The organism is Fodinibius salsisoli (assembly GCF_026229185.1).
In the GTDB taxonomy this organism is placed as follows: Bacteria; Bacteroidota; Rhodothermia; order Balneolales; family Balneolaceae; genus Fodinibius; species Fodinibius salsisoli.
The window spans coordinates 1-55,585 of record NZ_JAGGJA010000020.1; the positions used below are offsets into that span (position 1 = coordinate 1).

General features: G+C 44.4%; 49 protein-coding genes and 1 pseudogene. 10 read left to right on the forward strand and 40 right to left on the reverse strand.

The annotated features are described in order from the left end of the window. Window positions 1-106 (forward strand): annotated as a pseudogene (locus J6I44_RS19005) (IS1595 family transposase); the annotation flags it as partial. A 93-nt stretch (window positions 107-199) separates the two neighbouring features. Here J6I44_RS19005 and J6I44_RS19010 read toward each other — a convergent pair. The 14 genes from J6I44_RS19010 to J6I44_RS19075 all read right to left on the reverse strand — a co-directional run bounded on the left by J6I44_RS19010 (window position 200) and on the right by J6I44_RS19075 (window position 14,571). Continuing rightward, entirely contained in the window at window positions 200-385 is a 186-nt protein-coding gene (locus J6I44_RS19010; protein WP_350356722.1) for a DUF4469 domain-containing protein, read from the reverse strand. Window positions 386-755: 370 nt separating this feature from the next. Further along, entirely contained in the window at window positions 756-1,148 is a 393-nt protein-coding gene (locus J6I44_RS19015; RefSeq protein WP_265767791.1) for a hypothetical protein, read from the reverse strand. Window positions 1,149-1,305: 157 nt separating this feature from the next. Beyond that, window positions 1,306-1,608 carry a cytochrome C oxidase subunit IV family protein gene (locus tag J6I44_RS19020; protein WP_265767793.1) on the reverse strand — a complete coding sequence of 101 codons (303 nt, stop codon included), beginning with the start codon at window positions 1,606-1,608 and terminating at the stop codon, window positions 1,306-1,308. A 22-nt stretch (window positions 1,609-1,630) separates the two neighbouring features. After that, window positions 1,631-2,287, reverse strand: a complete 657-nt coding sequence (locus tag J6I44_RS19025; RefSeq protein ID WP_265767795.1) for a cytochrome c oxidase subunit 3 family protein — start codon at window positions 2,285-2,287, stop codon at window positions 1,631-1,633. 36 nt (window positions 2,288-2,323) lie between these two features. Continuing rightward, window positions 2,324-4,066, reverse strand: a complete 1,743-nt coding sequence (gene ctaD, locus J6I44_RS19030; RefSeq protein ID WP_265767797.1) for a cytochrome c oxidase subunit I — start codon at window positions 4,064-4,066, stop codon at window positions 2,324-2,326. A 1-nt stretch (window position 4,067) separates the two neighbouring features. Next, a complete protein-coding gene (gene coxB, locus J6I44_RS19035; RefSeq protein ID WP_265767798.1) occupies window positions 4,068-5,018 on the reverse strand; it encodes a cytochrome c oxidase subunit II in 951 nt (316 codons plus the stop codon). After that, the gene (locus J6I44_RS19040) at window positions 5,005-5,844 is read right to left on the reverse strand and encodes an SCO family protein (protein ID WP_265767799.1); all 840 of its coding nucleotides are present in this window, start codon (window positions 5,842-5,844) and stop codon (window positions 5,005-5,007) included. Before J6I44_RS19040 ends, coxB begins: the two co-directional genes overlap by 14 nt. A gap of 14 nt (window positions 5,845-5,858) precedes the next feature. Continuing rightward, window positions 5,859-6,413, reverse strand: a complete 555-nt coding sequence (locus J6I44_RS19045) for a transposase (RefSeq protein WP_265767800.1) — start codon at window positions 6,411-6,413, stop codon at window positions 5,859-5,861. A 75-nt stretch (window positions 6,414-6,488) separates the two neighbouring features. Further along, a complete protein-coding gene (locus tag J6I44_RS19050) occupies window positions 6,489-7,673 on the reverse strand; it encodes a hypothetical protein (protein ID WP_265767801.1) in 1,185 nt (394 codons plus the stop codon). Window positions 7,674-7,786: 113 nt separating this feature from the next. After that, window positions 7,787-8,776 carry a c-type cytochrome gene (locus J6I44_RS19055; protein ID WP_265767802.1) on the reverse strand — a complete coding sequence of 330 codons (990 nt, stop codon included), beginning with the start codon at window positions 8,774-8,776 and terminating at the stop codon, window positions 7,787-7,789. A 36-nt stretch (window positions 8,777-8,812) separates the two neighbouring features. Then, the gene (locus J6I44_RS19060) at window positions 8,813-9,361 is read right to left on the reverse strand and encodes a DUF3341 domain-containing protein (RefSeq protein WP_265767804.1); all 549 of its coding nucleotides are present in this window, start codon (window positions 9,359-9,361) and stop codon (window positions 8,813-8,815) included. A gap of 12 nt (window positions 9,362-9,373) precedes the next feature. Next, window positions 9,374-10,807 (reverse strand): NrfD/PsrC family molybdoenzyme membrane anchor subunit, encoded by a 1,434-nt coding sequence (gene nrfD / locus J6I44_RS19065; protein WP_265767806.1) that lies wholly within the window; start codon window positions 10,805-10,807, stop codon window positions 9,374-9,376. 17 nt (window positions 10,808-10,824) lie between these two features. Further along, the gene (locus tag J6I44_RS19070) at window positions 10,825-13,878 is read right to left on the reverse strand and encodes a TAT-variant-translocated molybdopterin oxidoreductase (RefSeq protein WP_265767807.1); all 3,054 of its coding nucleotides are present in this window, start codon (window positions 13,876-13,878) and stop codon (window positions 10,825-10,827) included. A gap of 48 nt (window positions 13,879-13,926) precedes the next feature. After that, window positions 13,927-14,571 (reverse strand): cytochrome c3 family protein, encoded by a 645-nt coding sequence (locus J6I44_RS19075; RefSeq protein ID WP_265767809.1) that lies wholly within the window; start codon window positions 14,569-14,571, stop codon window positions 13,927-13,929. 367 nt (window positions 14,572-14,938) lie between these two features. Here J6I44_RS19075 and J6I44_RS19080 point away from each other — a divergent pair, with 367 nt between their 5' ends. Next, the gene (locus J6I44_RS19080; RefSeq protein ID WP_265767811.1) at window positions 14,939-15,502 is read left to right on the forward strand and encodes a DUF420 domain-containing protein; all 564 of its coding nucleotides are present in this window, start codon (window positions 14,939-14,941) and stop codon (window positions 15,500-15,502) included. 377 nt (window positions 15,503-15,879) lie between these two features. Here J6I44_RS19080 and J6I44_RS19085 read toward each other — a convergent pair whose 3' ends face one another. From J6I44_RS19085 to J6I44_RS19105, 5 genes are all read right to left on the reverse strand, one after another. After that, window positions 15,880-16,689, reverse strand: a complete 810-nt coding sequence (locus J6I44_RS19085; protein WP_265767813.1) for an ABC transporter permease — start codon at window positions 16,687-16,689, stop codon at window positions 15,880-15,882. 72 nt (window positions 16,690-16,761) lie between these two features. Next, window positions 16,762-17,295, reverse strand: a complete 534-nt coding sequence (locus tag J6I44_RS19090) for a TlpA family protein disulfide reductase (protein ID WP_265767815.1) — start codon at window positions 17,293-17,295, stop codon at window positions 16,762-16,764. Between the two features lie 56 nt (window positions 17,296-17,351). Beyond that, the gene (locus J6I44_RS19095; protein WP_265767817.1) at window positions 17,352-18,149 is read right to left on the reverse strand and encodes an ABC transporter permease subunit; all 798 of its coding nucleotides are present in this window, start codon (window positions 18,147-18,149) and stop codon (window positions 17,352-17,354) included. Beyond that, window positions 18,146-19,084: an ABC transporter ATP-binding protein gene (locus J6I44_RS19100; RefSeq protein WP_265767818.1), complete on the reverse strand. Its 939-nt coding sequence runs from the start codon at window positions 19,082-19,084 to the stop codon at window positions 18,146-18,148. Before J6I44_RS19100 ends, J6I44_RS19095 begins: the two co-directional genes overlap by 4 nt. Further along, the gene (locus J6I44_RS19105; RefSeq protein ID WP_265767819.1) at window positions 19,074-19,604 is read right to left on the reverse strand and encodes a TlpA family protein disulfide reductase; all 531 of its coding nucleotides are present in this window, start codon (window positions 19,602-19,604) and stop codon (window positions 19,074-19,076) included. Before J6I44_RS19105 ends, J6I44_RS19100 begins: the two co-directional genes overlap by 11 nt. A 163-nt stretch (window positions 19,605-19,767) precedes the next feature. Between J6I44_RS19105 and J6I44_RS19110 the strand changes: the two genes are divergently transcribed. After that, window positions 19,768-20,634: a bacteriocin fulvocin C-related protein gene (locus J6I44_RS19110; RefSeq protein ID WP_265767821.1), complete on the forward strand. Its 867-nt coding sequence runs from the start codon at window positions 19,768-19,770 to the stop codon at window positions 20,632-20,634. 593 nt (window positions 20,635-21,227) lie between these two features. Here the strand turns inward: J6I44_RS19110 and ppk1 are convergent. The 3 genes from ppk1 to J6I44_RS19125 all read right to left on the reverse strand — a co-directional run bounded on the left by ppk1 (window position 21,228) and on the right by J6I44_RS19125 (window position 26,885). After that, window positions 21,228-23,642 (reverse strand): polyphosphate kinase 1, encoded by a 2,415-nt coding sequence (gene ppk1, locus J6I44_RS19115; protein WP_265767822.1) that lies wholly within the window; start codon window positions 23,640-23,642, stop codon window positions 21,228-21,230. A 713-nt stretch (window positions 23,643-24,355) separates the two neighbouring features. Beyond that, complete coding sequence (locus J6I44_RS19120; protein WP_265767824.1) at window positions 24,356-25,936, reverse strand: Ppx/GppA phosphatase family protein; 1,581 nt, start codon at window positions 25,934-25,936, stop codon at window positions 24,356-24,358. Window positions 25,937-26,177: 241 nt separating this feature from the next. After that, window positions 26,178-26,885 carry a metal-dependent hydrolase gene (locus tag J6I44_RS19125; protein WP_265767826.1) on the reverse strand — a complete coding sequence of 236 codons (708 nt, stop codon included), beginning with the start codon at window positions 26,883-26,885 and terminating at the stop codon, window positions 26,178-26,180. Window positions 26,886-27,280: 395 nt separating this feature from the next. On the opposite strand from J6I44_RS19125, the gene J6I44_RS19130 reads away from it, so the two are divergent. From J6I44_RS19130 to ytxJ, 5 genes are all read left to right on the forward strand, one after another. Continuing rightward, a complete protein-coding gene (locus J6I44_RS19130) occupies window positions 27,281-28,621 on the forward strand; it encodes an NTP/NDP exchange transporter (RefSeq protein WP_265767828.1) in 1,341 nt (446 codons plus the stop codon). A gap of 73 nt (window positions 28,622-28,694) precedes the next feature. Next, complete coding sequence (locus tag J6I44_RS19135; protein ID WP_265767829.1) at window positions 28,695-32,456, forward strand: metallophosphoesterase; 3,762 nt, start codon at window positions 28,695-28,697, stop codon at window positions 32,454-32,456. A gap of 329 nt (window positions 32,457-32,785) precedes the next feature. After that, entirely contained in the window at window positions 32,786-33,454 is a 669-nt protein-coding gene (locus J6I44_RS19140) for an L-threonylcarbamoyladenylate synthase (protein WP_265767831.1), read from the forward strand. Window positions 33,455-33,461: 7 nt separating this feature from the next. After that, entirely contained in the window at window positions 33,462-34,538 is a 1,077-nt protein-coding gene (locus tag J6I44_RS19145) for a 6-phosphofructokinase (RefSeq protein WP_265767833.1), read from the forward strand. Continuing rightward, window positions 34,539-34,931 carry a bacillithiol system redox-active protein YtxJ gene (ytxJ, locus tag J6I44_RS19150; protein WP_265767835.1) on the forward strand — a complete coding sequence of 131 codons (393 nt, stop codon included), beginning with the start codon at window positions 34,539-34,541 and terminating at the stop codon, window positions 34,929-34,931. 141 nt (window positions 34,932-35,072) lie between these two features. Here the strand turns inward: ytxJ and mtnA are convergent, their stop codons facing one another. The 7 genes from mtnA to J6I44_RS19185 form a co-directional block, all read right to left on the reverse strand. After that, a complete protein-coding gene (gene mtnA, locus J6I44_RS19155) occupies window positions 35,073-36,128 on the reverse strand; it encodes an S-methyl-5-thioribose-1-phosphate isomerase (RefSeq protein WP_265767837.1) in 1,056 nt (351 codons plus the stop codon). A 3-nt stretch (window positions 36,129-36,131) separates the two neighbouring features. Next, window positions 36,132-36,263, reverse strand: a complete 132-nt coding sequence (locus J6I44_RS19160) for a hypothetical protein (protein ID WP_265767839.1) — start codon at window positions 36,261-36,263, stop codon at window positions 36,132-36,134. A 130-nt stretch (window positions 36,264-36,393) separates the two neighbouring features. Beyond that, entirely contained in the window at window positions 36,394-38,100 is a 1,707-nt protein-coding gene (ggt, locus tag J6I44_RS19165; RefSeq protein WP_265767841.1) for a gamma-glutamyltransferase, read from the reverse strand. Window positions 38,101-38,208: 108 nt separating this feature from the next. Continuing rightward, window positions 38,209-40,896: a TonB-dependent receptor gene (locus J6I44_RS19170; RefSeq protein WP_265767842.1), complete on the reverse strand. Its 2,688-nt coding sequence runs from the start codon at window positions 40,894-40,896 to the stop codon at window positions 38,209-38,211. Window positions 40,897-41,087: 191 nt separating this feature from the next. Next, window positions 41,088-41,273 (reverse strand): hypothetical protein, encoded by a 186-nt coding sequence (locus J6I44_RS19175; RefSeq protein WP_265767844.1) that lies wholly within the window; start codon window positions 41,271-41,273, stop codon window positions 41,088-41,090. 198 nt (window positions 41,274-41,471) lie between these two features. Continuing rightward, window positions 41,472-44,219 carry a serine/threonine-protein kinase gene (locus J6I44_RS19180; protein ID WP_265767846.1) on the reverse strand — a complete coding sequence of 916 codons (2,748 nt, stop codon included), beginning with the start codon at window positions 44,217-44,219 and terminating at the stop codon, window positions 41,472-41,474. A gap of 73 nt (window positions 44,220-44,292) precedes the next feature. After that, a complete protein-coding gene (locus tag J6I44_RS19185) occupies window positions 44,293-44,868 on the reverse strand; it encodes a sigma-70 family RNA polymerase sigma factor (RefSeq protein WP_265767848.1) in 576 nt (191 codons plus the stop codon). A gap of 140 nt (window positions 44,869-45,008) precedes the next feature. On the opposite strand from J6I44_RS19185, the gene J6I44_RS19190 reads away from it, so the two are divergent. Next, window positions 45,009-46,757 (forward strand): DUF1565 domain-containing protein, encoded by a 1,749-nt coding sequence (locus J6I44_RS19190; protein WP_265767851.1) that lies wholly within the window; start codon window positions 45,009-45,011, stop codon window positions 46,755-46,757. A gap of 141 nt (window positions 46,758-46,898) precedes the next feature. Here J6I44_RS19190 and xerD read toward each other — a convergent pair whose 3' ends face one another. The 8 genes from xerD to J6I44_RS19230 all read right to left on the reverse strand — a co-directional run bounded on the left by xerD (window position 46,899) and on the right by J6I44_RS19230 (window position 53,715). Beyond that, window positions 46,899-47,807: a site-specific tyrosine recombinase XerD gene (gene xerD / locus J6I44_RS19195; protein ID WP_265767852.1), complete on the reverse strand. Its 909-nt coding sequence runs from the start codon at window positions 47,805-47,807 to the stop codon at window positions 46,899-46,901. 6 nt (window positions 47,808-47,813) lie between these two features. After that, window positions 47,814-50,273, reverse strand: a complete 2,460-nt coding sequence (locus tag J6I44_RS19200) for an HD family phosphohydrolase (protein WP_265767854.1) — start codon at window positions 50,271-50,273, stop codon at window positions 47,814-47,816. A gap of 784 nt (window positions 50,274-51,057) precedes the next feature. Continuing rightward, window positions 51,058-51,345, reverse strand: a complete 288-nt coding sequence (locus J6I44_RS19205) for a helix-hairpin-helix domain-containing protein (RefSeq protein WP_265767856.1) — start codon at window positions 51,343-51,345, stop codon at window positions 51,058-51,060. 8 nt (window positions 51,346-51,353) lie between these two features. Continuing rightward, window positions 51,354-51,731: a VOC family protein gene (locus J6I44_RS19210; protein WP_265767858.1), complete on the reverse strand. Its 378-nt coding sequence runs from the start codon at window positions 51,729-51,731 to the stop codon at window positions 51,354-51,356. A 74-nt stretch (window positions 51,732-51,805) separates the two neighbouring features. Beyond that, window positions 51,806-52,465, reverse strand: coding sequence for a hypothetical protein (locus tag J6I44_RS19215; protein WP_265767860.1), 660 nt, complete (start codon window positions 52,463-52,465; stop codon window positions 51,806-51,808). Between the two features lie 41 nt (window positions 52,466-52,506). Next, a complete protein-coding gene (locus tag J6I44_RS19220) occupies window positions 52,507-52,947 on the reverse strand; it encodes a hypothetical protein (protein WP_265767862.1) in 441 nt (146 codons plus the stop codon). 169 nt (window positions 52,948-53,116) lie between these two features. Further along, window positions 53,117-53,509, reverse strand: a complete 393-nt coding sequence (locus tag J6I44_RS19225) for a type II toxin-antitoxin system death-on-curing family toxin (RefSeq protein WP_265767864.1) — start codon at window positions 53,507-53,509, stop codon at window positions 53,117-53,119. Continuing rightward, entirely contained in the window at window positions 53,509-53,715 is a 207-nt protein-coding gene (locus J6I44_RS19230) for a MazE family transcriptional regulator (RefSeq protein ID WP_095607765.1), read from the reverse strand. The genes J6I44_RS19225 and J6I44_RS19230 overlap by 1 nt, the downstream gene beginning before the upstream one ends. Before the next feature lie 68 nt (window positions 53,716-53,783). On the opposite strand from J6I44_RS19230, the gene J6I44_RS19235 reads away from it, so the two are divergent. After that, window positions 53,784-53,969: a hypothetical protein gene (locus J6I44_RS19235; protein ID WP_265767869.1), complete on the forward strand. Its 186-nt coding sequence runs from the start codon at window positions 53,784-53,786 to the stop codon at window positions 53,967-53,969. Between the two features lie 280 nt (window positions 53,970-54,249). Here the strand turns inward: J6I44_RS19235 and J6I44_RS19240 are convergent, their stop codons facing one another. The 3 genes from J6I44_RS19240 to J6I44_RS19250 are packed head-to-tail and all read right to left on the reverse strand — an operon-like array spanning window position 54,250 to window position 55,253. Next, on the reverse strand, window positions 54,250-54,645 hold the full coding sequence (locus tag J6I44_RS19240; protein WP_265767871.1) for a hypothetical protein: 396 nt from the start codon (window positions 54,643-54,645) through the stop codon (window positions 54,250-54,252). A gap of 60 nt (window positions 54,646-54,705) precedes the next feature. Further along, the gene (locus J6I44_RS19245) at window positions 54,706-55,008 is read right to left on the reverse strand and encodes a type II toxin-antitoxin system RelE/ParE family toxin (protein WP_265767873.1); all 303 of its coding nucleotides are present in this window, start codon (window positions 55,006-55,008) and stop codon (window positions 54,706-54,708) included. Further along, the gene (locus J6I44_RS19250; protein WP_265767875.1) at window positions 54,996-55,253 is read right to left on the reverse strand and encodes a type II toxin-antitoxin system Phd/YefM family antitoxin; all 258 of its coding nucleotides are present in this window, start codon (window positions 55,251-55,253) and stop codon (window positions 54,996-54,998) included. Before J6I44_RS19250 ends, J6I44_RS19245 begins: the two co-directional genes overlap by 13 nt. Window positions 55,254-55,585 lie beyond the last annotated feature (332 nt).

A 55,585-nucleotide genomic window follows, 5' to 3' on the forward strand; every position in this document is an offset into this window, starting at 1 on the left:
ACACACGTTTTTTCTGCATTTGAAAGAAACGGAATTTCGTTTTAATCATCGAAACAATAATTTATATAACATCTTGCTGAAGCTCCTTCGAGAAGATCCTCTTTGAGTCGTTTGCTTCACTAGACCCTTGATTATATTACAAGCAGATCTTCATCCAGCTGCCTGGTGCGAAGCTCAATGGTGTTTTTGGGTTTGGTGGCTATCTGAAGGTATTGCGATCGACGGGAGTTTTTGTACCATCCGGACTGATAAAGAATACGCCTTGTTGGCTGTCATCCGGTTCTATTTTTAAATGTCGCCCTGAAACAATGGCCATCCCACCGGGCGTTAGTTGGTCGTTTCGGGTGTCGGTTTCTATATCCCTGAACCAGACAGGTGTATTAATTTATTTCCTTCGAATGCTCTGCGTTAGCACGAGGGAAATATTAAAGGCCGTGGGTTTTTTATTAAATTTACTAAAAAAGGCAGCAGTTACGTGCGGGGTAACTGCTGCCTGTAAGGTTCAAGCCCTGTTTAGCATATGATCATTAACCTTTCTTGTTTTTAATCTGATCGTATACAATGGGGACAATAAAAAATGAAAATGCTACAATGCTTATAATAATAGAAGTTAAATCAATATCCATCGTGGTATAATTTTGTGTATAAGCTATACGTCAGGCAGACCGGATAAACATAGGTCCCCCGAGATAGCTTTTATTTATGTTAGAAAGTTGTCGGAATCTTGTCCGACGGTGGGTATAACCAGCGATGGATTACAAGAAAGAATGGAAGGGAAAGATCAGTTTCTTAATCGTGAGGCTTCGTTCCAGGTTACGGGCAACCCTATAATTGAATGAAGCGTAGTTGGTGGGACGGGAATCATCAGAAAGCTTCCCAGATGAAGAGTCCTCTACTTCAGTAAGGGTATCCGGGTTGACGAGCCGCGATAATATATTGCTTCCACTTTCTCCTTGGTGCGGGATCCGAAACCTATTGGCATTATCATCGGGCTTAGCTTGAGAGTTGGCTCTTTCAAACGGTTGCAGATGAGCTGTCTCTCGATCCGGATCCGAAGAGTTGGTGTTGGCCATGGCATTCCAGGAAATCCCCAGAAGCAGGCAAAAAAGCAATATGTTGTACCCTTTTTTCACTACCTGAAGATACAAAATATTGAGTAAAGTATTTGGAATGTTAGCTTATGAGAAATCGGGAAAGGGAGAAAGCTGTATAGTTATATCCAAGAGAACTTTGCAAAGTCCCCTCCAAATAAAAAAGCCGCTCCAAGTGGAACGGCTTTTAAAACAGTAGAATGTGAAGCGCTATTTAGAAAGAAGGAATAACTTCTGGACGGAAAAGAGTGTCGAGCAGTGTCAATCCTACCAATAGACCAAAAAACAAAAAGGCAGCCAGTAGTAACATACTGTTAAACTTAGTATCCCAATAGAGATTCATAAAGAATACGGCCACCAGTGAGCCTTTCATAATAGCTACTATCATTGCGACAATGATTGACCAGGGATTTGGAAGATGCAGGTAGTGTACCCCAACGGTAGCAATCGTAAGAATAAGCAGGGCACCCGCTACGCCCAGTAAGGTTTTGTCTGTTGAAATATGATGTCCACTCATGAGTAAAACGGTTTAATAGTTATCAATCAATTAAATAGAACAAAGGGAAGAGGAAAATCCAGATGATATCAACCAAGTGCCAGTAAAGGCCTGTCATTTCAATCGGCGTATAGTATTCTTCGCCAAAATGACCTTTGGTTGAACGCACCAAAAGCCAGATCATAAGTCCCATCCCAATAGTGACGTGGATACCGTGCAGGCCAGTCATTAGATAGTAGAGGCTAAAGAATACATTGGCTTTAGGGTGATCAATACCTTCAAAGGTGTAAAATTCACCGGGAAATATGCCAAGGTGAAATTTGTGAGTATACTCAAAATACTTAATCACCATAAAGATAGCCGCCAAGGCAAGGGTTATGCCCAGGTTGATGGCAATATTTCGCTTTTGATTGAGCTGTGCAGACTTGATAGCCATGGCAACGGTTAAGCTACTGCCAATGAGTACCAAGGTGTTTACACCTCCCCACAGCGTGTTAAGCTCCTCAGAAGCTAAAACAAAGAGCTCGGGATACCAAAGCCTATAGACGATATAAGCGGCAAAGAGTCCGCCAAACATTAGGATTTCTGTCACCAGGAATACCCACATACCCATCTTAGCAGCATCGAACTGCTGCTCAGCATCTACAAAATGATGCTGCTGAAATCTTGAATGTGAGGATGTGGTTGAATGATTTGCCATAATCAGATTCTACTGTTTTATAAAATTAATAATCAACTATTCAGCGCTTGTTTCCTCTTCGTTACTAACGGATACTTCTGCTCCATTAACATCACTGTGTGCGTTGTGGTTTTCTGCCAGACCAAGCTGGAACTCGTCCATAGGCTTATGGTAGTCATAAGGGCCGTTTACAATGACCGGCGTATGGTGGAAATTATGAAGCGGTGGACGCGAGTTTACCTGCCACTCGAGCGCGCGGCTGCCCCAGGGGTTTGGAGAAGCTTTTTCGCCGGTAAAGATTGATTTTACCAGGTAGTAAAAAATCATTACAAAGCCGAAACCAAGTATGTAGGAGCCAATCGTTGAGATCTGGTGGAAAGACTGGAACTGCTCAATGTAGTTGAAATATCGTCGCGGCATGCCCTGTGATCCCATTACAAATTGGGGCAGGAAGGTAACGTTAAAGCCAATAAAGATAATACCACAGGCAATTTTGGCCATGGTTTCATTATACATGCGACCAATCATCTTAGGCCACCAGTAGTGCAGGCCGGCCAGGAAGGCCATTACCATACCACCAACCATCACAAAGTGGAAGTGGGCCACAACGTAGTAGGTGTCGTGGAGGTGTACGTCAAGAGCAATAGATCCGAGTACAATGCCTGTTAGTCCACCGACCAGGAAGAGGAAGAAAAATCCAAAAATATAAAGCAGCGGTGAAGCCAGTTTGATAGATCCTTTGTATAGGGTAGCCGTCCAGTTAAACATTTTAATACCGGTGGGGATACCAACCAGGAAGGTCAGGAAGGAAAAGACCATCGTTGCCAGGGAAGCCTGACCGGAAACGAACATGTGGTGGCCCCAAACGAGGAAGCCAATAAAGGCAATAGCCAATGAAGAAAGCGCAATCGCCCAGTATCCAAAAATGTGTTTTTTGCTGAAAGTCGTAATTACTTCTGAGACGATACCAAAGCCGGGTACAATCATAATATACACGGCGGGGTGGCTGTAGAACCAGAAGAAATGCTGGTAGAGTACCGGATCGCCGCCCATAGCAGGATCAAAAATTCCGATGCCCAGAATACGTTCCATCCCAACGAGTGCGAGGGTAATGGCCAGTACCGGGGTTGCCAGAATCTGGATGATGCTGGTTGCATAAAGGCTCCAGGAGAAGAGGGAAAGCTTATCCCAGGTAAGTCCGGGAGCACGCATCTTGTGGATGGTGGTAATAAAGTTAACTCCGGTAAGGATCGAAGAAAATCCGATTACAAAAACCCCGAAAGTCATGATAGTCACAGCCCCTCCGGTTGTGGAAGAGTAGGGGGTGTAGAAGGTCCAGCCGGTATCAATACCGCCGGATACAATAGAGACAATCGATATGACAGCTCCGGCTACATAAATATAGTAACTCAGTAAGTTTAACCTGGGGAAGGCTACATCTTTGGCTCCAAGCTGCAGAGGCAGAAAGAAGTTCCCCAAAGCTGCTGGCACCGAGGGTACCAGGAAGAGGAAAATCATGATGGCCCCGTGCAGGGTAAACAGCTGGTTATAGGTATTGGCCTCAATAAACGTCTTGGCCGGGGTCCAGAGTTCTGTACGCACCAGCAGAGCCATAATACCACCGACGAAAAAGAAGAAGGTGATAGAGGCCAGGTACATTAAGCCGATTTTTTTATGGTCAACCGTTGTCAACCATGTCCAGAGTCCTGTTTCTTCATTAAGATAATGCTTGTCAGGATCTGATTCCGGTTCGTACCGCTGAACCTGGATTTTCTTAGGATTTGCTTCTGCAGTAGCCATATTATTTCAGTGTTTTTATGTATTCAATAATAGCATTGATCTGTTCCTCATTCAGCTGCCCCTGGTAGGTATTCATGACGGCAGGGAAGCCCTGAACGACTTTAGCATTGGGCTCCAGGATAGATTCTCGAAGGTAATTTTCATCTACAGTAACCGAGGAGCCATCAGCAAGAGGTTCCTCACTTCCGAATTTACCTTGCCAGGTGGGGCCAGTCATTTGGCTTCCATCGGTAGAGTGGCAGGTTGCACAGGCATATTCCTGGGCCAACTGTTCACCCCATTCAGCAGGTGCTAAATCTTCTGGTTTGGAACCACCGCCCGCATTTTCGGCAAGCCAGGTCTTAAAATCAGTCTGTTCATGGACAACAACCGTGCCCAACATATCGGAGTGGGCCGTACCGCAGTATTCGGTACAGTAAATAATTGATTCTCCCGGCTCTTTGGCATTAAACCAGAGTTCGGTGTATTGTCCCGGTACAACATCTTGTTTTAACCGATAATCGGGCACATAGAAGGAGTGGATAACATCATTGGAGCTCATGATAAGCTTAATGGGGCGATCAGCCGGCACATGAAGCTCTCCATTGGTTCGTGCACCATTTTCATAGGTGAACTGCCACATCCATTTTTGTCCCGTTACTTTAATTTCATAAGCATCATCGGGAACCACTTGTTGGTCCATAAAGACCTTGTATCCCCATCCAAAAACCACGAGTACCAAGATAAGTGGAATGACCGACCAGGTTACCTCCAGGGTATTATTGTGGGTGATAAGGGGGGTGACCTCGTCTTCTGATTTACGTCGGTATTTGTACACAAAATAAACAATGACAGCAATAAGCCCTATCGTCAAAGCGAGGCTGCTGAGGTGTACAAACCAAAAAAGAGTATCAGTTTGGTGAGCCAGCGTGGATTTGGCCGGAGGTAGTAATAGATCGTTAAGCGCGTCCATTCGGTTTATTTATTTGCTTTTCATTTGTAGAAGATCGGTGTCGCATCCACATGAAACTAAGAAAAATTCCCAGAATTATCATGGTAGCAAAACCACCGATTTTCATAATTCGCCAGGCAACAGGTACATATGAATTAGAGTCTGCGTCATATTGGTAGCAGTAGAGCAATACTTGCTCTGTGGTGCTCCCAATATCGCCATCCGCTGCCTCATATAATGCATTTCGCATGTTAAATTCATCAAACTTGAGTCCATAAAGGTATCGTGTAATAGTTCCATCGGGACTCAAAAACATAATCGCCGCTCCGTGAGCATACTCCCCATTTTCAAGTTTCTGCGTATTGAAACCTACGGCTTCTGTAAGTTTATGAATATTTTCTTTGTTGCCTGTCAGGAAGTGCCAGCCTGTTTCAGAACCCTTCCTGTTCAGTTTATTTAAATACTTCGTCTTATTTTTGGCTGCCAGCTTAGGCCCCTCTTCAGGGTCAAAGCTAAAGGTAACAATATTATAGTCCGTACCCGGATTCCATTTCAAGTCTTTTACACCTTTAAAAATGGCTTCTTTGATCATTGAACAAAGCTGCGGGCATTCGTAGTAAACCGGATTCAGCAGCACCGGTTTATCATCTTTAAAAAGTTCGTTTAACGTTATTGAATCGCCTTCAGCCGTAGCAAACGTTAAATCCAGTGGGATCTGTTCTCCCAGTTGTTCTGTCACTCCTACATTCTGGATGTTTTGGGGCTTCTGTTTGTTTAACTGCGCAACAGAAACCACGGGGTGCAGGAAGAAGCCCAAGATTGCAAAAGCTAATCCTACATTATGCATAAGACCATAGTCATTTATTCTTCATTGACAGCCATATTATTAATTACACTGTCAATTGGCATACTGTATGTTCCTTCTTCAAGGTTTACGACGCCAAAGTTATTCAAATGTTCGTTTGCTTCCTTTTTTAGCTGCACCGATTGGTAGTAATCTCCACTTTCGGCGGCAACACGCTGTTCCATATTTTGTGTGTTGTATTGGTACATCTCAAAAAGCGCTTGTACAAATACTAGAACCAAAACGATGCCTAAAACACTCCAAAATGTGAGTCGTTTATAGTTTAGGTTGTCAGACATCACCCCATACTCAATAGAGGAGCTTACCTCTTCTTCTGAGACGGTTACATCAACGGTATTAGAAGCTTTATGTGCCTTATCTTCAGTCTTATCAGCTTCTTTAAAGGCCTCTTCGCCTCCTTTCTCGAGTTCAGTAGCCCACATAAGAATCACAGATACAGGGACATTATGTTCTTTGGACAGCTGCTCAAGGTTCTGTTTGGATTGATCCAACGCTTGCTGGGCAATCTTTTTCTTGAACTCCGGTGTGTAGTTATTCTCTTCGGTTGGCATGGTCGTTAGTTACTTAACCTTCGCAGCGGGCAGACCCTTACTGCGTTAATTATGTTATTTGCTGATAATTTCAATTTAGTGCTTATCCAGTGAGTCGGCCAATCGAGGGTCGTTGACAGGAACCATCTTATTCTGCTTAAACTTGTGAAAGAATAATCCAAAGAAAATTCCTCCAAGTCCCAGGAAGCTGGTTACGGTCATCCAGTTAAAATGGAAACCATGATGATCGAGTACCGGCATTACAAGCCAATACAGTTCTACCAGATGCGAAGCAAGAATGAGCACCGAAATAGTAGCAACAATGTTGTAGTTCGATTTTGTCTTTTTGGGCAGAAGTACTACAAAAGGAATCACAAATCGCCCAAAGAGATAAAAGTATGCTAAGTATTCATAACCACCGCTGAGACGCTCCAAAAACCAGACGGTCTCTTCGGGGATGTTGGCATAATAAATAAGCAGAAACTGGCTGAATGCGATATAAGCGTAGAATACCGTAAATCCGAACATCTGTACTCCCAAATCATATATATGTCCTTTTTTGATGGTGTTTGTCAACAGATCCTTTTTCCAGAGAAACAGGATCAGAAGGATAAAGGTGGCAAACATCACCTGGAAACTCATGGCAAAGTAATAGACACCAAAAATGGTTGAGTACCAGTGTGGGTCAAGCGACATCAACCAGTCAAAAGAGGCGAAAGCAAGCGTTATGGCAAAAAAGAAAAGGCCCGGGCCGCTGGTTCGCCGGAGCAGTGTCTGCAGCCCCCAGTCGCCTGTTTCATCCATCTCGATAGACTTGTTATACATCCTATAGCCGAGAAAACTCCAAACGCCAAAGTAGATAATCTGCCGGATGATAAAGAAGGTACTGTGCAAGTAGGGCTCCTTACCCTGTAAGACCGGATCGTGAGCTACGGCCTCGGGGTGGGTCCAGTGGTAAAGGGAATGCATACCCAAGAGGACAGGAATAATAAATAGGGCCCAGATCCAGATATTGGAAGAAAAAGTTTCAGGGATACGACGGATAGCTACACTCCAGTGCGAGCGGGTAAGGTGCTGCAACAATACGAAGAATAAACTGGCCAGGGCAATACTGGAGAAAAAGGCGAAGTTGACCAAGTAAGAAAAGAAAAACTGGCCATGATCCAGAAAATAGCCTAATCCACTGGCTATCAAACCTACGATCCCTACTCCAAATAAGGATTTGGTGATATTCAGATCAGTAGGAAAATCCAGCGTATCAGTTAGTTTGGGCTTGCTCATAATTTTTAAAAGACGATTAAGCTTTTATTTGTACACTTAGGTGTTTGCAACAGTTACCTCTGCGTATCTACTGAGGATTAGTTGAACCTTCTGTTATTGTTGATCTAATTTCGTTATTCGGCTGCATCATTTAACGATTTTATGTATGCAACCAGTGAGCCGATTTCACTTTCGGACAATTGGTCATAGGGAACCATAGAAGGTGGAAACCCTTTTACAACCTTAGCAGATGGATTAGTGATAGATTCCTTCAGATACTCTTCATCGGCGGTCACGGTTGATCCATCTTCAAGTTCAACTTCACGGCCGTACAGACCCTTCCATGTTGGTCCAATAATTTTGGACCCGTCGAGTGAATGACAACTGCCACAAACATTTTCTTCGGCAATAGCTTTACCACGCTCTACAGAAACTTCATCACTGGCGCCTTCTGCTGCTTTTGCTTCTGCAGCGGCTGCGGCAGCCTGTTGGTTCTTAAACTCTTCCTGCATGGATGTCAGGTTAACATCATACTGACGAATTTCTTCTTCGGTAGCATTTTGACTTTTCTGTAGCGCCCGCAAATAGCCGACAATGGCCCATCGGTCTTTAACGGGAATCTGTTGGGCATAAGAAGGCATCGTTCGAATGCCATTGGCAATGACCGAATACAGGTAACCATTACTTTGATTTCGCAGGCGATCAATATGAAAGCTGGGTGCAGGAACAAATCCGTAGTTGCCAGTCATAATAATACCTTGTCCATCACCGCTGATACCGTGGCAAGGCGTGCAGTATACTTCATAACGATCTTTACCGCGGTACAAGAATGATTTCGTCAGTTCAACGGGAATTTCTTCCACAAAGCTGCTGTCTTCGTTAATTCCTTGATAGTAAACCTTATCATGACGCAGGTTACCACGAGAAACGGTTCCTTCAACGGGCTGACGCATCGCACGGCCGTCTTCGAAGAAGGTATTTTGTTCCTGAGGTTCAAACCTTTGTTGCTGGTCCATATTCATATTGGGATGAACCGGTGGCTTTTCAGAAATTTGTCCACGGCATGACATCAGGACCATTGGCAGGGCAATAGCCGCAAGAAATAAGTGCTTAGTAGCTTTCATCGGATCGTTATGCAAACTAAAGATTGTTTTGTTGATTTATTCCGAATCGTAAACGGTTTCAATATGTGTAGCTCCATTATCCTGGAAGAGCTTGGTAACTTTATCTTCGGCAAAGAGATCGTCAGTTGCTTCCACACAGACGAAAAAACCATCGTCGGAAGCCTTTTCAAAACGATCGGCATTGAAAAGCGGATTATTGAATCTTGGCAGTTTATTCAGGCCAAGCATTCCAAAGACGGTAGCAAAAGCCGACAACAGTACCGTTAACTCAAATGTAATGGGTACATAAATAGGAATATTAATAAACGGTTTACCACTAATGTTCATGGGGTATTCATATCCCATTACCCAGACCATGAGGGTGACCGCTCCAATAAGTCCTGTTAAAGCGCCCCCAAGTACAATCCATCCGAGAGGAGATTCTTTAATACCCATCGCTTTTTCCATTCCGTGAATAGGGAAGGGGGCATACGTATCGAAATCTTTGTACCCGGAATTTTTGACAGAGGCAGCGGCATCAACAAGTTCCTTTGGATTACGGAACTCTGCTAATACACCGTATGTCGTTTTATTTTCTGTTTCCATAAATATCAGTTACTAAACAGTTTGCTCTTGCTGAACCACCACAGGTTCAGTTTTTGATTCTACAAATTTTTGTGATTCTTCATCATAATTATGAGGATCGGCTTGCGGCATCACCCCTTTAACTTCTGCAATAGCAACCATGGGTAAGAACCTCAGGAAGAGCAGGAAGAAGGTGAAAAAGAGACCGAACGTGCCTATATAAATGATGATATCCCAGAAGGTGGGTGAATAATAATCCCACGCAGAGGGCATAAAGTCGGTTGAAAGTGATGCAACGGCAATCATAAACCGCTCAAACCACATACCGATGTTCACAATAATTGAAATCACAAAAGTGATGGCCACGTTACGCCGTATATTCTTAAACCATAAAAACTGTGGTGTTACCACATTACAGAACATCAGAATCCAGAAGCCCCAGGCATAGGGACCAACGACGTAGAGCCAGAAAATACCTTGTTCATAAATATAACCACTGTACCAAGCCACAAAACCCTCCATCAGGTAAGCAAAAGCAACTAAGTTACCTGTCACCATCATTACGAGGTTCATTTTCTCCATAATATCGATGTTCATGATATCCTCAAGCCCGTAGATTTTGCGGGCAATCAACATGAGGGTAAGCACCATGGCAAAACCAGAATAAATAGCACCAGCCACAAAGTAGGGGGGGAATATCGTACTGTGCCAGCCCGGGATAACAGAAACGGCAAAGTCAAAAGATACAATGGTGTGTACAGAGAGAACCAGGGGCGTTGCAAGGCCGGCTAAGATCATATATGCCTTCTCGTAGTTCCACCAGTTGCGGAAGCTACCAGTCCATCCCAGGGCGGCAATACCATAAGAGATTTTGGCTACTTTGCTCTTGGCTTTATCACGCAGCGTAGCAAAGTCAGGAATGAGTCCAACATACCAGAAGAGCAGGGATACCGTAAAATAGGTGCTTACCGCAAATACGTCCCACAGCAGGGGACTGGAGAAGTTCGGCCAGGCAGCCATCTGGTTGGGAATGGGGAACACCCAGTAGATCACCCAGATACGTCCCACGTGGATAGCCGGAAAAATACCGGCACACATTACCGCAAAAATCGTCATAGCCTCCGCAAAACGGTTAATAGCCGTTCGCCAACCCTGTCGGAAGAGGAAAAGGATAGCGGAAATCAAGGTTCCGGCGTGACCGATACCCACCCACCATACAAAGTTGATAATAGCCCAACCCCATCCAGCTGGGTTATTTAAGCCCCAAATTCCGGTTCCATCCCAAATAAGGTACCCAATGGCTCCCAAAAGAGTGATAAGAAGGATGTTGGCAAGACCAAAAGCGAGGTACCATAGGTTAGGAGTAGAAGACAGGGGCGTCTTCACAATCATATCAGTAATACTCCTAAAAGAATGGTCACCTTTTACGAGTTTTGGCTCTGGTACGTATTGATAATCTGTGCTCATCGTAAAATTATTGAAAATTAAGCCAATTTCGGATTGGGGTTACTAAGTTCAGAGAGATACGAAGTTCTGGGGCGAGTGTTAAGTTCTTCAAGAAGCAGGTAGTTGCGATTGTTGTTCTTGGTCTTCACAACTTCACTGTCAGGATCCGTAAGGTCACCGAAATAAATAGCATCGGCAGGACAAGCTTGCTGACAGGCTGTTTCTACTGAACCGTCTTCCGGCTTCATTGTTGCGCCGTTTGTGTCGATATCCGTCTGGATTTTTGCTCGATTCACACGCTGCACGCAGTACGAGCATTTTTCCATGACACCACGGAACCGAACACTTACTTCCGGATTCATCGCCATTTGTACGATTTCCGGATCATCACCGCTGGTCAAAAATTCTTTGGAATAGTTGAAGAAGTTGAAGCGACGAACCTTGTATGGACAGTTGTTAGCACAATAACGAGTCCCGATACAGCGATTATACGTCATTTGGTTCATCCCATCTTCACTGTGGGTGGTTGCCGCAACGGGACATACCTGCTCACAAGGCGCCATCTCGCAGTGCATACAGGGCACTGGCTGGTGTAACGCTTTTGGATTGTTGACATCGCCCTCATAATAGCGGTCGTTGCGGATCCAGTGCATTTCACGGCCCCGGCTCACTTCTCGTTTCCCGACAACCGGGATGTTGTTCTCAGCCTGGCAAGCGATAGTGCAAACACCACAGCCCGTGCAGGCATTCAGATCGATAGACATACCCCATTGAGGTTCGCCATCGGGATATTCTTGCTCATCAATAGGATTAAAGATAGAAAGCGGATCTTCTTCGCCGTGCTCTTCAGCATACGACAGACCGGGCATTTCTGCATCATAAGATGATTCATAAGTGGAGAAATGCGGATCTTCACGATATTCTTGCAGGGTTGCATGGCGCAGGAGGGATCTTCCTTCCATCGAGTTGTGGTCCTGCGTACAGGCAATCTCATAGGTGCTGCCCGTTTTCTCGACCGAAATATCAGATGCATAAAGCATATTGGAGGTCGTACGCAATGGATAGGTGTCAACACCGGTCTTATTTGCAACACGACCGATACCTTCACGCCCATACCCCACGGTGATGGTAATGCTGTCATCTGCGTGGCCGGGCTGTACCCAGGCAGGCAGTTCGACAGTGGTTCCATCAACCGTAATAGAAACAATTTCTACCTCCGATTTACCAAGCCCGGCTTCTTCTACACCCAGTTCGTCCGCTGTTTTCTTACTCATCAGCGCAACATTATCCCAAGTGATCTTCGTCATTGGTTCAGGAAGTTCCTGAAGCCAGCCATTATTGGCAAATCGTCCGTCAAAAACTTTTGAATCAGGGCGAATAACCAGTTCCATACCCTCAGCAGAAGCTGTATCGTTGATAAAACTACTTGCCTGCGAACTAAACTCATCAGAAAGGCTTGCTGAGACCGTAGGATAAGTCTCTTCTTCGTCGGCAATACCATCGTGCAGTGTCTGCTCCCATTGGTTCTTGAAATTGGAGCTAAAATAGGATTGCCAGGTCTCTTGAACGAGATCATAGCCTTCTGCAGGCTCTCCGTTGAGGATGGTGCTTAAAAATTCAATTTCACTGACGCCGGAGTATAACGGCTCAATCTGCGGCTGGACAATAGATCGGCTTCCGGTATAGGATCGACCGTCGCTCCAGGCCTCAAGAAAGTGAGCCCGGTTAATGTGCCAGCTTGCCTGTTTTGAGGTCTCATCGTAATAATCAGAGAGATGAATAACCTCCGTGGCGTTGGAAAGTGCATCTGAGAAGTTCAAGTCAGCAGGAGCGGTAAATGCAGGGTTGGTACCCGTCAGTACAACCGTATCGATTTCGCCATTGTTAAGGTCTTCAACAAGTGTGGCAAAAGCTTCGCGATTGTTTTGGTCATCAATGTGATCGACCTCGTGATACGTAACGGTTTCACCAGCATTGCCAAGAGCCGTATTAATAGCAGCAATAGTGGCATGGAGCTCAGGCTGGTGTTCGCTTCCTACTGTTAGGATAGATTCGCCTTCATTTTCAAGCAGTTCTTCTGCCAGAACGGGAATCCATTCATGATCCGAAAATTCGTTGTTATAACCGCTGAAAGCCGACAGTCCGTTAACAGATCCGGAGAGTTCAGCTGCAAGGGCATATATAAAGGAACCGATATTGCCGGATTTAATGCGCAAACGGTTGTCAGCATTAGAACCGGTTATTGAAAAGGTGCTCTCGATAGCATAAAAGCGTGACATACCATCTTCAGGAGAGCTTACCTGCCGTCCACTTGTAAATTCCTTGGTGTTTTGAACACTGTTTTTATCACCTGCAGGATTCAGGAAGTCATCATCAAAACTGACAATTACATTGGCAGTATCGAAGTGGTTAACCGTTCGCAGGCGTTGCCCAAAAGCGATGTTGGTGCCTTCAAGGGCATTGTCTTCGCCGAAAGCCTCATACGTTATCCAGCGGGCATTCGGGAATTGGTTGAGTGCCTGCTCTTTTAATCTATTATAAGTAAGAGAAGAGTTGGCCTCCGATACAAAAGCAATATTTTGATCGGTGTTGGAAAAATGATTGGCGCAGAATTTAGCAAAAGCACTTACTGACGAGCGCTCGCCGTCGTTCCGGACGTAGCGAGAGCGATCAGGATCGTACATATTCAGAATCTCGGCCTGCCCAAAGGCACTGGTATTTCCTTTGCTGGCCGGATGCATATCGTTTCCTTCAATTTTGCCCGGTCGGCCTTCATGGTTTTCAACAACAATACCCGTCAACGCATCCTGAAAGGGCATTGCTGAGGCATAATACAAGGGTTTGCCGGGGGTTACTTCTTCCGGCATATCCGAATAAGGCATGATCTTCTGCACAGGACGCCGGCAGGCTGCAAACCCGGCAAGGGCTATAGAAGCACCCATTACGCGCAAGAAACTACGCCGTGATACCTCATCGTTGAGTTCAGTAGCATTTTCGGGGAATTCGCGCTCGACGAACTTTTGGTACTCCTCATTTTTGGCAAGTTCGCCCAGGCTTTTCCAGTAATTGGGACTCTTTACTTCTTCGCTCATTCGGTTACAATTGCGTTAATTCAGATTCGTTCGGTTTGTTATACCTTATTAATAGTGGCAGCCTTGACAGTAGGTCGGGGGCGCAATATTATTTTTGGCCACTAACTCACGACCTCTTTCGATCTGGTTGGGAACTTCATACCCCATTGTTGTCACTTCTTCGACAGGACGCACATGTTGTTCAGGATTGCGATGGCAGTCAAGACACCAGCTCATGCTCAGTGGCTCGGCCTGTCGTACAACTTCCATCCGATCTATACGGCCGTGGCAACTTTCACAACCTACGCCCACATTTACGTGTGCTGCGTGATTGAAATAGGCGTAGTCAGGCAGGTTGTGTACGCGAACCCACTCCATCGATTTGCCTGTTTCCCAGCTCTCCCGAACTTTGGCCAATTTAGGACTGTCCGTCTTAATTTGGCTATGGCAGTTCATGCAAGTTTCGGTTGCTGGCACATTGGCCTGTTTAGAATCAAATACTTTGGTATGGCAGTATTGGCAATCAAAATCCAATTCGCCGGCATGGAGTTTATGGCTAAATGGAACAGGCTGTTCCGGAGCGTAGCCAACATCCGTATATTCCGGAGAGAAATAATACCAAACTCCGGCTACTGCTGCTGTTGCGATAATAATCAATCCGAGCAATAACCGCTGCGGTACATCGTCTGCCCATTTGGGGAAAATCTGAGCCATAGGTCTCGTAGAATTTATCGTTGCTTGGTTAGCAAATATTCGTAAAAAACTTTTCGGCCTGAAGGTATGGAAAATCCGACTCTTTTAGAACCCAGAAAAATAGCATTGATCATATTTAAAACGATTCTAAATAGATCGGTTACCTCGGTCTGTAACCCGAAAATAAAGTTCGTTAAGATATCATCTATTTTTTAAAAATGCCTAATTTAATCCCTGAATAGTTTTCAAAATATGCTGAAATCTTGACAGACTCTCTATTGGCTTTGCCGAATAGCGGGGTAAATATTAAGAACTGTAAACCACTCTGAATTATGTGGCAATATCCGTATCTTTGTGGCCTTATAAAATTGAACTGTATTTTTGAGTAATGAATAATGACAAGCCCTTTACGTTAGATCTGTTAAAAGATATTAGCCTGGCAAAGGCTATTGGTGTTATACTATTAATAAGTGCGGCGGCCTTTGGCTTTTTAATCTGGCTGATCTACTTCAAGGGGGGGAGTGATTACAGTTCAAATCTGATAACCAGCCTGCCCGCGCTCAATGCTTTATTAAATAGTACCAGTACGGTGCTGTTATTATTTGGATACAATGCTATCCGTCAGCGGGATTTTACCAAGCACATGAAGTATAACTTAACGGCCTTTGTTACCTCTTCTTTGTTTTTGATCAGCTATGTAATTTACCACAACTTCCATGGCAGTACGCCCTTTACGGGCCAGGGCATCATTCGCCCCGTCTATTTCTTCATCCTGATCTCTCACATTATTCTCTCGGCCCTTGTTATGCCCATGATTCTCACCAGCTTCTATCTTGCCTTTTCCGGCAAACTGAAGCTGCACCGCAGAGTATCCAAAGTAACGCTGCCGGTTTGGTTGTACGTGTCAGTTACGGGTGTGGTTATTTTCTTCCTGCTGAGGGCATACAGTTAGTTAATCGTTATTGGTTATTAGGTGATTTTGTCCACTTATAATAGCCTTTACTCATTTATTTCTTGTAGGACGCACCCTGAATTCCTTCCTGTGGGTTTCCGACAAGAGCTTTTTTAAGATGGATGTGATTCCTTTCTTTAATTTGGGAAGGGTAATGAATGCCGATGTATAGCCAATATACCGTATCGGTTTACATCTCATTTACTGCCACATATTCTTTTAACAAAGGGAGTCTCATCCAACACCTATAATGTAAAAGAGAACTTTTTGTCGTATAAGGGGTGGTTATGTAAAGTGGGCTAATGCACAATCATGTTGAAAAGAGTACACCCTCCTCATAGTTTATGTTTAATTTATCTTTTCCATTTTTTCGCCTTTTAAATAAGGTCTCTATGTTGGTATAACAGGACACCCAAAAGAAGAAGAACCCCGCTATATAAAAAATTCTCGGCAATGACATTCCAAAATAATGTGAATTCTGGGTGCAGGATGTTCTGCAGGATACCATCCTGAATAAGTGATTGTTTGAGTAAGGCCGGGGAGCAATAATAAATGGCAGCTCCGAGTCCTTGAAAAACAGCGTACTCACTTTCCATCATACGCTCATAAAGAAAGATATGCTGGAAGGGTCCGGCGATATAAAGGGCTATGGCCACGCCGCTACTGGGTATTCGAGACCAGAATAGTCCCAAGACAAAGGCCACCGTGGAGTATCCGAAAATAAGCATCAGCTTCTGGAGTCCGCCCATCCAGAAAAGCGGGGAGACTGAAAGGTTCCAGTAGATCATAAAACTGCCAGCCATGGCAAAGCCTGTCAGAAAAAATGCAGCAAAAAACAGCTGCAGGCCGCACCATTTACCGACCAACAACTGCCAGCGCGCTACGGGTTTGGCCAGCACGCCTACAATAGTCCGGGCGTTCTTCTCCTTCTGAACCATTCCAGAGGCAAAAATAATGACGCCGATAGTCATAAAATCAGTCCATAGCCCTAAAGATGTAGTTAGGACTCTCACTTGGGTTAAAAACACCGAGTACTCCTCCGATGAAGAAATGCCATCCATAGCGTCAGCAAAATCATCTCCTACAAAAGAAGAAACAACCAGCATCAAGAAAAAGAGCAGATAAATAATACGGTTGGCCAGAAACGCCCGGATGGTGTTCTTGGCAATTACATAAACATGTTTCATCTTGAGTTCTTCTGCTACTTGTTATTAGATATCAAAAGCGGCCTTCCCATCTATGGGTTGTAATGTATTGGGTTATTCCTTTTGCAACCAATATTCAATACTGTAGGGCCAATGGCGTATGTTAAATAAGCCTGGGCTAATATGCTTGATGGTGCCCGTGCTGTCCACTAAAAAAGAGGTGGGCAACTCTTCCATGTTTATCCGTTGCGACTGGACGTTACGGGCATCGACTAAGACCGGAAATTCCAGGGTATATGCCTCTGCCAGGCGGCGAGCAGCCTCTCGGCTATCACCTACCTGTACCAAGACCATCCCCAACCCGCTCTCTTGGTACTTCTCATGCATTTTCTTCATCACCGGGAACATGCGCCGGCACGGCCCGCACCCCGTTTGTCCAAAACCAATCCACGTGAGCTTATTTTGTTCAATGATGGGTTGTATATCTACTTGTTGCCCGCTGACATCAGGCAATGAAAAATAGTGGATGGGATCGTCCCGAGAATATACAAGCGAGGGGCTGTTGCGGCTTTCTTTTTTCATCCACCACTGGGCCCCGGCAAAAACGATAGCAATGGCTACTGCAATAATGGGCAATGACTTCCGCATGAATAGAGGCGTTCTTGATTAACGTTTAATTATTTATGGTGAATTTGGTCCCTGGGCTATGGTTGCCCTACGGCGATATCCTTTTTCTGATACAAAATAACAGCGAACAGTAATAAAAGTGCTCCATAACAACCGTTTATCCCGATGGTAGCCCACAAAAAAGGGACACTCAGGTGCAGGCTATCTTGCAAACTTCCTTCCCATAGCGGATATATATTCAAATGAACCGGCGTTACGTAATACAGCGCAGAAACGATTAGTTGCCGAAGAGCACCTTCCCCATCGGCGAAGCGAAGGAAGTAGGTATGAAAATAAAACAGCGAAAAGGCCAACCCTCCGGCCAGAATCCGCGGAAGCACAATGCTCAGCATATAGGACAGGGTGGTAAATGTCACAAGCAGTAGCAGGTAGTGAAGTAGCCCTATATAAAAGAATCCTAATATTGGAAATTGCCAATAGATCATCGCTGTAAGAATAAAACCAGCTCCTATCACAAAGATGGTACAAAAGAACAATAACACCCCACTCCATTTCCCCAGCACAAACGTCCAGCGGCTGATGGGCTTGGCTAGTACCCCGGCGATGCTTTTATCTTGTTGCTCTTTGGGAAGTACCCCGGAGGCAAAGATAATCGCCGTGATGGCCGTCAGAAAGTACCACCAGCCAAGGGTGCCTGACAGCAGCCAAACCTGTTCAATGAACAGTTGCAGGTTGGCATAGGCATAGAAAATATTATACACCTTTTGCCATTGCAGGGCAGCAATGATCACAATCAAAAATAGAAATAGATAAAACACCTTTTTGGCAGCAAACCCGTGTAGCGTATTCCAGGCAACAAGGCGAATGGTTTTCATGATGACTCCTGCTCTAATTTCATGTACAACTCTTCCAAAGTCCGTGTTTGGCGCTTCACGTCCACGATCTCTACGGGAGACTCCAGCAGGCGGCTTAACAGTTCGTCCTTATCCTGATCTGTACACATAATTCCAGTCCCTTGCTCCCGATCGCGCATCGTCACATTCCATCTACCATCCAATATCGTTTTGTCCAGAAGCTCTTGCCCACCGCGGATCGTTATGGCCCATCGGTTGCTGGCGGCTTTAAGGTCTTGTAAATCACCGGAAAGTACCTTTTTTCCCTCTCGGATCATGACCACTTCATCGCATAATCGCTCGATGTCTGACAGGATATGGCTACTGAAGAAAATGGTCTTTCCTTTATTTTTCTCTTCGAAAATAAGGTCTCTAATTAATTTCCGGCCCTGAGGATCCAGCCCCGTAAACGGCTCGTCCAAAATAAGCAACTCGGGATCGTGCAACAGCGCCTGCGCTATGCCCAAGCGCTGTTTCATGCCTTTGGAAAAAGAACCAACCCGTTGGTCAACAGCTGACATAAGGCCCATCCGATCCAGTTGGTGGTCAATTTCTTTTTCGAGGCGGGTACCACTCATATTAGCCAACCGCCCATAAAAACGAAGTGCCGCCCTGGGTTTTAAAAATTCGTAAGTATGAAAAATTTCGGACTGAAATCCCAGGCGGCTGCGTGCTTTTTTCGATTGGGGCGGTTCTCCCAAAATCTCAATCGATCCGGCGTCCGGAATGAGCATCCCAAGTATACAATAGATCGTGGTTGACTTCCCAGCCCCATTTGGTCCGATGAGCCCTACGACGGAGCCCTTGCTAATCTTAAAGGATAACTCATCCACAGCTTCTACTTCCTTCCGAAACATCCCTCTCCTGTAGCTCTTGGTCAGGTTTTGTATACGGACAACAGGGTTTTCACTCATCATCTAATGTTCTTTTAATTATTTGGTCCCATCCTTCCGGAATGCCTTCACTCACATGGAGAATCATCCCCGAATCATCTACCAAAAAGGAGGTGGGAACAGTTGTAATATTACTAGGCTGGGATTGGGTACGCATAGAGTCGACCAAAATAGGATAGGGGACCGGAGACTTAGTTAAATATTTGGTTACGGTCGCCGGTCGTTCTCCTATGCTGATCCCCACCATCCCCAGTCCTTTCTCATGATACTGCTCATACAGCTCACTCATCATCGGCATTTCCTGGCGACAAGGCCCACACCAAGTGGCCCAAAAGTTTACCCATGTAAGTTTGTTATCGCTGACAATATCCTGAAGCTCAACGGGGCGACGATCAATAGTTGGAAGGGTAAACGGTTTTATCTGGTCACTGACATTATATACCAGTCGTTGATTGGCCCGGATATTCTTTTTGACCCAATAGGAAAACCCAACAAAAAGGGCTAACAAGCCAATAATTATAATTCTGTATATGTTTTCTTTCATACAGTTTGTGATATCCTGTTTCTAATCATATTCCATGATAGGTTATCCAGAAATATAATGATCAACATGGATATATAATAAACTATTATTTATATTCAATATCATATTTTTTAAATATGAATTGTATGACGTAATAATATATTCATCTTTAAATAAAATAACTATGAATTCATCTAAGTTTACCGGGATACCAATATGTATATTTGTAATATCTTTTTTGTTTGTTTCATGTGACAAAACTAATCCCATAAATTCTACTGAGAAACCAGTACATTTGGAGTCTAGGTCCAAGGCTCAATCTAATCAGAAATCCGTTCTTTTTGATACTTCTTCCTTAGAGCTAGGATGCAAAGCTGTAAACGCTTGGGTACAGAAAAATTCTGAAAATTTACCAAATAGCCTTAGTTCTATTTCCGTTTTTCCTAAGACATATAGGAAAGCAATATTTAATGAGCTTTCATCAGTGGAAAGATATAATTTATGGAAAGAAAGGTTAAGGAGTTTCATGGAAAAAGATAAATTATCTGCAGAAGAGAAGTCAAAGCTAAGATCAATCATTAATGATTTATCTCCTTCGGTTTTTAGCAAAAGCAATGACAAGAAGCTTAATGTTTTAACTAATACAAGCGAGATTGTTCGTATTTTCGGAAGAGACCTCGCAAAGAGAATATTTACCTCTTTAGCTCCATCAAACCACCTTGAAAATTCTTCTATATCTCTAGTAAATGATGTGAATGGAATAGTAAACGCTAGTCAGAACCAAAAAATCGATTGTAACTGCAGAACTGATGATATTTGGTATGGGTGTGACCCAACTGGAGTTGGACCCGAAGTCCGATGTGTACACAAAGATGATTTACCATATCTGCCGTGTAGCCAGAATGATGCATATGGTTGTGGGACTTTTTGGCTTCGAAGATGTAATGGTGCATGTCGACATGCAGAACAACCAGATCCTCCTGGGCCTGATCCCGACCCTGCTGCTCTTAAAGAAGATAAAGATATTCGACCCAGAGAGAATAATAAGTAAAATATTTAATTTTAAATTTGACAAAAGGCCGCCTTTTGGGTGGCCTTTTTATTTCTCTCCATTTAAATTTGAATTAAGGATACTACCATGATCTCATTCATACGAATGACAAGACGGTTACAAATGATACATCTTAATAGCAAGAGATGATATTTGTTATTGTATCCAAATTAGGGTATACCCTAAATCGCTACGCTTTCGGGGGTTCTGAATCGGCGTTAGTGGCCCGTATTTGCCTGTTTCGATACAATAAATTTCGCTACAGTTAATGGGGTAGTGGTTAGGTCGAGCGGTTCTGAGTATGCTTTTAGGTTTAGGTTCATTTAATCTGTTCCTTTACAGATATTTCCTGCTGTGGGCTTATAGCAATAACAGTTATTGCTTGTAGGACAGTAGGACCCACCCTTAATCCCTCCCTGCTGGCAGGGAGGGAAACTCTTTATCAAATAAAGTTTCTTAATTCTATAACCATGAGTTTTTTCCCCTGTTCGCAGGGGAAAAATAAAAAGGGGCACTGGGGATAGAGTAAAAACCTCCATATTATATTTTAGCCTCAATAGCTCACTGATAACAAATAACTAACTACCAAAAAACTATCCAAAGGCGCGTTTTCGGGCGTCATCCATCATCATCTGGTGGAAATTACGCTCTTTTTCTCCTTTTTTGGGTTCCCGCAGATGATAGGAGCCATCCGGTTGCATCTCCCAGGCTAACCGATTGTCGCGAAGAGCTTTTTTGAGGATAGAGGTAATGCGTTTTTTTAACTTGGGAAGGGTGATGGGCATCATGGCTTCCACCCGTTCGTTTAAATTGCGTGAGCGCCAGTCTCCGCTTCCAATATAAATCTTCGGATCCCCTTCATTGCCAAAGAAGTAAATGCGATCGTGCTCCAGAAAGCGTCCGATGATGCTGATCAACCGGATGTTGTCGCTATAGCCCGGTAACTGGGGACGCAGTCGGGAGTGGCCGCGAACAATCAGATCGATTTTAACCCCCGAGCGAGATGCTTGGTATAGCCGCTTGATGATATCCACATCATCCAGTGCATTCATTTTGGCAATAATGTGCCCTTGGCCTCCACTTTGAGCAATGGCTATTTCGTTATCAATAAGGTCGTTAAACGCATTGCGCAGATCATTGGGAGCGACTAACAATTTGCGGTACTGTTGGTCCGGAGCATAGCCGGTTAAGTAATGAAAGAGGTTCGTCGCATCATAGCCGATATCCGGATCGTTGGTCAACACGCCCAGATCGGTATAGACTTCGGCGGTATGGATATGGTAGTTGCCCGTGCCGATATGGCAATAAGTAACGTGGCGGTCGCCTTCGCGGCGCACAATGAGCGCAACCTTGGCGTGGGTTTTAAGTCCCACCAGTCCATAAGCCACGTGCACACCGGCATTTTCAAGCATTTTACCCCACTCGATATTGCTGGCCTCATCGAAGCGCGCTTTTACTTCTACGAGTACGGCCACCTGTTTGCCTTTCTCAGCGGCCCGCACCAGCGCCTTGACGATGGGCGAATTATCTGATGTGCGATAAAGCGTTTGTTTAATGGCCAGCACATCCGGATCATCAGCGGCTTCTTCAATAAGACGGCGCACGCTCCCTGAAAACGACTCGTAAGGATGATGGACCAGCAGATCCTTTTTGCGGATGATATCAAATATCGTTTGCTCTTCTTCGGTTTCACCCTCATGGTACAGCGGCTCAGGAATAATGGGCTTCCACTTTTTATAATGCAGGTTGGGGATGTTGATGTCGGCCAGTTTGAAACAGCCGGTCAGGTCAAGTAAGCCATCCTGAAAGATGATGTCATTATTGCTTTCATCCAGTTTGAGTTCGTTCTTGAGCAGCTTCAAGACTTCCGGATCCACATCCTGTTCAATTTCAAGGCGGACGACCTCGGCAAAGCGACGTTCACGCAGTTCTTCAGACATCATCGAGAGCAAATCTTCTGCTTCTTCTTCGTTACGACGGAGGTCAGCATTGCGCGTAACACGGAATACACAAACGCTGTCTATATCCATGCCCGGAAACAACCGGTCTATATTTTGTCGAATAACTTCTTCTACCGGGATAAACGAATAGGCATGCGATTCGCTTTCGAGCTTTAACCAGCGCGGCTGATTAGAAGGCACCTTAACCCGCGCAAAGTTAAACGCATCCCGATTGGGACGCTTTAACTTGATAGCCAGTGACAGGCTAAGGTTCGAAATAAAAGGAAAGGGGTGTCCCGGATCTACCGCCAGCGGCGTTAGCATGGGATAGATATGATCGAGAAAGTATTCGTCTAATTTATTTTGCTGCTGTTTGTTTAGTTCTTGGTACGAGCAAACTTTTATAGATGCTTCCTCTTCCAGTGCTGGGCACAGCTGATTGTTCCAGACATCCGAAATCTGTTGCTGCATTTTTGTTGCCTCGCGTTGCACAATATCAATCTGCGAATCAGGCGTCCTTCCATCAGGACTCAAGTCAATCAGTCCGGCGGCCTCTTGTCGTTTTAGTCCGCCTACCCGTTTTTGGATAAATTCATCCAGGTTACTGGCCGTAATCGCAAGAAACCGAACCCTTTCCAACAGAGGATTTCTGGAATCCATGGCTTGGTATAACACCCGCCAGTTAAAGTCCAGCCATCCTAATTCTCTGTTCAGGTAAAGCGAGGGATGATCAATTGAAGCCTGCTCAGGAACTTCCTGAGGCTGTACGGAAGTGGGAATCTTCGGCATCTTATCGTTCCGGTCCCCATTAGATGAGTTTAGTTTACTCTCGTCAAAAAGCCATCGCTGTTTACCCACATTCCATTTGATGGCATCGCGTTTCAGCTCTCTAAAATGTTTAAGAACCTGCTTGTTGAGAACTTTGTTGCCTTTATCCGAGAGATCTATGAATGAATTATCAAAAGCTGACTCAACCTTTTCAATGGCCTCGGAGCGCTTTAATTCTCCGTGTCGTCTAATTTCATTGTACAAAAAGACAGCTACTTCTTTAAATGGATAGTCAGACACGATATTACCTTAGTTTAATAGCATAGAAAAAATGAAATATAGGTAAAAAAAGAGAGGTGCGGAAGATTACCAGATAACTTAACACTCAGTTAATATCCTTATCCGCTGGTACGTGGTGTGATCCACTTAGCAAGTGGGCTGGATCTTGAAAAAATAAATGTATTGTTCCATTTTTTTAACGATACAAAAGTGATAAAAAACAGGTAAGATTATTAAGTTAGAAGTAATGTTCATTTTTCAATCAAGAAAAAATGAACCAAAAAATTGACCGGCTGAATAAATTCTTGCTGCCGTTCTCTCCACCTACGCTAAAATCATTTCACTCAAGTTGCAAAAGCGGCAACTTTCAGACAGGAAATGATTTTTCACGTTTCGGCTACGGTCACTTTTCCAGCAGAATTTATGTTATGCCGGACAAATTACCATTTACTCGTTAAAAGCGACAAGCCCCACCGGAAGAATTTCTGTTTGACGAGGTGCTGCCGGCAAGCCGTGATTAGCGGCAGTATAATTTACCAGCATCGAGAAGTTATCCCGAATTGCTCGGGAGATTTTTTACGAGTCCCAGCTTGCTGGTTCCGACCCTTCGGAAGTGCCAAGACAAAAGGCGGAAATAATATTGGGTTAATAAATAAAACTAACGGTTCCATTTTTGAAGCGACGCAATCTCGACGGTAGTACGAGACCCGCAGAGCTGGAGCTATCCAAATAGTTTAATTGCTGTTTTCTTCATACTCAATTTGAAGTTCTCGGCCCGTCACTTCTTCAAAAAGCTTGCTTTTACGTTTGGCGCCCCAAATTTCAAGCTGAGGATCGGCTTTGGTCGTAATGAAAAGCGTGATCTGGTCATCCGTTATTTCAATATCAAGGTCTTTGACGTTTTGATAATGACTGCGATCCATGCCGTCGGCAACCCGCAGGATGCCGGAAAGCTGGCGCACCTTTTTCTTGAGCGGTTTGTCAAGCTTGCGATATCGTTTATGACGTTTTTTGGGCGTAGAGCGCCGGTGGTAGCGGGCTACATTAGCCATCACTTCAATTTCGTCTTCGCGAAATCCGCGCAAGTCGGCATAGCGGATTAAATAGAGGGCATGCTTGTGATGCTTGCGGTGAGAAATGTAGTAACCGATATCGTGCATCAGGGAGGCATACTCCAGTAGCTCACGATCTCCATCCTGCAGGGCAAGCTCTTCCTGCAGTTTATCGAACAGTTTTAGAGCCGAGTTGGTGACGTGCGTCGAATGGTCTTCATGCCAGTCGCACTTGCGCAGCAGTTCATAGACGCTGCGTCGGCGGGGGTCGGGATAGTAGGATTTTAGATTCAGGTCAAGATCCCCTTTCTCTTTTTGAATGTAGTCGAGAATCATACCCTCCCGAAGAGCATCCTCGGATATCCGTATTTCACGAATATCCAAGGTTTGAATCAGGTAGCGCAGCAGCTCCACGCCAGGTACGATAATGTCAATTCGTTTTTTATCCAGACCATTCAGTTCTGATCGTTCATCGCGGTCGAGAGTGATAAAGTCTTTATAGAAACGGTTAAAATCCTGAGCACTAAAGGTAAGCTCGTTCAGCGAAAGGGAGGTACTCAAAGATTTTCGATCAGCAATCATCTGGGCAATATTTTCCATCGTCCCCGAAGAACCGATGACTGTCGTTATGTTTTTGCCACTGGCAGCTTCAATGACTTTGGTAAGTTCAGTTTTGAACTTAGTTCGCAGCTCTTTGAGATCTTTTTTGGAGGGGGGATCACTTTCAATAAACTGGGCAGCCATACGGGCAGCACCAACTTTATAGCTCTCATTAAAAAACAGTTCCGTATTGTTACCTGTAATGAATTCGACGCTTCCACCTCCGATATCAACCATGAGGACGGGCTGTTCATCCAGGGCAACGGCATGCTGTATGGCTTGTCCAATCAGGTTTGCTTCCATGGATCCCGGAATGGCCCGGGCTTTTACATCCGCTTCATCAATCATGCGCTGAATAAATTCACCACCATTCTGTGCTTCCCGGATGGCACTGGTCGCATAGGCCATAATGTGATCTACTTCGATGTTATCGCAAAGAATCTTGATTTTTTTGAGCGCTTCAATGCCCCGTTGCATAGCCTTTTTAGAAAGTCCGCGGTTCATGCCTCTTTTGGCAAGCAAGACCATCTCTTTGAGTTTATCGATACGCCGAAAGCTCCCATCGGGGTAAATATCCATGATAACAGCGTGAAATGAGTTAGTACCCATATCAATGGCAGCGATACGACGTTTGGGGCGACTGTTGTTCTTGGTCTTGGCCATCCTATTGCAGTTTAATTCTGAGTCTTCGTAGTAAATGCGCGCGTTGCTGTAGTCTATACATCCTACTTGCAGAAATCAATAGCGCGGGGAATTAATATCTGTCTAATGGAGAGAGGATTTTAAATAGAAAGATGGAGCCACCGCGAAGGGGCGAGCTCCATCCTCAAAAGACGGATGCGGTCCACCTGAATAGTGGGCTGCACCTTAATATGATAATTATTAGAACATCAAAAGCTACTTCTTATGCCAGGAAGTTGTCCCCGGCTTCAGGAATCCATACTTCGGTATCGGTGGCATCTTCGGTATACTCTTTGAACTCCTCCGGATCTCCGGATAACACAGGCATCGTTCCGTAATGAATGGGTACCGCGTAATCAGCGCCGATAAGATCGCAGGCCATTGCTGCCTCTTCGGGGCCCATCGTATAATGGTCACCCGTGGGCACGGCTATGACATCCGGTTCATACAGTTCGCCGTAAAGTTCCAAGTCGTAAAAAATATTGGTGTCTCCCAGATGATAAAAGGTGATATCATCATCAAAAGAGATGATGAGTCCGGCGGGCTCTCCAGCGTAGTCGCCCTGGTAAGAGGAGCTGTGGTTGGCGGAAACCATAGTGACTGCAAAATCATCGAAGGCTACCGTTCCACCTTTATTGAATTCTACGGCCTGCTCTTCGCTCAGCCCGTGTTTACCCACCAGCAGCCTTGAGAGTTCTACCATGGATGCTACCGTACATCCGGTATCCACGGCAATATCCAGCGTATCGCCAACATGGTCGCCATGTCCATGGGTCAGCAGGATGTAGTCCACATCATTTTGTTGTTTATGCTCATCCGGAGTAGTAGGATTCTGAGACAGAAAGGGATCAATTAGAATTGTTTTTCCAGCAGGACTTACCAGCTTAAATGCTGAATGTCCTAACCAGTATGCTTGAACAGTGGTTTCCATAATAGTTGAATGATATTTTTTAATGTTAACGGTTTAAATATTCCACTTTTGAAGGGTATTAGAGTGCTGCTTATTCTTTTGCATGCTGGCAGAGTCATAAAATCCAATGTTCCTTAATAAATAAGATGGATAAACAAAATAAGTTTTTTCATCAATCCAGTACGCAAGCAGTGTCAGGAATATGGGCAGCTTAGTTCAGATCATCAAGCAGGACAAAAGAGAGTTTATTTACAGTATGAAGTTCAACTGTAAAGGAAAAGCTAACCTATATTAAGTTAACATTAAACATGTTGTTAATTAAGTATTATTGGCGTTACTTAATAATAAGCTCCAATAGTTACTGTCCAAATAAATCATCGTCTTGGGGAGAATATTAATTGTTAAACCTGATGCTGATGGGGGAAGAGACGTTTTATAATCGTGTACGCAAACAATTTTTTGATATACGAAAGAGAGAATGGCCAACGGTACTATTGATGTCCACGTTTTTCTTTATGGTCATTGGTACATTCTGGATCTTAAAACCTATGAAGCGGGGCCTGCTGGTCGGGTATTATCAAAATGCGCCACTACAGTTTTTGGGAACAACTTTTGCCGGTGCCGAAGTGGAACAGTTGGCAAAGGTCCTTAATATGGTTGTCGTTTATGGGATGGTCGTACTCTTTACGGTACTGGCCCGGAAGTTTTCACGGCAGAAAATGAATGTAACCCTGTGTCTGCTGTTCGCTGCCCTTTTTATTCTTTTTGCTAATTTAATGTATAGCCCAACCGCGAAGGTCGCCTGGTCGTTCTATATATTGGGAGATATGTTTAACTCGGTGTTGCTCACCTTTTTTTGGGCTTTCTCAAACGACATATTTAATTCAGATCAAGCCAAGCGAACATACGGTATTGTGGGGCTGGGAGGCGTTATCGGAGGGATGGTCGGGGCGACGGTGGTTGCCGGGAATGTCAGTGAATGGGGTCGACCAACCTTATTATATCTTTGCGTAATTCCAATGTTCATTCTCATTGGGATTGGTTATGTAGTGGATCGTCGCGACACTTCAACACAGGCAGCACGATCGTCCAAAGAAAAGGATAACCAAGCCCCGGACAATGCAATAGTTGAAGGCGCTAAATTGGTATTTCAATCGAAATATTTATTGGGTATTGTCGGAATTATTGGCCTCTATGAAATTGTTTCGAATATTGTGGATTTTCAATTATCCGCAATCATTGCCCAAGAGGTAGCTGGTGATTTGAGAAAGGATGCCTATTTCGGTTATGTGGGACAACTAACCAACACTATTTCCGTCATTGTGCAGCTTTTCTTAACCAGTTTTGTGATGAAGAGGTACGGTGTGGGAATAGCGCTCTTATTTTTGCCAGTCGCTATCACCATGGGATCGGTCGGATTTCTGTTTGTTCCCAGCTTGATTTTTGTCACTATTATGTCTGCCAGTGATAACAGCCTGAATTATTCTATTAACCAATCGGCTAAAGAAGCGTTATACACCCCGATGAGCAAAGATGTGATATACAAAGCCAAAGCTTTTATTGATATGTTTGTACAACGTTCAGCTAAAGTATTAGCCGTGTTTCTGAATTTGATAGTAGCAGCATACATTGGCTTAGAGAACATTCGTTGGTTATCAGTAGCATGTTTGCTAATTTTGTTTTTTTGGATTTTGATCGTACGCTTTGTGGGAAGAGAATTTAAAGAACACACTTCTGAAGAAGTAGTGGTTGATTAAGAAGATACTCGTCAACATCCTTTCATGGAGCTAATGAGATTTGCCAAGTGAACACAATTTTGACTGATTTTTTATGAAATATGAAGCCCGTTCTGGCAGATATCTCTTTTATATGGTCTGCCTGTTATTGTTATGCAGTTGTGGAACCTCGCAACCCTATTATAAATCTGATTATGTGCCCACTGAATCAGCGATTGCTTCCAAACAAGTGGAATCTTCTATCTTTTTAGTGGGAGACACCGGGGCTCCCGAAAAGGAGGGAGCATTGAACGTATTGTCGAGCCTGCATGTTCAATTGCAAGCGGCCGGCGACAGTAGTGCGGTCATCTTTTTAGGAGATAATATTTACCCGGATGGGATGCCGCCCGAACCTCATGAAGCACGAGCACGTGCGGAAGCAAGTATGAAACCCGCTCTGGATATGTTGACCAACTACAGAGGTCAAGCATATTTTATTCCCGGAAATCACGACTGGCGATATGGTCGGCAGGGAGTACAGGCTCAGGAGCAGTTTGTTGAAAATTATGGCAACCAAAAGGTGCAATTTTTGCCGGATAACGGTTGCCCGGGACCGAATGGATTTTCCGTAGGAAACGATTGGTTTGTTATTGCACTGGATTCGGAATGGTGGATTAACCGGAGTGAGGCCGCCAATAACGACTTGACAGACTGTTCGGCACGAACTAAGACCGATGTCATTGATCAGGTAGAGCATTTGGTTGAGGAAAACAGCGATAAAAAGATGCTCTTGGCATTTCATCATCCGCTCTACAGTAATGGAAACCATGGTGGCTACTATTCAGTTAAGGATCACCTTTTTCCGCTTACAAACCTGGTAGACCAACTGTACCTTCCCCTTCCTGTTTTGGGGTCGTTATATCCGTTGTCTCGAAAGCTGGGTGCCTCGGGTCAGGATGTCTCCAACAAGCGCTACAGACTTTTTAAAAAAGAGATATTGGAGGCCATTGAAGACCATGAAGTTAATTTTCTGGCTTCAGGGCATGAACATAATCTGTCCTTCTATACAAAAGAAAAGGAGAATATAGCAAAGGAGGGTACCAACTATTTTATTGTTAGTGGTTCCGGCAGTAAGCGTTCCTATGCCCGTCGCGGCTTCGGAGCTCAATTTGTGTACTCACAAAAGGGCTTTACCAAGCTGGTTTCCTATGTGGATGGGTCGGTGGATATAGAGTTTTGGATTCCTGACGAGCAGGAAAAAGAGGGAAAGCTGGTCTATTCCAGACAACTTGTTGCATCTTCAAAGCCGGCTGGTACAGCGAATCATTCGAGCCATGAAAATCAACAAAGCCACATCCAAAGAGATATTATGGGCACAACTGCTCCCGGGCCTGGTTACAAGGCGGGAGGCTTCAAACGTTTTATGTGGGGAGACCATTATCGGGATGCATGGACGACCCCAATAGATGTTCCGGTTCTTGATCTTGAAAAAGAGAAAGGGGGACTGAATATATTGGCCAAAACCGGAGGGGTACAGACCATAACCATCATCGCCGAAGATAGTACAGGGCGAAAGTATGTGATGCGTTCGGTACAAAAAAATCCCAAAAAATCACTTCCAGAAGCATTACAAGAAACCTTCGTTACTAAAATTGCTCAAGATCAAACCTCTGCTTCCCATCCATATGGGGCATTAATTGTGCCTCCACTGGCGCGAGCAGCCGGCATATATCAGAACACGCCAGAGCTACGATATATACCGGATAACTCATCGCTCAATATATCGACAAATACGCAACGTACGCCGGGTACGCTGGTCACGATGGAAGAGTTTGTAAGCAGCAATTGGTTTAACCAAACCTTTTCAAAAAGTGCCGCTGAAGTGGTAGACTCAGATGAGCTTTGGAACCAGCTTAGAGAAGGAGATTGGGCAACCATCGATCAGCGACAGCTGGTGCGCTCCCGAATTTTTGATATGTACATTGGTGACTGGGACCGCCATGAAGGGCAATGGTTCTGGGCCAAGACCGAAACGGATTCCCTTCCGGCTTATCAGCCTATTCCCATTGATCGGGATAATGCCTTCTACAAAAGTGACGGCGTCATCATGGGGCTGGCACGGCTGACGGTATTTCCCAAGTTTCAGCTTTTTAACGATGGCATACAGAATATTAAAGGCATTAATTTAAATGCCCAGCACTTCGACCGGTGGTTTATGAATGGCTTGACAAGGAAGGAATGGGTAGCTATTGCCGAAGAGATGCAGGTCGCGCTATCGGATTCCGTTATTACATCCGCGGTTTCACAGTGGCCGGAAGAAATTATTGGGCTTAACGGTGCTACGTTTATTGAGAAGTTAAAAGCCCGCCGTCAACAGCTCCCGGATTTTGCACGACGTTATTACGACCTGTTATCTCGCAGTGTGAATGTGTACGGCAGTGATAAGAATGAGTCATTCGAGATAAAAAGAAAATCCGATGGAGCAACCTTGGTCGAAGTATATCGGGCAGAAGGCAGTCGGAAGCAGAAAATATACCACCGGGTATTCCAAGCTGATGAAACCAAAGAAATAAGACTCTATGGTTTTGGTGGCGCTGATCGCTTTGCGATGAATGGAGAAACAGATAAAGCGATAAAAATTCGGATTATAAGTGGAGAAGGAGATGATGTCATTGAAGATCAGTTAAAAGTGGCTTCCTGGGGAAAAAAGACGTTGGTATATGACAGGCCTCAGAGCGTTCGTATCTCCTCAATGGGAGAAGTAAAAGATAAAACCTCATCCAACCTGCGGGTTAATAAGTATGAAAAACGGGGGTTCCAGTATGATTTTTTAGGTCCGCTTATAGCCAGCGGATATAATGAAAATGATGGTGTTTTTGTGGGAGGCGGAGTGCATATCCAAAGGCAGGGATTTCGAAAAGAGCCCTTTGCATCCGATCATTGGATAACAGGCAAAATGGCAACGCTAACGTCATCCTTTACATTTAATTATGAAGGACTGTTTACCGAGCGCGTTGGCAGATATGATTTGGGAATACAAGTTGGTATCCGAGGACCTAATTATTCCTCAAACTTCTTCGGGTTAGGCAATGAAACGGAAAGAACCCGTGCTGACGACGATTTTTATGGTTATCCATATAATAATTTAGATACCAATATAGAGTTAACAGAGTTATACAATAATTTACTACAAGTGCGCATGGGTGGGGGATATGAATTTCTGCGCCCCCTTTCTATTGATAATCGGTTTGTGACTTCAGAAGAAGCGCAGCTGCCCGGTACTACCTTTAATTCCCACCATTTTGCCAAGGCGCGTGCAGGCGTTAAGGTAACGACCGTTGACAACAAGCTTTTCCCGCAGTATGGATATAAGTTCGAGCTGCTTTCGGAACTAAAATTAGGCCTCAATGACCGTAGCAAGACGTTTAACAGAATCAGCTCTAAAACAAGCCTTTATTATACATTCAGAAAGATTACCACAACACTGGCCACCCGACTGGGCTTTGCCACGAATGTTGGAGACTTTAATTTCTTTCAGGCCAATACATTAGGCGGGCAGACCTTTACGGGAACATCCGGTAATCTGAGAGGATATGTCCGCGACCGGTTTTCAGGGCGAACCAGCCTGTTCCATAACACCGAAGTGAGAACCAAGCTGTTTAATATCGACTCTTATTACCTGCCTGCAACGATGGGCGTCTTGGGTTTTGTAGATGAAGGTCGGGTTTGGGCAAACAGGGAAAACTCAACACAATGGCATTTTGGCTATGGCGGTGGTCTGTGGATTAGTCCATTACAGCGAGCCATCCTAACGGCGGGCTATGCATTATCCCGGGAGGATGGGTTATTTACCGTCTCACTTGGATTTACTTTTTAACGAAATTCTTTGAACGTTACGAATGATTTCAGTCCGTTTTGTTGGTTTTTAGATTGCCTGGTCCGCACCAAAGATAGAACGACCCGTAATGAGAGTATTATTTATATAAATGGAAGATTCCTCGGGTAATATTCTTTATGCTTAGGAGTTGACTATTCGAAATCTTTGTGTTATACATAAATTCAAAGGTGTAAAATAGAAGAGGTAGTATGCCAGATTACAATATAAATTATTCAGGTTTTAACTACGCTTTTTTAAGGGGACAATACCCGGCATCTTTGTATAGCCTATCTGACTAAATATTAACCCCAAAATATTGAGGACTATCTATGGCCGAACGAATAAAACTGCATCCTGAAACACCACATGTGAAGCGTCTTTTTGAGGTTTCTGATATGATTAAACAGGGGGCCGTCGTCTTATTCCCGACAGACAGCCAGTATGCAATTGGTTGTGATTATAAAAATAAGAAGGGGATTGAACGCATACGTGAGATACGCAAACTGGATAAGGATGATCACCTGACGATTTTATGTGATTCACTTTCCGGTATTGCTAAATTTGCTCATATATCGGATCATAATTTTAAGCTTATCAAGCGGCTTATACCCGGACCTTATACATTTATATTACCGGCTACCAAAGAAGTACCTAAACTCCTGGTCCATCCAAAGAAAAAGACTGTAGGTTTTCGGGTGCCAGACTATCCCATTGCTCAAGGGTTAATTCGAGAAACGGGGAATCCAATGCTGGCCATTACAGCTAAAAAGCCAGAGATGCAGGGCAATGCACTGAAGGAATTTGAACGCGAACCTTTTTTACGGGAGTTTGAAAAGTTGGTTGATGTTGTTATCGACAACCAGCAAGAGCTACCCTCGCGTGAGACCTCTATTTTGGATATGACCGATGACAATACCAAGCTACTGCGTCGGGATTTAGGAATGGAAGCACTGGAAGAGGTGTTCCGTATGCAGCGAGAACCATTAGAAGTCACGTAAATTACCTATGAGAATAGCAATTAATACAGGCGGCGGAGATGCACCAGGGCTAAATGCGGCTATTCGGGCCGCAACCCTGGCTGCCTTAAAGCGAGGATGGGAAGTCCTGGGTATCAAAAATGGATATGGTTCTATCTATACCGATGAGCCTTTTATCACCTTGGATGAGCAGGCCGTACAGGGTATTACCCTCCAGGGAGGGACCATTCTGGGTACGGCCAACCGGGGTAACCCCTTCGAGATGCCTTACGAAAAGGAAGATGGCGAATGGGGCACAAAAGATGTCTCCGATCAACTGGTAAATACATTTAAAGAACATGAGGTCGATGCACTCATCGCTATTGGAGGCGATGGATCGATGAATATTGCCAGTAAACTTATCAAAAAGGGGCTTGATATCGTAGGGGTTCCCAAAACCATTGATAATGATATTTATGGCTGTGATGTTACCCTGGGCTTTGATACGGCCATAAGTATTGCTACTGAAGCTATTGACCGAATTACAACGACAGCCGAATCTCACCACCGGCTAATGGTGGTTGAAGTGATGGGACGTTATGCGGGCTGGATAGCTCTCTATTCGGGTATCGCTGCATCTGCGGATGTGGTGCTGATCCCGGAAATTCCTTTTTCATACGATTCTATTGTTGAGAAAATTAAAGAACGCGAAGCCAAGGGCCGCCATTACACTATGATTGTGGTTGCCGAAGGCGCCAAAGAACAGGATGGCGAACTGGTTACCAAAGGCAAGACCGTGGGACAAGAAGTCCAATTGGGCGGTATTGCCGATCGTGTTGCCAATAAGCTGAGTGAGCGAACGGGTAAAGAATCTCGATCCGTGGTGTTGGGGCACTTACAGCGTGGGGGGTCTCCTTCTACCTATGATCGACTAATATCACTACGATTTGGAGCAGCAGCCATTCGTTGCGTCCAGGAACATGACTTTAATAAGTTGGTGGTCTTACAGGATAACCAGCTGAAACGTATCCCCATCACCAGCATTGCAGAAAAAATGAAATCAGTTTCTCTTGAAAGTGATACGGTACAGACGGCAAGAGATATAGGAATTTGTTTGGGGGATTAAATGGGACTTTTTGATTCTATAAAAAATGCCTTTTCATCTGAAATGCCCGGTTATTGGGGCATCCTCGCCGCCCCTTCGGAGTTAGAGCATGTAATACAGGCCTCCAACGACTGGCCCCAGTTGATTTATAAACACAGCCATCGTTGTGCCACGTGCTTTTTTTCCAAGAAGCAAGTGGAAGAGGGGGCTGATACAATTATTGAAAAAGCGGATCTCTATTTCTTGGATGTCATTGGCAGTCGGCCGGTCTCTAACGCCGTTGCTGAAAAGCTAAATGTACGCCATGAATCACCCCAAATAATTTTACTGAACAAAGAAGAAGTTACTTGGCATGAGTCGCATGGAGCCATAAAAACAGAAGTAATTCTTACTGCATTACATGGGAATGGTTAATTCAGAAAAAATAAAAAATCATCCAATGAGTGGTTTGTATTTTTGATGGAAACCAGCCCGTAGTCCGTACCATTCATCCGATGAGAGATAATTACGATATTAGGGAGGAGATAATATTAGGAACCTACCTCCCCGATTAAATCATTCAAAAAGCTTCTCGAAGTTTTCATTAAAAGGGGGTTCAACAAGTCCCTTTTCGGTAATAAATCCTGTAACATATTTATGGGGAGTGACGTCGAAAGCGGGATTATAGGTCTCGGTCTTTTTAGGGGCCACTTCGGACCCATTAAACTGAGTAATTTCATCATCCTCGCGTTCTTCGATGGGGATGTCATCGCCATTGTCCAGTTCCATATCGATAGTAGAGAGGGGAACAGCTACATAAAAGGGAATGTCATTTTCATGAGCCAGTACAGCGAGGGGATAGGTACCAATTTTATTAGCTACATCACCATTGGCAGCTACGCGATCGGCTCCGACTAATGCCATATCCACATCACCACGGCGTATTAAAGAGCCTGCCGTAGAATCAGTGATTAGTTTCATCGGAATTTCTGCATTCTTCAGCTCCCAGGCTGTCAGTCGAGAACCCTGCAGCAGAGGTCGGGTTTCATCAACCCAAACATGGATATCCTTGCCTTCTTCATGGGCATGAAAAATTACAGATAAAGCCGTTCCATATTGACCGGTTGCAAGGCTGCCGGTATTGCAGTGGGTAAGAATCTTAGATTTTTTGCCGACGAGTTTTACGCCTTCTTCTCCAATTTTTTTGCAGGTGCGCTTATCCTCATCGTGAATTGTTTTCGCTGTTTTGAGGACAATATCCTTAATCTCTGCTATGTCTTTATCTTTATGAGCCTGAATAGTCGTTTTAAGCCGATCAAGAGCCCAGTGTAGATTAACCGCGGTTGGCCGTGCTGTTTCCAGGTATTCAGCAACTCGTTCCACTTCTATAAAAAAGCTTTGGAATGAGTTTTCCGGTAACTCCTTAATACCGAGATAGAATCCATAAGCAGCCGCAATGCCGATGGCCGGGGCACCACGTACGCGCAATTTTTTGATCGCTTCCCACATACGTCCTACATCCCGAATGTCGCTATATACTTCACGTCCGGGCAAGTAGGTTTGGTCAAGAATACGAACGTGGTCTTCACGCCATTCAATAGATTGTATAGCCGTTGCAGTATTGTTGCTCATAAATTATTCTTTATTGTTTTCTTTAGCTTTATAAGCCTTTCCAGACTCACTTAGTTTTGAAATTTTTTGGTAAAATTGATAGAGTTGATTCAGCTTTTCAACTTTTTTTTCAATTGGGGTCTTTGGGTTCATCATTCTTGTAGCTGTTTCAAGCGTCCACGCTTGAAACAAGTTTTATACGATGAGTATGGACGCTTACCACAAGAGGGGATTGCTCCTTCTTGTAATATCCGATTTCTGATCGCCAATTTCTAATTTTGGATCATTAATATCCTCGGGCTGCACCGTCGCCCCGGGGATCCGCTGCGCCAAACTTCATTCCTTTGGCATCAATGAAGATGGTATGTGCACGGCCTAATCCACCAGAAGGGTCTAAGATATGTCCTTTGTCGTTGAGGATAGCACGCGTATCAGGACTAAGACCAAATTTTTCGTAGAACAGCTTGTCCGGCATCCATTGATGGTGAAAGCGAGGGGCAGAGATCGCTTGCTGAGGGGACATCTCAAAAACAGCCATATTCAAAAAATTATGTAATGTGGCTGTAATGATCCGAGGTCCGCCGGCAGCGCCTAAAACCATTCGAACGGAATCATTTTGGGTTACGATAGCTGGCGACATACTACTGAGCATTCGTTTTTGGGGCTCAATGGCGTTGGCTTTTCCCTGGATAAGACCAAACATATTGGGTTCTCCCGGCTTAGCTGTAAAATCATCCATTTCATTATTGAGGAAGAATCCAGCTCCACTTACAGCTACTTTGCTTCCAAAATTGCCATTTAGCGTAGTGGTGACAGAAACGGCATTGCCGTGTTCATCCACAACAGAGTAGTGGGTGGTTTCGGGAGATTCATACCGAAAAGGAATATTACCGTGACCAACATCATCACTGGAGGAAGCTTTATCCCAGCTAAAGCTTTGCATCCGTTCTTCGTTGTAACTGTCACTGAGCAGCTTTTTCTGCGGGATATCCACGAAGTCAGGGTCCCCTAAAAAGTGAGCCCGATCCGCAAAAGCACGGCGCATGGTTTCAGTAACGGTGTGGACATATTTCGCAGAATTAAACCCCATTTCCTGCAGATCGTAAGGGCGAAGCATATCTAATATTTGGCTGATGGCAATACTGCCACTGCTCGGGGGTGGCATGATGTGCAGATCATACCCATTCATAGAGGCTTTGACCGGTTCGCGCCACACACTCTTGTAGTTTTTAAGATCTTTATGCGAAATGAGTCCACCATTTTCTTGCATTTCTGCTACGATTAAATCAGCCGTTTTGCCCTCATAAAAACCTTCTCGTCCATCTGTAGCAATACGCTGCAGGGTCTGAGCCAAATCAGTTTGTTGGAACAGATCTCCTTCTTGCCAATCTTGGGTGGTATCACTTGGAACAAAATATCGGGTAGAACCAGCATATTTTTGAAGGACACCATCATATTCATTAAGTACTTCCGCTTGAGCATAGGAAAGGGGATAGCCCTTACGTGCCAGCTCAATGGCCGGCTGAATAGTTTCTGCAAGGGATAAGTTACCATACTCCTCAAGGGCCTCAACCATGCCGTCCACGACGCCGGGCACACCCGCCGCCAAAGCTCCTTCGCGACTTAGCTTGGGGACATATTCGCCGTCACGAATATACATATCGGGCCCTGCTTTGAGCGGAGCTTGCTCGCGAAAATCGAGCGTTCGATCTGTGCCATCCGCCAAGTGAATAACCATAAATCCGCCGCCGCCAATATTGCCGGCGCGAGGCAGTGTGACGGCCAGGGCAAATTGAACGGCTACGGCTGCATCCACGGCATTACCGCCTTGCCGAAGTATTTGTTTGCCCACTTGCGAAGCGTGTTTTTCGGCCGATACTACAACCGCATGCTCATATTGATTGGCGGTACCTACCTGGGCATAGCTATAATTTGAGAGTACGAACAAAAAAATGAGGCATAGATATATTACAATACGGGAGAGAGACTTCATATAATTGATTTTGGCTTTAACACTTACACAAATATCCACTTAATATATCGAGATGAAATTAAAAATGCCGAAGGCCTCAAGGTAAGGCCTCCGGCAGGGATGTCAAAGTTAAAGGGTAATGCTAAGTTTTGAATAGACGTACCTTCCATTAAAGCCGATAGGAGAGGCCGTGGGATAGGGGAAGATACCTAAAAAGTTCTCGCTGGCCGGTGTCAGGTCGGGATAATTGTCCAGCAGGTTACGAGCTCCGACCGTAATCGTGGCATAATTATCCACTATGTCGTAACTGGTGGACATATTGACGATCCACTCTGAACCGAGTGTGTAATCCTCGTCTGGAGCATCATCGGGGACCAACACCTCACCATATCGTTTGGTAATCGTGGAAAAACTGAAAGGTCCTTTATCGTAGGTTGCTTCCAGATTCAGGGTATTTTTCGGACGTTCTCTGGCTAATTCCAGCCGTGCTTCACGGCCAAAAATACTTTGTCCAAATGATTCATCTAACTGGGAGGGCGTTCGAATGTCGCTTACCAGCCGATTGCGTGTGGAATTGAAGGAGCTTTTTAATAGCAGGGAGCCCTCTTCGCCAATGAGAGTACGATAGGAAGCCGTAAGGTCAATGCCCCAGGTTCGGGTATCGATAGCATTGGAAAATACCTGCACGCGTTGAGCGCCGAATTCAGAAACCAATGCTTCAATTTCTTCACCTGCTAAGTTCCCCGACAGGATAATCCGGTCTTCAATATCTATATGGAATACATCAACGGTGAAGGTAAAGTTGTCAGTTGGACTGACGGCCAGTCCTCCGCTTGCGTTGAAAGAGGTTTCCTCCTTCAGGTCGGGCACGCCCAGGGCATTTGCCACATTGCTGGAGTTGTTAAAAAGGCCAACCTCATAAGGTACATTGTCGATAAAAGTAGTCGATATCTTGGAAAAGTATCGCTGGGCCAGGTTGGGAGCCCGAAATCCTGTACTGACGGCTCCGCGGAAGACGAGTTCTTCTTGCGGCTGAAAACGGAGTGCCAGCTTACCGGTCAGGGTCTCCCCAAAGTCGCTGTAGCTCTCAAAGCGGCCTGCTACATTTACCAGCAACTGTTCGGTCACATCGGATTCGAGGTCGATATAAGCTCCAACATTAGACCGGTTTTCATCCACTTCTTGCGAGGGACGGAATCCGGGAAACACTTGTGCACCCGGAGCGGCACGCCCACCATTTTGATTTTCTTTGACAGGCCCGTCAACATAGGAAGCTTCTTCACCGGCTTCAATCTGGTATTGATCAATACGATAGATAGCACCGGCGGCTACATTCAGTGGTCCGGCCAAGCCAACATCGTAGGTTCGCGAAAGATCGAGCATGGCATGCGACTGCTGAAAAGAGACGGTTCCGGCATAAAAGGAGGTGGGGGAATTGGGTCCAAGCGTAACATTAAGCGAATTGTCAATATTGTATTCAAATTCATTACCGCCGGTTTGGATGTTTAGATCATAATTCCAGTCACCTAACAAGCCACGCAATCCCAGTGAGCCCGAGTAGTCACCGGTTTTGATATCGAATTCAGGCAAAAAACCCTGTGGATAGATATCCGGCCAGTTTCGACCTCCTAAACCACGCCGATAGAATCCTTGTCCCAGTGCATCTCGGTAACTGTAGCCTCCAAAAGCATACACTTCAGCTGATTCGCTGACCGGCACGGCGGCATCGGTCCATAGGTAGTAATTATTGGACTCCCCGTTGCCCCAGTGAAAATTTGGTTGGGGGATAGGATTATTTTTCGTCATCACTTCATTTACACCATCCCCGTCCATATCCAAGACTTCATCAGCGTCGCCTTCCACAATTTGGTCGCGCGGATCCGGTCCGGCACGGTTGGTGGGATCACGAAATCGGATTTCACCAAAAAGATTGATATATCCACCTTCTCCGACAGGGATACCGTAAGCAGCATTGATGTCATGGGTGGTTCCGTCATTGGAAAAATCATCTGTGGCGTGACCGCCAATCTTATAGTCCAGAGAAAGAGGAACAGGTCGGTCAATAAGTTCAATGTTCACAACCCCGGCAATAGCGTCGGAGCCGTATTGTGCGGCCGCTCCATCCCGCAGAACTTCCATCTGCTTAACGGCACTGGCCGGTATCGCATTCATATCTACCGGACTGGATCCTTTTTGGATGCCCGATCCGAGGCGATTTACTAAGGCCGATTTATGCCTGCGTTTACCGTTGATTAAGACCAGTGTATGGTCGGGACTGAGTCCGCGAAGTGTAAAAGAACGGAGGGCATCCATACCATCAGCCACGGTTTGACGCGGAAAGTTCACAGAGGGAGATACCTGCTGAAGCATCAGGCCTACTTCGGACGTCCCGGTTTTTTCGAGATCGTCAGCGGTATAGACATCCACCGGTACCGCCAGTTCGTCTGCCGCCGTATGGGAGGCCCTGGAACCGACCGTAACGGTAACTTCTCCCATCGTGGCGCCCGGTTGCATGGTAAAATCGCGGTTAAGCTCTTCGCCAGCTTCCAGCGTAATGGCTGTTTCAATGGATTGAAATCCAACAAATGTGACCCTGAGGGTATAGGTGCCCGGGTCAATATTGTCGATTTCATAAGCCCCTTCGGCATCGGAAGCCGTTCCCTGTGAGCTTTCAACAAGCAATACATTTGCCCCGGCAAGAGGCTCACCATCCGTATCGGTAATGGTACCCCTGATAGTAGCGGAGGATTGAGCTAACGTTAATATTGGAACTAAGAAAAGAATAATGAAAGAGCATAGAGTAACTATCTTTTTCATAATAGACTTATTTTGTTGATCGGTAACTATTTGATATACATCCCAAAAGGAGAAAACCTAACATTTTTATTGGTATTCATCATTCCGATGATGAAAAATTAACTTATTGCAAGTCAATAGGGTTGTTAAATTAATAGATATAGGTAGGTAGCGAAATACAATTAGTTGTACAAAAGAAAAGTATAGATAGATTAATCTTCCATAAACCCGACCTGCTGGGCGGCATGGATGGCGTGCAGCAAGTCCTTCAACTCTATCCTGAGCGTTGGATGTTGTTTAGTCGCCTTAAGAATAAATTGCTTTTGTTCATTCAGTGATTTAAAACATAACGCCTGATCCAGTATTTTTTCTATTCGCTTCCATTTTTGTCGATTCATAGAGTCCTTCTCTCTTTTTGTATCCGATGCCGTTTGGTATAATTATATACGAATTTTAAACGAGATTAAGCTCACAGTAGAAGAGATTGATTTAGAAAAGGGATCAGTCACGAGGGGGGGAGATGCACTGTGCTCTTGGTGGAATGCAACTTGTAGGATACTATGAAAAATTAATATGGTGTATGCAAGTTCTCTCTATTAATTTACATCATTGCCCGCGGCTCGCTGGCTTTTTTCTAAATATGCCATAGCTTCAGTTACCCGTTTGCTATCAGCATCAAAATTAGTTTTTAAAATCTTTATTGCCTGCTTAAAAAACTCTTTGGCTTCACTGCTATTTTGTTGCTTTAAATGTAGTATGCCATAGTTGACAAGGTACTCCCCGATTCGATAATGGTCCTCTGGAAATTCTTCTAAAAATATACTCTCCGCTTCTGCAAAAACAGAGTCAGCTTGTGTATAGCGTCCGGCTTTTGTCAAAATAGCTCCCATCTTATTCAAATCAATACCAACTTCAGGATGTTTGGCCCCCAATCTGGCTTTATCAATTTTAACCACACGTTTTATCAGGTCATGAGCACGATCATAGTTTCCAAGGTCCATAAGTACGTCAGCCAGGTTGTATAGCGGCATGGCCAGATCGGGATTATCGCTATCCAGATGCTTTTGGTATAGAAGCAGCGATTGCTCATAGTTATTTTTCGCTGGCTGAAGCTTCCCGCGGGCTTTCTGCATCATGGCCAGGTTATTCAGACTTTTAGCATACATGGCACTGGTATCACCAAATAGTTGTTTGGTAAGATCCGCATCTTTCTGGGCATAGTAATGGGCTTGCTCCAGATCGCCCAACAGGCGATAGGTACGAGCCAGCATGGCATAGTTGGAACTTAACTGAGAGTTATTCTCGCCATATAAGGCTTTATATCCGTCCAATGATTTCAGCAGGTATTCCTCAGCTTGTTCGTATTCACTCCGGTAGTGGTGGAGCATACCCAGACGATATTGGGTCATCGCAATATTTACATGTAAGCTGTCATAGTAGTTTGTAAAGAAGTTGAGTGCTTGGTTAAAATGGCTTTCTGCTTGCTGGTATTTACCCAAAAAGAGCTCCGTTTCGCCCAGGTTAGCCAGCATCGTGTGGTAGTCAGGCGACTGGGTTTTTCCGTGTATCTTATCAAGGCTGTCCGCTTTTAAGAAAAGATACCTGGCTTTTTTATAATTTGACTGAAGAAATTGGTTTGAGGCATAAATGGATATCTTATCAGAAAGCGATTCAGAATGTCCATCATTGAGCGTAGAATCGATGGACAGTGCTTCCAGGATGTAGTCTTCAGCTTCACCGTACTGTTGGATTTCGTGATTATAGTTAGCCAGGTCACTTAAGATGCCAGCAGTTTGCAGGTTATGGGTTCCATAATAACCTCTGCTGCGGGATAATGCCTTGGTTAGGGCTATTTCTGCCTTTTCAAATTCATCAATATTAGAGAAGGCATCACCAATGGAGGCCATCATCTCGATATACATTTGTGGCCGATCTTTTAATTCATTTTCTACCTTTTGCATACCGGCAACTAACAATTCAGTAGTGGACTGTTCTCTGCCCGAATAATTTTCATTATCAGGATTACCCCGGTCGAACATATCCAGCATAAATCCCTTGATTTCCTGCGCCCGCTCGGCTTCAAATTGTGCTTGGTTTCGTTCTTCGGTGATACGCCAGGTATAAAAGCCAGTGAATCCAATGATAAGTAACAAGATACCAGCCGCTACAGCTAACCCCTGCTTGTGCCGTTTTAAAAACTTTTGAGTTCGGTATCTAAAAGTTCCTTTCTGTGCTGAGACTGGAAGTCCCCGTTGGTAGTTACTTAGATCATCCAAGAACTCATTGGCAACCCTGTACCTGTTTTCAGGCTGTTTTCTGATTGCTTTCAGGGCAATAGCATCAAGATCGCCATGGAGTTTCCTGGACAGGCCTGTATTTTGCGCCCGGGCACTTGGCTTGGGTGGATTTGTTTCCAGGATAATTTGTTCAATTTCGTAAGGGGACTGATCTTCAAAATCATATGGTCCTTGCCCAGCCATTAACTCATAAAAGAGAATCCCAAGGGCATACAGGTCAGTAGCAGTCGTAATATTTTGTTGCTTAACTTGTTCAGGAGCGGCATAGCGGGGGGTGAGCATCCGTGCACCTGTTCTGGTTAAAGATCCATCGTGTGATTCGTTCTCCAGCAGTTTTGAGATTCCAAAATCAAGGATCTTGATATTTCCATCCGTATCGACGAGAATGTTGCCGGGCTTAAGGTCTCGATGGATCACCAGGTTTTCGTGGGCATAGCGGATCGCTTCCAGCACCTTTTTAAAGAGGTTGATTTTTACATCCGTACGTATCTTGTTTTCGCGACAATATGTATGAATAGGCATTCCATCCACATACTCCATAATGATATATGGAAAGCCATCCTCCGTCATGCCACCATCAAAAAACTGGGCGATCCCGGGATGGTTGAGTCCGGCCAAAATCTGTTGTTCGCGTTTAAACCGTTGCAGGTTTTCTTTTGAAGCTCGTCCCCGGCGGATGATTTTAATTGCTACCCGATGATCGAATTCATCCGCCGAATGTTCAGCAAGATAGACCGCTCCCATCCCGCCTTCCCCGATCTTTTCTTTGATAAGGTAAGAACCAACCTTTGTATCAATCAGATTCCGCCCGGTGGAAATAAGTTCTACATCGTCAGCAATTTCCTGGTAAAATTCGCGCTGATAGTCTTGAGGGTCTTCAAGCCACCCTTCCGAATCGGAAATGGATTCGAGGAGTGTCGTAATTTCTCCTTTTAAACGTTCATTTTCTCCACACTCCTGCTCAATGAAGGTCTCCCGGTCTTCTTTCGGTAACTCCAGTGCCTGGTCGATGATCGTTTCTACTCGGTCCCAGTTGAGATCACTCATGATAATTCAAAAAAGTATTGGTGAAAAGTAAAATATCCTGCCAAGAAGTATAATCCTTTACTAATGCATTGGGTCACGTGATTTCGAATCGTCCTTTAAGCTCTCGGTGCAGCCATCCTCGGGCTTTTATCCAGTCGCGCTTAACGGTACTTGTGGAGATATCCAGTGCACTGGCCGTTTGCTCGATGGTCATATTTCCAAAAAATTTCATCTCAACTACCTTTACCAACCGTTCGTTTAGTTCACTCAGTTTGTCTAAAGCTTCGTCAATGCCCAATAATTCCTGGGACTTCTCTTCTTGAGCGTGAAAAAGCTGGTCGATATAGGTCACATCCTCTTCTTTGCCTCCACGTTTTTCGGCATTCTTTTTTCGCGCATAATCAATCAATATTTGTCGCATACAGCGAGAGGCTATAGCAAAGAAGTGACTTTTATTATTAAAGTCGATTTTGGTTTGATCAACCATCTTGAGGTATGCTTCATGAACAAGCTCTGTCTTAGAAAGGGTATGTCCCTGGGATTGATGACTCATCTGGGCATAAGCCAGGCCTTTTAATTTTTCATAGATCAAAGGATATAGCTGATCGTAAACTTGCTCTTCTCCATCCTTTAGACGTAATAAAAGTTGGGTAACGCCCGGTTTATCCATTTGAATTTAAGGAATTAATTAAGGCTTTCACTGTAGATGATCTAATTGGCGCTGGCGCCTCGTATACACTAATGAACCAAACAAGGCAACTCTTGAATATATAATTAAACTAACTCTGTAATTCAATAAAGAGACACGTTATGAAAAGGAAAATGATGATTTTATGTCTATCACTAATCACTACTGCATTTATTTCTTGTAGTGAAAATAGTACTGGCCCCGGAAATGGGGGCGGGGGTGGGGGAAATGGCACACCCTCAGTAACGGCGGATGCTGGTTCGAACCAAAATGCCGTAGTCGGTTTTGAGGTCACGGCAGATGGTTCTGGCTCCACGGGCAGTAGCACGGTAGCCTATTCCTGGAGCATCAGCAACAAGCCGACCAATAGCCAGGCTTCACTTTCGGGAAGTTCCAGCGAATCTCCAGGTTTTATCCCAGACCTGCCGGGCGAGTATGTACTGTCGCTCGAAGCCAGTTCTGATGGAGAAACGGACACTTCGCAGGTGGCTATATCAGCTATAGCAAAGCGGTTGTTTATAGATGCTAATAATGGTACGGATGGTGATATTGATGGTTATATGCCCAATACACCCCTCAAAACGATAACCAAAGCATTGGAAGTGTATGGAGAAAACGAAAATGATCCCTTCCTGGATATTGATACACTGCGTGTTGCAGAAGGAGTCTATGACCAGGCAAACGGCGAGAGTTTTCCACTCAGCTTCTATGGAGATTTGATCGTGAAGGGAGATCAGAATGTTGATCGAGAGAATATCCATATTCTTAGCCCCGATGTAGACAGAGATCCGGCGATAGAGGTAGGGGAAGGCGTAACGTTGAGGCATATGAGTATAGAAAATGGCTATACCGGCGGTAGTTTTAACGGAGATCCGGATGCAGTCTTTGTATATAGCGGATCGTCATCAGAATCATCCTATGTGTATCTGGAGGATGTGACGCTGTCCACGAACAATGAAAACGGCTATATCATAACCACAGGCTCTACCATTAATGTAGAGGTACGAGGATATGAAGGGACTCGCAGTACGATCGATGGGAAGGGGATAGGTCACGCCTGGACCAACCGGTTTAATACCGCTGATGCTCGCCTGGATGTGCGTGACACTGATGTGAAGAATATTGGTCATGATGCTGCTTTTGATATGGAGGATGGCAGTAACATAAACCTGTTCATTACCAACAGTACCATCCGACCTGATGCCGCCTCCAGCCAGAATAACGCGGCGATTGAGCTCAATGGCGATGGGAATATAACGCTCGATAATACCACCATTACCAGCAGTGACGGCACCGCATCGGGCAACCGGTTTAAGTATGGCATTGATATGGATAGCGATCAGCCCAGTGCCAATATCGATGTATTGAATTCTACCCTGCAATATACCCTCTGGTCTGCCATCGAAATGTACCAGGCGACAGTAAAAGTGAACGACAGTGTTATTGAGGGCGTGCATACCCAGAGTACAGGGGATCCGAACTTGGCCCGAGACGGTATCAAACATCTTGATGGAACCCTGATTGTGCGTGGTACGACCTTTCGTGATATGAATACCAATGCGATAGACATCGGTGGACCACTGACCCCCAACAGCAATGATTTCTTTGTTGAGCTGGGAACCGAAGGCAATGCCGGCAATAATGTATTTGAAGATATCGAGGGCTTGGATGTATCGGTAACCCGCGGTGATAATCTTGGCGACGGAGATGGTGTACAAACCGAAATTCAGGCCATCGGCAACACATGGTCAAACGGTGCTAACCCGCGTTGCGCCCCGGCATTTGATGAATACTCTCAGGCTGAAGTATGGGTGGATAGTGAGGGCGGAAGCCTCCGATGGGGCACAGGTAGTGGCGCCGTTTGTAACTGACTTGTTATCCAAGAGTTGACAAAGTTGCTTCTTTAGTGCTGCTAAGCCACTCACAGAAGGCCTTTTCTTTAGAGGGAAAGGCCTTCTTTTATTTCAGTAGACCACTATTAATCTAATAAGTAGCCTGTAAGGCATTAATTTTTACGCCCGCGGGTGAAATTCTTTATGCACCTGGTGCAGGAGGGAGCGGTCTACATGGGTATAGATTTCGGTCGTCAGGATAGAAGAGTGGCCCAGCATCTCCTGCACGGCGCGCAGGTCAGCTCCACCTTCCAGAAGGTGCGTAGCAAAGGAGTGGCGAAAAATATGGGGATAGACATTTTTTTCAATCCCGGCTCGCTCGGCGGAATCATTAACAATATTCCAGATGCTCATCCGGGAAAGTGGTCCACCACGTTGATTGAGAAAAATTTTGTTTTTAGACTTCTGAGGATTTTTATCACTCTTGAACTTGGGTCGGACGACTTCGATATAATGTTCTAGTGCTGACTGCGCTATTTCGCCCACTGGAACCAGTCGTTCTTTATTCCCTTTACCAACTACGCGGATAAAACCAATTTCAAAAAAAAGGTTGTCGAGTTCCAGTCCGGTTAGTTCACTAACACGCATCCCGGTAGCATATAGCGTTTCCATGATGGCTGCATTTCGGATACCCGCATCCGTTTCTCGGTTGGGGATATCAATAATTGCTGAAATTTCATCAGGACTCAGTACCTCCGGTAGGTTTTGGGCCTGTTTTGGGAGTTCTATGAGTTCTGCCGGATTGGCTGTCGTTATATTTTCTACAACCGCAAACTCATGGAATCCACGAATACTGGATATATTCCGGGCTATGGAGCTTACCGACAGGTCCATAGCTGATAACTCCTCGATATACTGTTCAATGTGTTGCAGAGTCACCCCTTGCAGGTCTTGAATGCGAAGGTCTCGCGCAACAAACTTTAAATATCGTTGAAGGTCGTTCTTATAGGAAAAGACAGAATTTTCAGAAAGATTTTTTTCCAGTTTAATGAATTGGAGATATCGTTTTAGCTCTTCCTGATAATGCATAGGAGGTTAAGAGTTGTAGTATTCATCCACAGAGGGGGCATCGGAGCTACTCTCAGGAAACTGATCCGGCATTTCCGAGGTAGTTTCCTCCGCAGGATGATCGATTTTAGAGCTTTCGGTTTCCGCCTCTTTGGACTCTTTTTCTTCATCTTCCGGATATTCAACGCGGCTGTGATAAATACCCACCAGGATATTTAGAAAGGTCTCCTTAATGGTCGTCAGGTCCTGGAAGGTAAGGGGCGTCTTGCTGAGCTGCCCTTCATTGACGCGATCATCAATCATTTTGTCAATAAGGTTCTCAATCTTCTGGTAATTGGGATCTTTCATGGCACGTGAAGAGGCTTCTACACAATCGGCGAGCAGCAAAATCCCGGTCTCCTTGGTATGTGGACGTGGTCCGTCGTACTGAAAATCTTCCTCCCGAATCTCTTTTTTATCTTCATCCGCCTGCTTTTTGGCTTTATCCCAGAAGAACTTAATCAGCGAAGTGCCATGATGGGTTTTAATAAAATCAATAACCACTCCGGGCAACTTTTCTTCTTCAGCCATTTTAACGCCATTGGAAACATGGGCTTTGATGACCAGGGCGCTCATTCGCGGTTTAAGTTTGTCATGTTCATTGCCCTCAGTCTGATTTTCTGTGAAATAGCCCGGGTTTTCCATTTTACCGATATCGTGATAGAGGCCGCCTACACGGCAGAGCAGGCTGTTTGCCCCGATAGCGCCCGCAGCGGCTTCGGCAAGGTTCGATACCTGGAGACTGTGATGGAAGGTGCCGGGGGCATCAGTCATCAGTTTCTTAAGCAACGGCAGATTCGTATCACTCAGTTCAAGGAGGGTAAAGTCGGTGGTAACCTTAAATGTCTTTTCAAAAAGGAGAATCAGGGGATAGGTGAACAGGATGAAGATAGCATTGAAGAAAACAAAAAAGAGCTCGTTGCCCAGCCGGCCCCATCCCTCAAAGCCCGTCATGCTAAAAGCTATAATAACAACGGTATAACAGATAAAGACAATGCCGGGCGTGGTAAAGAAGAACTGAGATCTTTTTTTGATATCACGCACTGAAAATAATCCAAGCGTACAGGCCACCGTGGTCGCGGTTACATATTCAAAATTATTCCCATTGATCAACCCGGTAAGCAGAGCCAAAGTAAAAGCTGCCAATATACCAACACGGGAATCAAAAATAATAGTTAAAATGATGGGTGCTATAGCTACCGGAACGATATAGGGAGAAATGGTTTCAAGCTCATAAGTAATGGAGCTGCCCACGCAAATTAATGACATCGCCAGTAAGACCAGCAGTAACATGGCATTATTACTAAATATGGGTCGCCGGTAGAGGTACAGATAAAAGAAGAAGATGGTTACGATGGCAATGACCGCCAATACATCGCCGCCATATCGGAGCCAAAGCTCCAGGTCCGTTGCATTCTGTGCTCGTGCGTCCGCCAGGCTCTGGAGCATATTAAGTTTTTCTTGTGAGATGATATCACCGCGCCTGATGATCACCTGGCCCTGTGCAACGGCTCCCTTAGTTGTTGAAATACTGGCCAGAGCCTCTTGGGTATGGATTTGAGTATCTTCTTGGTTGAAGGTGATGTTGGGCCTTATGATTTGGTTAAAAATCTGGACCCCCACATTGGTAATATCTTCAAAAAAGTATGCTGAGAGCTGTTCCCGTGCAAAGCTCTGAGCTTCTTCAACATCCCGGACATTGGCAATATTCAGGGTGCGTTCTGTCCGTTGTTTTAAGTCACGCACTATGATCTGTGCATTGGATAGCTCCTCTTTGCTGCCATCAATGATACCGTCATTTAACAACTGCTCAGTAATGTTCTGGAGGCGGTTTTTTAGGTAATCCCCAATAAATTGGCCAGAAGGAGCTGCCTTGGTATTAACCATCTGGCCAAGTATTTCTGTGCGGTGATAATTAGAGATAAGGGCGGTCCAGGCACGCTCGGATAGATTCAGCGGGGCACCACTTTTAAACTGCTCAAATTGAAGACTATCGCGTTGAGCATTTTGAGTAGAATTTTGTTTAGATTCCTGCCACTGCGAATAGTGGTTCAAGACCGGCTGCAGGTTTTGAAACAGGGAGTCAAGCTCTGCCTGTACGTTTTGCTTGATGTTACCGTTGGTATGGTATATCGGCAACGTAGACTCTCTAATATTCTGCCGCTCTTGCTCTAAGGTTGCCATTTCCTTTTTGATGGGGAAGGTAAAAGGAGCCGTCAAGTCATCAGCCCGCCAGGGTTCACCCACACTATAGTTAATGGGTTCCTTGAATGATCCTTGTGGAATGGAAATAATCAGGATTGCCAAAAAGCCAAGGATGATGAGAATACGGATATAGATATTATTTCGGAGTGAAGAAGTTTCTTCTTGTTGCTTCTTCTTTTCACCGATAACGGGTGCTCCCTGGCGTTTTTTGGGAGCCAATCCCAGTTTTTCGAGTATACTCATGTGTCTAAATCCATCTTTTACAACTCATAATGGCCACTTAGACCATTAATTTGTTCTTGCAAGATACTTCGATTTGCAAATTATACCAACAGGCAATCATATTACCAAACAAATAACGTAAAGAAGAGTGATATCGCATTTAAAACTTTCAGTGAAATGCGAATATTGTTCCAATAAATGAGGAAGACATAGCTAATTCGTTATTTGGCTGCGGGGTTCTCCGACTTTATATATTTTTTGATCTTTCGAGTCAGTTTTGTGCGAGAACTGTCTTCCCGACCAATCCCCTGGCAACGCCGTACCATCTCCCCTGCCAGTAGGAGTTGGTACGGAGAAGGTAAGGCCTTGGCAAGGACTTGCTCCCGGGCATAGAAGGGGTGTCAAGATGGTATGTTTTAGTAAATACTGTTCTAAAAAGCAAAGAACGAGCATAATTATTCAGGAAGCCCTATTTGAATTCTGTATTTTGTGGTAGAAGTGGCGGTTATGTAAGGTGGTTTTCAACGGGTACCAGCGAAGCGGCGACAGTTGTAAATGCGAGAGATTGGGACATCGACCGGCTGGATATCTGGGATAGTGGTTCGCTTTGAGCCACAGCTTCTGTCCACCCTCAGAAGATAAGCCCGTAAAAGTATGCTTTCCGAAGCTTTGTGCGCGGGGGCTAGCCTGTCTCCCGCCGTGCTGGTATTTTTAAATATGAGAGACGTTTTTATCTATCTCAATAGGTAAGGGTAGTCTAATAAATGCGCGGGTCATGCCGCTTGAGGTTTTTGGATAAGTTAAATCATTTCAGGTCTATTTTTTCATCTTTCCAATTCCACCACTTTAACTTTTCCTTTTCTCGTTGCCATTTTGGAGTATTTGCAAAATAGACTGCACATCTAAATACGTAAAGAAGACATCTGTCCTGTACAACCCCCGCTTTCTGGTTACTTAGATCATAGAGATTTCCAGGTGATCTGTCTTTTAAATCTGAAATTGACTTTATATTTATCTTCCATAAATCATTGGCAATTGATTTTCCTACACCTGGAATTGTTGAAAGCTCTTTGATGGATTGCTCTTTATTCATCTCAAAAACTAATCTTCTGCTTTGAAATTTGGATTATAAATAATACCAAATGCATTACCCCAAGGATCTTTGACTGTTGCAGTTATTATTTTTCTACCGACATTTTCTGGTTCTTCATATGATTTAGCTCCTAATTCTAACAATCGGTCATACGTTTTTTGGATATTTTGAACTCCCCAATAGACCACTTCATTATTGCCCGTTGAATTTTGATTTTCAGTTGGCTGTAAGCCGAGTTCATATCCTGACACATCAAAACCTACATAAAAAGGCTCATCAAAATAGGGTGATTGATCAAGTATTTTTGAGTACCATTTTTTGGCTTTTTGCAGGTCATCCACTTTATAAATCACCGTTCTAAGACCTAAAAATTCATTATCTCTCATTTGTTTATTATCAGTTTCTTGCGAATAAGAGTTAAATGTGAAGCCGAATAATATTAATACTAAAATTAGGTGTCTCATTTGACAATTAAACCTTTGCCCGGAGTTATGATTAAATCATGCTCAGCCAGTATCATCCCAATTTCTTGCGTGTTTTCGAGGACTCGCATATTGTACCATTTGTAGCGCTGATCCACTTGCGATAGGGGCTCACCTGTGAGCCGCTGAATTTTTTTTCTTAGCAATTGACGCGCTTTTTCTTCGCCGACTAACTCGACCATGGCATCAAGCTCTACCCAGCCAACAATAAGGTGCAAAAATGTACTATAACCAGAGACAGGTGCATTCGGAAAAAGTTGTCGGAGTTCGTTGATAATTTCGACTTCTTCTCCATTTTTGGGTGCTCTATAAGGGACAGTATCACTAACAAACCAGTGGGCTTGTTCATGGACGAAGATGGACATTTGCTGTTCATCACTATCGAGAAAATCGGTGTTGAGCGTCAGGATCGGGTGACTGTACGGTTGAGCTCCCATTTTAATTCTTACCTCTTCGGTAAAGATCCAATTATCAAGATCATAAGATGACAGAATGCGCCTTAATTGTTGGCGTGCTTCATCTTCTTTCTCTTGCACAAAAATAATCTCTGACTCTGTGCCAGCATTCTGTGCTTGAACGGGTGTAGCAGACGATAAACTGATAACGACTGCGATTGCAGAAAAAATGATTTTTTTCAAAAGTTTTAAGCTTAGTTTAAAAAGTTATAGTGAAGTCTAATCTATATATCCCCAAACCACAAAACCATGAGTATTAAAGCAACTATTCCAACTACTGCTGCGATACTTGTAACGATTCCAAGATTTCTGGACCCTATCCAACCGCTTGTTCCTATGCTAACAAATAAAAGCATACCACCGGTAATCATTGAAATTGAAGCTGCAAAATTAACCCAACCAACAGATTTTGGAAAAGATTGATTGTTTACTGCTGCACGAAATAAATCTGCAGATTGAAATGACCAGATAAAGGTAGAAATTATCATAAACAGAGCACTCATTATAGCAGTACCAATTGTTATTTTAGCAGATCGGCTCAGTGCAGTAGGATCATTGGTAGCAGTTCCGGCATTTAATAATGATGCAGCTGCAGTAAAGGCGAGGCCGCCGACGACCGCACTAATAAATGCAAGTTGTTGAAAAGCTTCTGCATAAAGTTCCATAGATGAATGGGTATTTAATGAGCGGTATAACGACATTGCGCTTAACCGGCGCACGATTTAGTGTTGAATTGCCAACTAACGAAAGATGAACCTTAAAACCAAGAACGGCAAACAGTAGGCGAGGCGTGTCCGCTTGAAATCTAATAAATGCGCGGGATAGCCGTATTTTCTATCTTTCTTTCGAATTCTGTTTTAGATGTTCGGCTACTCCATCTTTAGAAATATCTTTTGATAAAAAGTCTAAGACCAAGTTGGCAAGTTCCAGATCATAGGATTCCTTAACTTCATATCCATTGAGATACAAAAAGGTCAGGGCAGAAGCCAAGGCTGTTCGTTTATTTCCATCGACAAAAGGATGCCTAATTGTTAAACAAATGATATAACTGGCTGCCATTTCAAATAGATCGTTTAAATATTCACCATCGAAACTAACCTTCGGAGCATCCGCGCAAGCTTGGACGTCTTGTTCTTCTCGAATACCTGGATCACCACCTGCTTTTTGAATCTCTTGCTCATGGATGAATAAAATGTCTTCCGTTGTTAAAAGGGAAGGCGCTTTCATTATTCACCCAATTTGTCTAACGATTTTCGATGCTTTTTGCTGACTTCTTGATAAGCAGACTTTGCATCCACTTTTTTAATCAAAAGGCCTTCATCTTGTGGGATGATTTCAACTTGATCGTCATCTTCTACTTTTAAAAGCTTAAGCAAAGCTTTTTCGAGCAAAACACCACGACTGTTACCAATTTTTTGAAGTTTCTTAATCATAATTATGTTGCCTTGTGTTCTTACGAAGTTATTAACATAAGAATACGAAATAAAAAGCAAAAAAGTATATGAGAAGGGAGGATTCAATATGGCTAACGACATTGCGCTTAACCGGCGCGCAGGTCGATATTAATACAATTTCCATTTTACTATTTGGTACCGGGAAATCAAAACCAGCCGGCCCCGGCGAGGCGCGTCCCGTTGAAGCGCCGGCTATATACCGGAATGCCTATGAAACATGGTTTACTGTATAATTTTGATTTGATCCGATTCTGGTTCAGATTCGTCCTCAGACCTAACCAGTTCAATGGGATGTTCTTGGGTCTCCCTTTTATGAGTAATTTGCAAAGGAACCGCTCCGGCAAGCCCTATACCTGTAGCTGCTAAAGTTATCAATAAAACCAGATAGAGTATTCGAATGACTTTTTTGAATGTCTTCATAGTATATAAATGGATTGCATGCTATTACCTGTTGGTAAGAGCACAAAATTGGATTGAGTAATGAGATCCGGATGGACCGGTGGAGATGTGATACTATCCTAAAGTGAAGGGCGGGTTGTCATCACGAAGTGAGGAGATCACCTTTGCAATCCAGAATGAGTTAGGTGGGCAGTAGGCGTAGGATTGTTTTAAAATTGTGTCCAACGTTTCTTTGACTTTCCGTTGATACACGATTTGTACGTTATATTCATGTTCCTTTGTTGTTTGTAACGAATTCGAAGAAAATTCCGAATCAGCTATCTGGTAAGGAAAAACCGTAGGTTCCGCAATATCTTGTCCGTCGGCAACAACTTCAATACGCTGTGGTTGTGGACGGCAGGCTTCAGCCGTACTTATAAGTCCCGGAAAAGCAAATAAGCTGAACACCAATGACAAGGCGAACAACCCTCTTAAAGATAGGGCTTTACGGTATGTAGCTTTTTTGGCCATTAGAATTTATAAAATACAATCCTGTAAGCGTTTAGCAAGTTTCCAAATTTAAGGTACATTTTACCGCGATTTGAGGATGTCGAGATGAAGCAACTGTTCGGCTCGCATGACATGAATAATGTAAATGGTATCATTGTCCATACGGTAGAAAATGCGACAAGGAGAAAGAACCAACTGCCGATAAACTGATTCTCCTAATTCAGGAACGGTTTTACCCAGCTTAGGATGTTGATTTAAATTCTCGATTTGTTTAAAACAACGACGAACCAATTTCTTGGCCGCAGCTGGATTATCGAGAGAAATGTAATCGGCAATTTGATCTAAATCTTGGAGGGCAGGCTCAGTCCAAATTATTTGAGCCATCGTTGCATTCGGTTTTTAGCCTCCTCATGTGGTACAACCCGATCTTCTAAAATCGCTTTTTCTCCTCGTGCTAAACCTTCGAGCAACTCAAGTTTCTTCTGGATTTGTTCAAATTGCTCAACATCAACGAGATAAGCGGAAGGTTTTCCGTGTTCTGTGATAAGCACAGGTTCTTTCTCTTCCCGAAGTTCGGCAAGGAGTTTAGTAGCCTGTCGTTTTAATGTGGTAACAAGTTCTGTTTTCATAGTGATACTAAAGTAGTACTTTTTTCAAAAGGAAGCAATTTTCGGAAATGTACCTAACGACATTGCGGACTACTACGCCGAAGTAGCACGGCTACGTAGGCTGTACATAACCTGCGCACGGATTGATGTTGAATTAGCAACTAACGAAAGAAGAGTCTTAAAACCAAGAGCGGCCCCGACGCATCGGGGGCGAGGTGCGTCCCACTTAATCATACTATTAGGGCACCCTCAAGGTTGACGTTCTTCACAGAAGAGGTCACCTTGGTTGTTCCACCACGAACGAACCCTATGAGGATGCCCATGAATAAGATTACACAATGTTATGACAGGGA

Bases quoted from the DNA above. Each gene is read 5' to 3' on its own strand.
- J6I44_RS19025 (WP_265767795.1), bottom strand. From the start codon at position 2,287: ATGGCAAATCATTCAACCACATCCTCACATTCAAGATTTCAGCAGCAT.
- J6I44_RS19145 (WP_265767833.1), top strand. From the start codon at position 33,462: ATGAGAATAGCAATTAATACAGGCGGCGGAGATGCACCAGGGCTAAAT.
- J6I44_RS19205 (WP_265767856.1), bottom strand. From the start codon at position 51,345: ATGAATAAAGAGCAATCCATCAAAGAGCTTTCAACAATTCCAGGTGTA.
- J6I44_RS19180 (WP_265767846.1), bottom strand. From the start codon at position 44,219: ATGAGTGATCTCAACTGGGACCGAGTAGAAACGATCATCGACCAGGCA.
- coxB (WP_265767798.1), bottom strand. From the start codon at position 5,018: ATGGACGCGCTTAACGATCTATTACTACCTCCGGCCAAATCCACGCTG.
- J6I44_RS19210 (WP_265767858.1), bottom strand. From the start codon at position 51,731: ATGAGAGATAATGAATTTTTAGGTCTTAGAACGGTGATTTATAAAGTG.
- J6I44_RS19230 (WP_095607765.1), bottom strand. From the start codon at position 53,715: ATGATTAAGAAACTTCAAAAAATTGGTAACAGTCGTGGTGTTTTGCTC.
- J6I44_RS19040 (WP_265767799.1), bottom strand. From the start codon at position 5,844: ATGCATAATGTAGGATTAGCTTTTGCAATCTTGGGCTTCTTCCTGCAC.
- J6I44_RS19190 (WP_265767851.1), top strand. From the start codon at position 45,009: ATGAAAAGGAAAATGATGATTTTATGTCTATCACTAATCACTACTGCA.
- J6I44_RS19130 (WP_265767828.1), top strand. From the start codon at position 27,281: ATGGGGGAAGAGACGTTTTATAATCGTGTACGCAAACAATTTTTTGAT.
- ctaD (WP_265767797.1), bottom strand. From the start codon at position 4,066: ATGGCTACTGCAGAAGCAAATCCTAAGAAAATCCAGGTTCAGCGGTAC.
- J6I44_RS19105 (WP_265767819.1), bottom strand. From the start codon at position 19,604: ATGAAAGAAAACATATACAGAATTATAATTATTGGCTTGTTAGCCCTT.
- J6I44_RS19245 (WP_265767873.1), bottom strand. From the start codon at position 55,008: ATGGCTCAAATAATTTGGACTGAGCCTGCCCTCCAAGATTTAGATCAA.
- J6I44_RS19185 (WP_265767848.1), bottom strand. From the start codon at position 44,868: ATGGATAAACCGGGCGTTACCCAACTTTTATTACGTCTAAAGGATGGA.
- ytxJ (WP_265767835.1), top strand. From the start codon at position 34,539: ATGGGACTTTTTGATTCTATAAAAAATGCCTTTTCATCTGAAATGCCC.
- mtnA (WP_265767837.1), bottom strand. From the start codon at position 36,128: ATGAGCAACAATACTGCAACGGCTATACAATCTATTGAATGGCGTGAA.
- J6I44_RS19175 (WP_265767844.1), bottom strand. From the start codon at position 41,273: ATGAATCGACAAAAATGGAAGCGAATAGAAAAAATACTGGATCAGGCG.
- J6I44_RS19080 (WP_265767811.1), top strand. From the start codon at position 14,939: ATGAATAATGACAAGCCCTTTACGTTAGATCTGTTAAAAGATATTAGC.
- J6I44_RS19160 (WP_265767839.1), bottom strand. From the start codon at position 36,263: ATGATGAACCCAAAGACCCCAATTGAAAAAAAAGTTGAAAAGCTGAAT.
- J6I44_RS19085 (WP_265767813.1), bottom strand. From the start codon at position 16,689: ATGAAACATGTTTATGTAATTGCCAAGAACACCATCCGGGCGTTTCTG.
- J6I44_RS19075 (WP_265767809.1), bottom strand. From the start codon at position 14,571: ATGGCTCAGATTTTCCCCAAATGGGCAGACGATGTACCGCAGCGGTTA.
- xerD (WP_265767852.1), bottom strand. From the start codon at position 47,807: ATGCATTATCAGGAAGAGCTAAAACGATATCTCCAATTCATTAAACTG.
- J6I44_RS19235 (WP_265767869.1), top strand. From the start codon at position 53,784: ATGAGAAGGGAGGATTCAATATGGCTAACGACATTGCGCTTAACCGGC.
- J6I44_RS19060 (WP_265767804.1), bottom strand. From the start codon at position 9,361: ATGGAAACAGAAAATAAAACGACATACGGTGTATTAGCAGAGTTCCGT.
- J6I44_RS19095 (WP_265767817.1), bottom strand. From the start codon at position 18,149: ATGAAAACCATTCGCCTTGTTGCCTGGAATACGCTACACGGGTTTGCT.
- J6I44_RS19140 (WP_265767831.1), top strand. From the start codon at position 32,786: ATGGCCGAACGAATAAAACTGCATCCTGAAACACCACATGTGAAGCGT.
- J6I44_RS19055 (WP_265767802.1), bottom strand. From the start codon at position 8,776: ATGAAAGCTACTAAGCACTTATTTCTTGCGGCTATTGCCCTGCCAATG.
- J6I44_RS19020 (WP_265767793.1), bottom strand. From the start codon at position 1,608: ATGAGTGGACATCATATTTCAACAGACAAAACCTTACTGGGCGTAGCG.
- J6I44_RS19250 (WP_265767875.1), bottom strand. From the start codon at position 55,253: ATGAAAACAGAACTTGTTACCACATTAAAACGACAGGCTACTAAACTC.
- J6I44_RS19125 (WP_265767826.1), bottom strand. From the start codon at position 26,885: ATGGAAACCACTGTTCAAGCATACTGGTTAGGACATTCAGCATTTAAG.
- J6I44_RS19110 (WP_265767821.1), top strand. From the start codon at position 19,768: ATGAATTCATCTAAGTTTACCGGGATACCAATATGTATATTTGTAATA.
- J6I44_RS19100 (WP_265767818.1), bottom strand. From the start codon at position 19,084: ATGATGAGTGAAAACCCTGTTGTCCGTATACAAAACCTGACCAAGAGC.
- J6I44_RS19135 (WP_265767829.1), top strand. From the start codon at position 28,695: ATGAAATATGAAGCCCGTTCTGGCAGATATCTCTTTTATATGGTCTGC.
- J6I44_RS19070 (WP_265767807.1), bottom strand. From the start codon at position 13,878: ATGAGCGAAGAAGTAAAGAGTCCCAATTACTGGAAAAGCCTGGGCGAA.
- ggt (WP_265767841.1), bottom strand. From the start codon at position 38,100: ATGAAGTCTCTCTCCCGTATTGTAATATATCTATGCCTCATTTTTTTG.
- J6I44_RS19240 (WP_265767871.1), bottom strand. From the start codon at position 54,645: ATGGCCAAAAAAGCTACATACCGTAAAGCCCTATCTTTAAGAGGGTTG.
- J6I44_RS19045 (WP_265767800.1), bottom strand. From the start codon at position 6,413: ATGCCAACCGAAGAGAATAACTACACACCGGAGTTCAAGAAAAAGATT.
- J6I44_RS19050 (WP_265767801.1), bottom strand. From the start codon at position 7,673: ATGAGCAAGCCCAAACTAACTGATACGCTGGATTTTCCTACTGATCTG.
- J6I44_RS19220 (WP_265767862.1), bottom strand. From the start codon at position 52,947: ATGGAACTTTATGCAGAAGCTTTTCAACAACTTGCATTTATTAGTGCG.
- J6I44_RS19090 (WP_265767815.1), bottom strand. From the start codon at position 17,295: ATGCGGAAGTCATTGCCCATTATTGCAGTAGCCATTGCTATCGTTTTT.
- J6I44_RS19200 (WP_265767854.1), bottom strand. From the start codon at position 50,273: ATGAGTATACTCGAAAAACTGGGATTGGCTCCCAAAAAACGCCAGGGA.
- J6I44_RS19120 (WP_265767824.1), bottom strand. From the start codon at position 25,936: ATGGCCAAGACCAAGAACAACAGTCGCCCCAAACGTCGTATCGCTGCC.
- J6I44_RS19225 (WP_265767864.1), bottom strand. From the start codon at position 53,509: ATGAAAGCGCCTTCCCTTTTAACAACGGAAGACATTTTATTCATCCAT.
- J6I44_RS19170 (WP_265767842.1), bottom strand. From the start codon at position 40,896: ATGAAAAAGATAGTTACTCTATGCTCTTTCATTATTCTTTTCTTAGTT.
- nrfD (WP_265767806.1), bottom strand. From the start codon at position 10,807: ATGAGCACAGATTATCAATACGTACCAGAGCCAAAACTCGTAAAAGGT.